The organism is Variovorax boronicumulans, assembly GCF_029892485.1.
Lineage (GTDB): Bacteria > Pseudomonadota > Gammaproteobacteria > Burkholderiales > Burkholderiaceae_C > Variovorax > Variovorax boronicumulans_B.
The window spans coordinates 56,336-113,051 of the sequence record NZ_JARXVG010000014.1 but is presented as its reverse complement, the minus strand read 5'-3'; the positions used below and the strand labels follow the sequence as shown (position 1 = coordinate 113,051).

General features: G+C 68.6%; 51 protein-coding genes (2 of these 51 cut by a window edge). 20 read left to right on the top strand and 31 right to left on the bottom strand.

Features of this window, described 5'->3' with window-relative positions; all coding sequences use genetic code 11:
* From M2282_RS26625 to M2282_RS26605, 5 genes are all read right to left on the bottom strand, one after another.
* Window positions 1-4,095 carry the 5' portion of a filamentous hemagglutinin N-terminal domain-containing protein gene (locus M2282_RS26625; protein ID WP_280811788.1) on the bottom strand. The gene continues 1,374 nt to the left of window position 1, outside the view, so the window shows 4,095 of its 5,469 coding nt (coding positions 1-4,095); it begins with the start codon at window positions 4,093-4,095; its stop codon lies beyond the left edge, outside the window.
* A gap of 2 nt (window positions 4,096-4,097) precedes the next feature.
* Entirely contained in the window at window positions 4,098-5,885 is a 1,788-nt protein-coding gene (locus M2282_RS26620) for a ShlB/FhaC/HecB family hemolysin secretion/activation protein (RefSeq protein WP_280811787.1), read from the bottom strand.
* Between the two features lie 3 nt (window positions 5,886-5,888).
* Window positions 5,889-7,865 carry a CHAT domain-containing protein gene (locus tag M2282_RS26615; protein ID WP_280811786.1) on the bottom strand — a complete coding sequence of 659 codons (1,977 nt, stop codon included), beginning with the start codon at window positions 7,863-7,865 and terminating at the stop codon, window positions 5,889-5,891.
* Window positions 7,866-8,210: 345 nt separating this feature from the next.
* Complete coding sequence (katE, locus tag M2282_RS26610; RefSeq protein WP_432422944.1) at window positions 8,211-10,397, bottom strand: catalase HPII; 2,187 nt, start codon at window positions 10,395-10,397, stop codon at window positions 8,211-8,213.
* Between the two features lie 40 nt (window positions 10,398-10,437).
* Window positions 10,438-10,590: a hypothetical protein gene (locus tag M2282_RS26605; RefSeq protein ID WP_280811784.1), complete on the bottom strand. Its 153-nt coding sequence runs from the start codon at window positions 10,588-10,590 to the stop codon at window positions 10,438-10,440.
* Between the two features lie 265 nt (window positions 10,591-10,855).
* Here M2282_RS26605 and M2282_RS26600 point away from each other — a divergent pair, with 265 nt between their 5' ends.
* Window positions 10,856-11,674, top strand: coding sequence for a transglutaminase-like domain-containing protein (locus M2282_RS26600; protein ID WP_280811783.1), 819 nt, complete (start codon window positions 10,856-10,858; stop codon window positions 11,672-11,674).
* Window positions 11,675-11,820: 146 nt separating this feature from the next.
* Here the strand turns inward: M2282_RS26600 and ligD are convergent, their stop codons facing one another.
* From ligD to M2282_RS26585, 3 genes are all read right to left on the bottom strand, one after another.
* Window positions 11,821-13,386, bottom strand: a complete 1,566-nt coding sequence (ligD, locus tag M2282_RS26595; protein ID WP_280811782.1) for a non-homologous end-joining DNA ligase — start codon at window positions 13,384-13,386, stop codon at window positions 11,821-11,823.
* A gap of 12 nt (window positions 13,387-13,398) precedes the next feature.
* The gene (locus tag M2282_RS26590; protein ID WP_280811781.1) at window positions 13,399-14,385 is read right to left on the bottom strand and encodes a Ku protein; all 987 of its coding nucleotides are present in this window, start codon (window positions 14,383-14,385) and stop codon (window positions 13,399-13,401) included.
* Between the two features lie 65 nt (window positions 14,386-14,450).
* Window positions 14,451-15,449, bottom strand: a complete 999-nt coding sequence (locus M2282_RS26585; RefSeq protein ID WP_280811780.1) for a succinylglutamate desuccinylase/aspartoacylase domain-containing protein — start codon at window positions 15,447-15,449, stop codon at window positions 14,451-14,453.
* Between the two features lie 165 nt (window positions 15,450-15,614).
* Between M2282_RS26585 and M2282_RS26580 the strand changes: the two genes are divergently transcribed.
* On the top strand, window positions 15,615-15,887 hold the full coding sequence (locus M2282_RS26580) for a hypothetical protein (protein WP_280811779.1): 273 nt from the start codon (window positions 15,615-15,617) through the stop codon (window positions 15,885-15,887).
* Here M2282_RS26580 and rpe read toward each other — a convergent pair.
* Window positions 15,877-16,569, bottom strand: coding sequence for a ribulose-phosphate 3-epimerase (gene rpe, locus M2282_RS26575; RefSeq protein WP_280811778.1), 693 nt, complete (start codon window positions 16,567-16,569; stop codon window positions 15,877-15,879). The genes M2282_RS26580 and rpe overlap by 11 nt on opposite strands.
* 71 nt (window positions 16,570-16,640) lie before the next feature.
* Here rpe and apaG point away from each other — a divergent pair, with 71 nt between their 5' ends.
* From apaG to thiL, 5 genes are all read left to right on the top strand, one after another.
* Window positions 16,641-17,036, top strand: a complete 396-nt coding sequence (apaG, locus tag M2282_RS26570) for a Co2+/Mg2+ efflux protein ApaG (RefSeq protein ID WP_280811777.1) — start codon at window positions 16,641-16,643, stop codon at window positions 17,034-17,036.
* Window positions 17,037-17,167: 131 nt separating this feature from the next.
* Window positions 17,168-19,150, top strand: coding sequence for a site-specific recombinase (locus tag M2282_RS26565; RefSeq protein WP_280811776.1), 1,983 nt, complete (start codon window positions 17,168-17,170; stop codon window positions 19,148-19,150).
* Window positions 19,147-20,418, top strand: coding sequence for a cation:proton antiporter (locus M2282_RS26560; protein WP_280811775.1), 1,272 nt, complete (start codon window positions 19,147-19,149; stop codon window positions 20,416-20,418). Before M2282_RS26565 ends, M2282_RS26560 begins: the two co-directional genes overlap by 4 nt.
* On the top strand, window positions 20,415-21,623 hold the full coding sequence (locus M2282_RS26555; RefSeq protein WP_280811774.1) for a YbdK family carboxylate-amine ligase: 1,209 nt from the start codon (window positions 20,415-20,417) through the stop codon (window positions 21,621-21,623). Before M2282_RS26560 ends, M2282_RS26555 begins: the two co-directional genes overlap by 4 nt.
* A 147-nt stretch (window positions 21,624-21,770) precedes the next feature.
* The gene (thiL, locus tag M2282_RS26550) at window positions 21,771-22,730 is read left to right on the top strand and encodes a thiamine-phosphate kinase (protein WP_280811773.1); all 960 of its coding nucleotides are present in this window, start codon (window positions 21,771-21,773) and stop codon (window positions 22,728-22,730) included.
* Here thiL and M2282_RS26545 read toward each other — a convergent pair whose 3' ends face one another.
* Window positions 22,731-23,438 carry a DUF3053 domain-containing protein gene (locus M2282_RS26545; protein ID WP_280811772.1) on the bottom strand — a complete coding sequence of 236 codons (708 nt, stop codon included), beginning with the start codon at window positions 23,436-23,438 and terminating at the stop codon, window positions 22,731-22,733.
* A gap of 69 nt (window positions 23,439-23,507) precedes the next feature.
* Window positions 23,508-24,416 carry a LysR family transcriptional regulator gene (locus M2282_RS26540; RefSeq protein WP_280811771.1) on the bottom strand — a complete coding sequence of 303 codons (909 nt, stop codon included), beginning with the start codon at window positions 24,414-24,416 and terminating at the stop codon, window positions 23,508-23,510.
* 101 nt (window positions 24,417-24,517) lie between these two features.
* Between M2282_RS26540 and M2282_RS26535 the strand changes: the two genes are divergently transcribed.
* Together M2282_RS26535 and M2282_RS26530 are read left to right on the top strand one after the other, a co-directional pair.
* On the top strand, window positions 24,518-25,528 hold the full coding sequence (locus M2282_RS26535) for a Bug family tripartite tricarboxylate transporter substrate binding protein (protein ID WP_280811770.1): 1,011 nt from the start codon (window positions 24,518-24,520) through the stop codon (window positions 25,526-25,528).
* A gap of 31 nt (window positions 25,529-25,559) precedes the next feature.
* Window positions 25,560-27,266, top strand: coding sequence for an FAD-dependent oxidoreductase (locus M2282_RS26530; RefSeq protein WP_280811769.1), 1,707 nt, complete (start codon window positions 25,560-25,562; stop codon window positions 27,264-27,266).
* Window positions 27,267-27,284: 18 nt separating this feature from the next.
* Here M2282_RS26530 and M2282_RS26525 read toward each other — a convergent pair whose 3' ends face one another.
* Window positions 27,285-28,709, bottom strand: a complete 1,425-nt coding sequence (locus tag M2282_RS26525) for an MFS transporter (RefSeq protein ID WP_432422945.1) — start codon at window positions 28,707-28,709, stop codon at window positions 27,285-27,287.
* A 169-nt stretch (window positions 28,710-28,878) separates the two neighbouring features.
* Between M2282_RS26525 and M2282_RS26520 the strand changes: the two genes are divergently transcribed.
* Both M2282_RS26520 and M2282_RS26515 read left to right on the top strand, forming a co-directional pair.
* On the top strand, window positions 28,879-29,457 hold the full coding sequence (locus M2282_RS26520; RefSeq protein ID WP_432422942.1) for a phosphatidylglycerophosphatase A family protein: 579 nt from the start codon (window positions 28,879-28,881) through the stop codon (window positions 29,455-29,457).
* 5 nt (window positions 29,458-29,462) lie between these two features.
* Window positions 29,463-29,981, top strand: a complete 519-nt coding sequence (locus M2282_RS26515) for a CinA family protein (RefSeq protein WP_280811767.1) — start codon at window positions 29,463-29,465, stop codon at window positions 29,979-29,981.
* Window positions 29,982-29,997: 16 nt separating this feature from the next.
* Here the strand turns inward: M2282_RS26515 and M2282_RS26510 are convergent, their stop codons facing one another.
* Window positions 29,998-30,147 (bottom strand): hypothetical protein, encoded by a 150-nt coding sequence (locus M2282_RS26510; RefSeq protein WP_280811804.1) that lies wholly within the window; start codon window positions 30,145-30,147, stop codon window positions 29,998-30,000.
* 13 nt (window positions 30,148-30,160) lie between these two features.
* On the opposite strand from M2282_RS26510, the gene M2282_RS26505 reads away from it, so the two are divergent.
* The 3 genes from M2282_RS26505 to M2282_RS26495 are packed head-to-tail and all read left to right on the top strand — an operon-like array spanning window position 30,161 to window position 31,126.
* A complete protein-coding gene (locus tag M2282_RS26505; RefSeq protein WP_348541749.1) occupies window positions 30,161-30,286 on the top strand; it encodes a hypothetical protein in 126 nt (41 codons plus the stop codon).
* A 31-nt stretch (window positions 30,287-30,317) separates the two neighbouring features.
* The gene (locus M2282_RS26500; protein ID WP_280811766.1) at window positions 30,318-30,815 is read left to right on the top strand and encodes a nuclear transport factor 2 family protein; all 498 of its coding nucleotides are present in this window, start codon (window positions 30,318-30,320) and stop codon (window positions 30,813-30,815) included.
* Window positions 30,812-31,126: a GNAT family N-acetyltransferase gene (locus tag M2282_RS26495; protein WP_280811765.1), complete on the top strand. Its 315-nt coding sequence runs from the start codon at window positions 30,812-30,814 to the stop codon at window positions 31,124-31,126. Before M2282_RS26500 ends, M2282_RS26495 begins: the two co-directional genes overlap by 4 nt.
* On the opposite strand, the gene M2282_RS26490 is transcribed toward M2282_RS26495, so the two are convergent.
* Together M2282_RS26490 and M2282_RS26485 are read right to left on the bottom strand one after the other, a co-directional pair.
* Window positions 31,116-32,348 (bottom strand): MFS transporter, encoded by a 1,233-nt coding sequence (locus tag M2282_RS26490; RefSeq protein ID WP_280811764.1) that lies wholly within the window; start codon window positions 32,346-32,348, stop codon window positions 31,116-31,118. The two genes, M2282_RS26495 and M2282_RS26490, sit on opposite strands and share 11 nt — an antisense overlap.
* 282 nt (window positions 32,349-32,630) lie before the next feature.
* Window positions 32,631-33,413 carry a UPF0149 family protein gene (locus M2282_RS26485; protein ID WP_280811763.1) on the bottom strand — a complete coding sequence of 261 codons (783 nt, stop codon included), beginning with the start codon at window positions 33,411-33,413 and terminating at the stop codon, window positions 32,631-32,633.
* A 56-nt stretch (window positions 33,414-33,469) separates the two neighbouring features.
* On the opposite strand from M2282_RS26485, the gene M2282_RS26480 reads away from it, so the two are divergent.
* On the top strand, window positions 33,470-35,167 hold the full coding sequence (locus tag M2282_RS26480) for an FMN-binding glutamate synthase family protein (RefSeq protein ID WP_280811762.1): 1,698 nt from the start codon (window positions 33,470-33,472) through the stop codon (window positions 35,165-35,167).
* Window positions 35,164-36,069 (top strand): hypothetical protein, encoded by a 906-nt coding sequence (locus M2282_RS26475; protein WP_280811761.1) that lies wholly within the window; start codon window positions 35,164-35,166, stop codon window positions 36,067-36,069. Before M2282_RS26480 ends, M2282_RS26475 begins: the two co-directional genes overlap by 4 nt.
* Before the next feature lie 24 nt (window positions 36,070-36,093).
* On the opposite strand, the gene M2282_RS26470 is transcribed toward M2282_RS26475, so the two are convergent.
* The 16 genes from M2282_RS26470 to M2282_RS26395 form a co-directional block, all read right to left on the bottom strand.
* A complete protein-coding gene (locus M2282_RS26470; RefSeq protein ID WP_280811760.1) occupies window positions 36,094-38,400 on the bottom strand; it encodes a fused MFS/spermidine synthase in 2,307 nt (768 codons plus the stop codon).
* Window positions 38,400-39,536: a TadE family protein gene (locus M2282_RS26465; protein ID WP_280811759.1), complete on the bottom strand. Its 1,137-nt coding sequence runs from the start codon at window positions 39,534-39,536 to the stop codon at window positions 38,400-38,402. The genes M2282_RS26470 and M2282_RS26465 overlap by 1 nt, the downstream gene beginning before the upstream one ends.
* An 85-nt stretch (window positions 39,537-39,621) precedes the next feature.
* A complete protein-coding gene (locus M2282_RS26460; protein ID WP_280811758.1) occupies window positions 39,622-39,963 on the bottom strand; it encodes a DUF192 domain-containing protein in 342 nt (113 codons plus the stop codon).
* Between the two features lie 10 nt (window positions 39,964-39,973).
* On the bottom strand, window positions 39,974-40,861 hold the full coding sequence (locus M2282_RS26455) for a type II secretion system F family protein (protein WP_280811757.1): 888 nt from the start codon (window positions 40,859-40,861) through the stop codon (window positions 39,974-39,976).
* Between the two features lie 7 nt (window positions 40,862-40,868).
* On the bottom strand, window positions 40,869-41,726 hold the full coding sequence (locus tag M2282_RS26450) for a type II secretion system F family protein (protein ID WP_280811756.1): 858 nt from the start codon (window positions 41,724-41,726) through the stop codon (window positions 40,869-40,871).
* A complete protein-coding gene (locus tag M2282_RS26445) occupies window positions 41,723-43,366 on the bottom strand; it encodes an ATPase, T2SS/T4P/T4SS family (RefSeq protein WP_280811755.1) in 1,644 nt (547 codons plus the stop codon). The genes M2282_RS26450 and M2282_RS26445 overlap by 4 nt, the downstream gene beginning before the upstream one ends.
* 8 nt (window positions 43,367-43,374) lie before the next feature.
* A complete protein-coding gene (locus M2282_RS26440; RefSeq protein ID WP_280811754.1) occupies window positions 43,375-44,994 on the bottom strand; it encodes a type II and III secretion system protein family protein in 1,620 nt (539 codons plus the stop codon).
* Window positions 44,995-45,046: 52 nt separating this feature from the next.
* On the bottom strand, window positions 45,047-46,006 hold the full coding sequence (gene cpaB, locus M2282_RS26435; protein ID WP_280811753.1) for a Flp pilus assembly protein CpaB: 960 nt from the start codon (window positions 46,004-46,006) through the stop codon (window positions 45,047-45,049).
* Between the two features lie 6 nt (window positions 46,007-46,012).
* Window positions 46,013-46,228 (bottom strand): hypothetical protein, encoded by a 216-nt coding sequence (locus M2282_RS26430; protein ID WP_280811752.1) that lies wholly within the window; start codon window positions 46,226-46,228, stop codon window positions 46,013-46,015.
* A gap of 11 nt (window positions 46,229-46,239) precedes the next feature.
* Entirely contained in the window at window positions 46,240-46,968 is a 729-nt protein-coding gene (locus M2282_RS26425) for a hypothetical protein (RefSeq protein ID WP_280811751.1), read from the bottom strand.
* Complete coding sequence (locus tag M2282_RS26420; protein ID WP_280811750.1) at window positions 46,968-47,972, bottom strand: hypothetical protein; 1,005 nt, start codon at window positions 47,970-47,972, stop codon at window positions 46,968-46,970. The genes M2282_RS26425 and M2282_RS26420 overlap by 1 nt, the downstream gene beginning before the upstream one ends.
* A 16-nt stretch (window positions 47,973-47,988) precedes the next feature.
* Window positions 47,989-49,875: a pilus assembly protein TadG-related protein gene (locus M2282_RS26415; RefSeq protein ID WP_280811749.1), complete on the bottom strand. Its 1,887-nt coding sequence runs from the start codon at window positions 49,873-49,875 to the stop codon at window positions 47,989-47,991.
* Window positions 49,876-49,903: 28 nt separating this feature from the next.
* Window positions 49,904-50,209 (bottom strand): Flp family type IVb pilin, encoded by a 306-nt coding sequence (locus M2282_RS26410; RefSeq protein WP_280811748.1) that lies wholly within the window; start codon window positions 50,207-50,209, stop codon window positions 49,904-49,906.
* Between the two features lie 133 nt (window positions 50,210-50,342).
* A complete protein-coding gene (locus tag M2282_RS26405; protein ID WP_280811747.1) occupies window positions 50,343-51,281 on the bottom strand; it encodes an AraC family transcriptional regulator in 939 nt (312 codons plus the stop codon).
* A 387-nt stretch (window positions 51,282-51,668) separates the two neighbouring features.
* Window positions 51,669-52,100, bottom strand: coding sequence for a putative toxin-antitoxin system toxin component, PIN family (locus tag M2282_RS26400; protein WP_280811746.1), 432 nt, complete (start codon window positions 52,098-52,100; stop codon window positions 51,669-51,671).
* Window positions 52,101-52,180: 80 nt separating this feature from the next.
* Window positions 52,181-53,410, bottom strand: coding sequence for a THUMP domain-containing class I SAM-dependent RNA methyltransferase (locus M2282_RS26395; RefSeq protein WP_280811745.1), 1,230 nt, complete (start codon window positions 53,408-53,410; stop codon window positions 52,181-52,183).
* Between the two features lie 83 nt (window positions 53,411-53,493).
* Here M2282_RS26395 and M2282_RS26390 point away from each other — a divergent pair, with 83 nt between their 5' ends.
* The 4 genes from M2282_RS26390 to M2282_RS26375 all read left to right on the top strand — a co-directional run.
* On the top strand, window positions 53,494-55,281 hold the full coding sequence (locus M2282_RS26390; protein ID WP_280811744.1) for an ATP-binding response regulator: 1,788 nt from the start codon (window positions 53,494-53,496) through the stop codon (window positions 55,279-55,281).
* A 94-nt stretch (window positions 55,282-55,375) separates the two neighbouring features.
* Window positions 55,376-55,969 (top strand): cytochrome b, encoded by a 594-nt coding sequence (locus M2282_RS26385; RefSeq protein ID WP_280811743.1) that lies wholly within the window; start codon window positions 55,376-55,378, stop codon window positions 55,967-55,969.
* Between the two features lie 13 nt (window positions 55,970-55,982).
* Window positions 55,983-56,552 carry a YceI family protein gene (locus M2282_RS26380; protein WP_280811742.1) on the top strand — a complete coding sequence of 190 codons (570 nt, stop codon included), beginning with the start codon at window positions 55,983-55,985 and terminating at the stop codon, window positions 56,550-56,552.
* 52 nt (window positions 56,553-56,604) lie between these two features.
* A protein-coding gene (locus M2282_RS26375; protein ID WP_280811741.1) for a YceI family protein crosses the window boundary here: on the top strand, window positions 56,605-56,716 show its 5' end (the start). 518 nt of this gene lie beyond the right edge of the window; only the first 112 of its 630 coding nucleotides appear in the window; it begins with the start codon at window positions 56,605-56,607; its stop codon lies off the right edge, out of view.

Here is a 56,716-nt window from a genome sequence, read left to right as displayed (position 1 = left end):
CGTGTTGCCGCCGGCGGACACGATGACGTCCGCAAGGACGGGCGGGAAAGCGCCGGCCAACGCCGCCTGCGGGCCGACCCGCACGCCGGCGCCGTTGCCGACGGACTGGCCGCTCAGCTCGATGTCGCCGGTGCCGGTGGTCACGACCTGCGCGCCGGTGGTCAATCGCACGCCGTCCCCGACGATGGGGCCGCCGGCCTGGCGCAGCCCGCGCACCGTGATGTCGCCGTCGATCGAGCGCAGCGCCGACTGGTCGATGATCACGCCGTGGCCCGGCGAGGTGCCCGCGCTGGTGACGCTGTTGCCCACGCCCAGCACGGTGATGTTGCCCGTGGTGGTCGATATCTCGGTCTGCCGGTTCGCCGTGCCGGTCACGACGAAGCGCGAGCCCAGGCGCACGCCCGACGCGCCGTCGGCCGTGCCGGTGATGTTCACGTTGCCGGTCGAGGTCGAGATGTGCACGCCATCGGTGCTGACGGCGGCATCGCCGATGCCGCCCAGGCCGATGCTCCTGCCGACGATCGTGACCGAGCCGCCCGCCCCCGCATCGCTGCGGCCCACGCGGGTGTCTATCTCGTTGCCGTCGAGGTGCACGCTGACGCCCTGGTTGCTGGGGTTGGCCCAGCTGCCGTTCATCACGACGTTGCCGCCGTTGGTGTAGATGTCGCCGCTGTAGCTGACCTGCCCGCCCCCGGTGGCCGTGCCGCCGTTGTTGACGTCGGCGTTGAACACCACGTTGAGCGCACCGCCCCCGGTGGACTGGATCACCGTGCCCGCGTCGCCGCGCACGCTGCGGTTGGCATCGAGCTGGAACGTCACCGCACCCTTGTTGGTGCTGTAGTTGATGTTGACGGCCCCCTTCGCGTTCGACATGTGGATGTCGCCGGCCAAAGGAGAGCCAGTGCTTCCGGTGCCGATCGTCACGCCGGTGCCCGCATTGAGCGCGGCATTGATGTCGCCGTCCTGGATGGTCGAGGTGGCGATCGGATCGAACGGGTTGCCGGTCAGGGAGCCCGTGGCGACGCCGCTCACGATGTCGACGTCGAACGGATCGATCAGCCACGAGCCCGCGCTGCCCACCGGCGACGAGGCATCGACGCGAATGCCGGCCAGGTCGAACTGCGAGGCTGAAGTCTCGATGAAGCCTCCGTTGCCGCTCTCCGCGCCGCCGCGCGCCGAAAGACTGCCGTAGGCGCGCAGGCTGTCGCCCGCGACCACCTTCACGCTGCCGCCGTTGCCCGAGCCGGTGGCGTTGGCCTCCAGGCTGGCGTTGGCACCCACGGCGATCACGCCTGTGCCGGCGATGTCGATGCTTCCGCCGCCGGTGGCGCCGCTCGCGTCCAGGCGCCCGATCAGCGGTGCGTCGTCGAACTGCTCCGCGCCGTCGATGACGATGTTGCGGCCCCGCACCGAGATGTTGCCGCCCTTGCCGGTCTCGCTCATGACCGACAGCAGCGCGGGTTGGGGAGCGGCCGCGAGCGCGCCGGGTGCCGGCGCCGCGGCAAGGCCGAAGGAGCCGGAGCCGAAGGTCTCCATGCGTAGCGAGACGTCGGTGCCCTGGCCGTCGATGGCGATGGTGCCGCCCGAGGTGCGCAGCGGATTCGGCTGTGCTTCGTTGGCCCGCACGACGACGCCGTAGACCTGGCCGAACGGGGTCACCACGATGTTGCCGCCGTCGTCGAGCGTCGAGGTGAAGCTCTGGTTGCCGGCGCGTCCGTTCACGTCGATGCGCTGGCCCGCGCCTGCCGTGACGCTGCCGTAGATCGAGACACCCTGGCTGCCGCCGGCAAAGTCGTTCTGTGCCGCAAACGCCTTGCTGGTGCGAAACCCCTCGAGGTCGGCGCCGGTGCCGTCGATGCGCACGGTGCGATCGCTCGCGATCGAGGCGTCGTCGATGAGCACCGCGGAACTCGAACCCACGCCGGCCGCGGGCATGCCGCTGTTCCATGCGGCGCCGCGCCCGGTGAGTGCCACGTCGCCCACGGCGGTGATCTTGGCGCCGTTCTGCACCGCCACGCCGCTGGCCCCGAAACCCGCCACGCCGTCGAGCGAGACACCGCCGGTGCCGGCCTGCACGGCGCTGTCGGTCGTCACGACCACGCCGCCGCTTCCCACATAGAAGCCGCCGGTGCCCGATGGGTCGGAGACCCAGCTGCGGCCCTGGCCGCGCATCGAGACCTGGCCGCTGCCGCTCGTGGTGACGGAGCTCGCGTTCAGGTAGACGCCGTCGCGCCACGAATCGGCGGGCCCGTCGGTGTGCGAGGCGGAGCCGCCGATGGCGCGGCCGCTGGCCGCGTCGCCCTGGCCGAAGAAGCGCACCGAGCCGCCGTTGGCGTTGATGGTTGCGCCGTTCAGGCGGATCGAGCCTGCGTAGTCGAGTTCGGTGACCGGCCCTTCGCCGGAGTTGATCTGTGCCGCGTTCAGCGCCACGCGGCCGGTCGAGTCGGCGTTGAAGTCGACCTGAAGCGCACCGGTGCGGGCATCGATGGCCGAGCCCGTGGCCATCACGATGCTGCCGGCCGAATCGACCCTGAGCGTGGCGGTGCCGCCTTCGGACTTGACGACCTTGGCATCCGCGGCGAAGCGCACGCCCGCGTTGTCGCCGATGTTGCTGCTGGAGAGCGTCACATCGGTGCCGCGGCCGAGCGCGCCGCCGATGCCTTCGGCGCTCACGTTGGTGATGGACAAGGGCGGGTAGGCGCTGTCGTAGGCCGGAATTTCTGCGGCCGAAACGACATTGAGATCGGATGCGGCAGCGACAGTCCAGCGCCCGTTGGCACCGCCCTGGGCACCGCCCCCCGCATCCACCTTCGCCGGGTTGATGCGCAGGAAATCGCCGGAGGTCAAGATCGCCCCGCCCGCGCCGCTGCCGGCGCCGCGCGCGCTCAGCTCGCCGAACACCTGCGCATGCGAGACGCGCTCGGGCGCGGTGAGGCCGTCCACCAGGACCTGGCCCGTTGCCGAGCCCACGTCGACGGTGCCGCCCGCGCCCTGCCCGGTGGCATTGGCGCGCAGCACGGAGCCCGAAGACAGCGCCACGTCGTATCCGCGCACCGCGACCGTGCCGCCGCCGGCCTGCCCGCTGGCATCGATCACCGCCTGCTGGCCTTTGTCCGTGGCCTGCAGCTGCACCTGCCCCGCCGCGATGCGGATGTTGCCGCCGCGCTCGCCGGCCGCGGCGCCGGTGGCGTCGAGCGTGCCACCGGTCATCGCGACCTGGTTGTCCCGCCCGCCGCCGAGGAATATCTCGCCGTTGCGCGTACCGATGGTGCGCGCGCGCACCGTGCCGGTCTGGTTGACCACCAGCTCGCCCGCGGTGACCGAACTGCCGACGAGCGCCACGCGCCCGCCATCGGCCTGGATCTTGCCGCTGTTGCCCACCGCCGCGCTGGTGGCCATGGCATCGGGCGCGATCACGAGGTTGGTGAGCCCGTCGCCCACGAGGTCCAGCGTGATCTTGCGGCCCGAGGCCAGCGCGACCGTGCCGCCGTCGGCGGTGATGGTGCCGGTGCTGCCGTTGCCCACCGCCGCGCCCATCAGCACCACGGGCCCGCCGCCGGTGGCGGTGATGCTGCCGAGGTTGCGCACCGAGGCCCCGTTGGCGTCTGCGCGCTCGAAGGTGAGCTTGGTGGCGCCTTCCATGAAGCTCGTGTCGCTGGTCGTCATGGCCAGCGTGGAGGCGATGAGGCCGCCCACGTTCACCGTCGCGCCCTGGCTGAACATCACGCCGTTGGGGTTCACCAGGATCACGCGCCCGTTGGCGTTGAGCTGGCCCGCGATGGTCGAGAGCTCGTTGCCGGTCACGCGGTTGAGCAGCACGCTGCTGGCGCTCGGCTGCACGATGTTGACGACGCCGCCCACACCGATCGAGAAGGTCTGCCAGCTGGCGATGCCGCGCGCGAGCGGCTGGTTGATGTTCATCACGGCGCCGCTCTGCGTCATCGTGACGCCGCCGGCGATCGGGAGAAAGACCGTGGGCAGCACCTGCGCGATGGCCGGCGAGAGACCCGCGCACAAGAGCGAGATCGCCAGGGGCCGCAGCTGCAGGCCGCGAAGGTGGCGGGGCCGTTGGCGGGAGAGATTGCGTTGCTTCATGGTCAGAACGCCTTGATGAGCTGCACGTAGAGGCGCGGATTGCGCCCACCGCCGTCGGTCTGCGCCGGCGGCGTGCCGGCACGCCAGGCGAGCGTGGCATTGATCGAGAAATTGCCCGGCCGCGACCAGCTCACCCCGACGCCGTAGCCGCGCAGGCTGTGGCTGTTGGCACCGTCGGCGAACGTGGGGTTGCGCACGATTTTTCCGTGGGCGGCGTCGTAGAACAGGAAAGGCGTGATCTCTTCGTTGAGCGACCAGCGCCACTCGACCGTGCCGATCACGCCCTGGTCCACCAGCAACTCGCCCGAGGGGTACGCACGCACCGCGCGCGCGCCGCCGAGCGCGAGTTTTTCCGAGCCGTCGAGGTTCTTGCTGGCCCACTGGCCGCCGACCGAGAGGTACAGCGAATGGCGCGGCACGATGGCCTGCAGCCGCGAGAGCTGGAAGCTCAGCTTGGTGAAGCCGCCTTCGGTGCGGTGGCCGTTGATGCCCTGGTCGGCCAGGCGGCTCTCCGGATCGCGGATCGAAAGGTCGCCGTGGTACAGCGTGCCGGAGCTGGCCCAGTAGCCGCCGCCAAGCACCTCGTCGCGGCGCTCCCAGGTCCAGCCCGCGCTCAGGCCATGGATGCGCTTGCGCGAATTGCTGTTGACGATGCCGACCTCGTCGGTCAGGTCCTTGATGTCGGCGCCCAGGCGCAGGAACAGGTTCTGCTGGCGCTGGCGGATCAGCGGATAGTTGAGCGAGAAATCGAGCACGTTGGCGCGGCCGCGGGCCTCGTAGTCCGCGAACTGGCCGCCGAGCTCGTAGTTCACGCGCGCCAGGCCCACGCCGGCGCGCAGGCCGCTGGTGCCGATGGGCGCCTCGTACGCGATGCGGCCGAACTGCAGGTCGTTGCTGTCGGACACCATCACGCGCATGTCGAGGTTGTCGCCGATGCCGAAGGGGCTGAGCCAGCGCGCGGTGCCGCCCACGCGGTAACGCCCCGACTCCTTGGTGCCGTGGTTGTCGGCCTCGGCCGTGAAGGCCCAGCGCGGCGCGGCGGCCACTTCGACCGAGAGGTCGGTGGTGCCGGGTGCCGAACCTTCCTGCAGGCCCGACGACACCTTCACGCCGGGCTGGTCCGACAGCAGCAGCATCGAGCGTTCGTACGCCGGTGCGCTCACCGCTTCGCCCGGTTGCAGCGGCGCGAGAAAGCCGCGCACGCGCGCTTCGCTGAGCGGCGCATCGGGCGCGACGACCACGTCGACCTTGCCCAGGCGCCCTTCGATCACGCTGATCTCGACGATGCCGTCGCGCACCGTCTGCACCGGCACGATGGCCTGCGCGAGGAAGTAGCCGCGCTCCTTGTAGCGCGCGGTGATCGCCTGCGCGAGCCCTTCGAGATCGCCCAGCGTGACGTCGCGGCCGATGTAGGGCGCTGTGATCGATTGCAGATCTTCGTTGGTCAGCGCCTTGACACCGTTCAGGCGCAGGTCGTTCAGCTTGAAGGTCGCGCCCGCGGGGCGCGGCGGGGCGGGCAGGCTCTGCGGTGCGACGGCGCCTGTCGCTTGCGCGAGCGGGCGGTCGCAGGTGCCGCAGGGGTCCTTGGTGGGGAGCAGTTCGGTGCTGTCGCCCGCATCGTTGGCCGAAGTGGCTTGTTGTTCGGCCTGCGCTTGTTCCTCGGCATGCGCGCGATCCGCAGCCATGAAGAGGACGGCCGACACCAGGGCGCCGGTGGCCCAGGCGATGGGACGCAGCGCACTGCGCGGAGCGAGGACAAGGGAGCGGTTGCTGTTCATGGCATTGCGCATGGTTCAGCTCCCTACCGTGAGGCGCCAGTTGCCGATCAGGTTGAACGGCGCCCAGAAGAAAGGATGGGACATCTTGGGGTCCTTCAGCACGGCCAGTTGTCCGGCCTGCATGGCTTTCTGCAGGTCGCGGCCCCTGGAGAGTTCGCCGTAGAGCGTGCTCATGAGCACCGCGGTCGCGTCGTCCGACACCGGCCACAGCGAGGCGATCAGGCTGGAGCTGCCCGCCGAGAGGAAGGAGCGCGTGAAGCCCAGCACCTCGTCGCCCTGCGCGATGCGCCCGAGCCCCGATTCGCAGGCCGAGAGCGTGACCAGCGCGGTGCCGTCCATCGGCAGCTCCAGGATTTCGTGCGCTTCGAGGAAGTTCTGCTTGCCGCCTTCGTTGGCCAGCAGGATGCGCGAGTACAGCGGATCGACCGCATCGGCCTCGGCGTGCGCCGCCACATGCATCAGCGGCGAGCGCGAGGCCACGTCGCGGAACTGCGTCTTCGTGGCGGCCACGCCCATGAACACGGTGTTGCGCGGGAACAGTTGCGCGAGCTGCTTGACCTCGGTCTCGGCGCCGGGCAGGTCGTACTTGTCCTCGATGCGCGGATTGCCGAAGGCCACCAGCGATGCGTTCACGCGCGGCGTGCGCTGCGCCAGCTGCACCGCGATGCTCATCGACGGCGCGACCGACACCGGGTGCGTCTCGATGACGTAGCGGCCGTCCAGGCGCAGGGCCTGGAACGGCAGGTAGTGCAGCGGGCCGTGCGGCACGATGATCAGGCGCTGCCCCGGCGCGAGGCCCAGCGGCCCGAGCAGCGCGGCGCCTAGCTTGTCGGCATTGGTGATGGCGGTGCGGCGTCCGCGCACGATGGAATTGCGGAAGGTCTCGACCAGCTCGTTGAGCTCGTCGCGCTTCACGGCCACCGTCTTCTCCTGAATGGCGCCCGGGCTCACCACCCACACCACCAGGCGGTCGGGCAGCGAATGAAACTGCACCACGCGCTCGTCGGCCGCCAGCGTGCGCTGCAGCGTGGCGAGATCGACGATGCTGGTGGCCTGCTCGCTGATCTTCGCGCGGCCGCGCACCGCATCGAGCAGCGCGCGTGAGCGGCTGTGCTCGCTGACCTCGAAAGCAGCGCGCGCATCGCCCGCATCGCTGTAGACCGACACGCCGCGCTCGAACACCGACTGCAGGTCCGAGAACAGGCCCATCTTGAATTCTTCGCTGCGGAACTTGGCGCGCACCTTGTCCACGCCGCCCAGCGCCTGGCCCACGGCCTCGGCCGCGGCCTGCTTCTGGCCCAGCGCGATCTCGCTGCGCGCCACGCCGTCCCAGGCCCAGAGGCGGTAGTACTCGGTGTCGGCACCGACCTGGCGCGCGGTGAGCGCGCGGTACATGTCGCGCGCCTCGGCCGGCTTGTTCTCGGCCAGCAGGAGGCGTGCACGGGTGCGGTCGAGTTGCGCGGTGAGCGGAGCGTCCTTGGGCGGGGCCATGGTGCCCAGCACTTCGCGCGCCCGCGCAGCGTCGCCCGCTTCGATGAGCGCATTGACCAGCGAGGCCTGCACCAGCGGCGCATAGCGCGGCGAACTGTTGGCCAGCGCCTCGTCGTAGCTGATGACGGCGCCGGCGAAATCGCCGCGGCGCGTACGCACGTCGCCGATCACCTTCTGCACCGGGCCGACCACCAGCTTGGGGTCGCGCGCCGGATGCTTGAGCGCTTCGCGGGCGAACTCCTCGGCCTTCTCGAGCTGGCCCGAGTAGCTGTAGACGATGGCCAGGTCGCGGTTGGCCATGGCCATGAGGTTCGGATCGCGCGTGGCGTTGGCCAGGTGCAGCGCCTTGCTCGCGGCGCGGACGCTCTGGCGGAACTCGCCCGCCTCCGCCAGCGCAACGGCCTGGCTGCAGTACTGGTAGCCCGAGAGCTTGACCGCGTCCTGCGCGTAGAGAACGGCCCCTTCGCTGGTCAGCGCCAGCAAGGTGTCGGTGTCGGCCATGCGGGCCTGCTCCGCCTTGCTGGCCGCGGCCTCGGCGTTAGGCGCTTGTTGCTGCGCCCACACCGAAGGCCCGAAGCCCAGGAGAAGAATGCCGGCCAGACCGAACGCCCCCGCGATTCCCGCACGACGACGTGCAGGGCGCTCCCATCCCCATCTTGAAAACCAAGCCATTGGACCCCCGCACGCGGCCGGTGCACCTGCTGTTGCTGCAGATGCTCGACGCCGCGGAAGTGCGCGCCGTTCAGGCCTCGTGGGGAAAGTCTAGGAGGGGGTACCTTCCGCGGCTATTCGCAATACGGTCTAGCGCGAAAGGACTAAGGCGGTGCGCCGGTTGCTTTCCATGGATCAGGCCGGCACCGCGTCGACGTTCGCCCGGTCCCAATGCCGATGCTTCGCGATCGCCGCGATGAAGTCCTGCGCCACCTGCAGGGCGGCCGTGTTGTCGCCCAGGTTGGTGACCGGTGTGGCCGCCACCACCACGCCCGCGGGCGCATCGCCATCCGCGCCGATGCCCAGCGAGGCGAGCAGCTTCACGCCCTCGCCCACCGTGCAGATCGCCTTGCAGTGCTTGTAGGCCTCGAGCACGAAGTGCACCGCATCGCCCGTTGCCGCCATCGCAGTTGCGCTGTCGGCGCCGGCCGGCACCAGCACCGCATCGAACATCACCGAGGGCGTGTTCGAGAAGGTCATGTCCACATCGATCTGGCGCTTGGACGCGCTGGCCACCGTGCCCAGGCGCGGGCCGACGGTCTTGCATTGCGCACCGGCCTGCTCCAGCGCATCGCGGATCGGCTTGAGCGAGGCCGAATCGACGCCGTCCGCCACGAGGATCGCGATCTTGCGGGTGCGGATCGAACCGTCGCCCGTGCCGGCCATGCTGAGCGCGGGCGATTCGTCGATGGGCAGCGCGATGCGGTGGTCGCGAAAGCCCGCGCGGCCCGCGGCCGCCCTGGCATCGGGCTCGCCGATGCCCAGCGGCTCGGCCACGCGGCGTGCGAGCTTCTCGTCCACGTGCGCGAGGTTGTCGACCATGCGCTGGCGGATCGCCGGCACCTCCAGCTTGGAGAGCTCGAAGCGGAAGGCCGCAACGATGTGCTCCTTCTCGGCGGCGCTCTGGCTGTTGAAGAACAGGCGCGCCTGCGTGAAGTGGTCGTCGAACGAGGGGCTGCGGCGGCGCACCTTGGGCGCATCGATTTCCTCGGGGAACGACTGGAAGCCGTTGCTGCCGCCATCGACGCGGAACTCGGTGCCGCTGCCCAGCGTGTTGGGCTCGTAGGCCACCTGGCCGCGCGCGATGGTCTGGCGGTGCATGCCGTCGCGCTGGAAGTTGTGGAACGGGCACACGCCCTTGTTGATCGGCAGCTCGTGGAAGTTCGCGCCGCCCAGGCGCGAGATCTGCGTGTCGGTGTACGAGAACAGGCGCCCCTGCAGCAGCGGGTCGTTGCTGAAGTCGATGCCGGGCACCACGTGGCCGGGGTGGAAGGCGACCTGCTCGGTCTCGGCGAAGAAGTTGTCGGGGTTGCGGTTGAGCACCAGCTTGCCGATCTTCTGCACCGGCACCATTTCTTCGGGAATCAGCTTGGTGGGGTCGAGCAGGTCGAAGCCCAGCGAATGTTCCTTGTCGGCCGGAACGATCTGCACGCCCAGTTCCCATTCGGGAAAGTCGCCGTTCTCGATGGCTTCCCAGAGGTCGCGGCGATGGAAGTCGGCGTCCTTGCCGGCGATCTTCTGCGCCTCGTCCCACACCAGGCCGTGGATGCCCAGCTTGGGCTTCCAGTGGAACTTCACGAAGTGGCTCTCGCCGCGGCTGTTGACGAAGCGGAAGGTGTGGACGCCGAAGCCTTCCATCATCCGGTAGCTGCGCGGAATGGCGCGGTCGCTCATGGCCCACATCAGCATGTGGGTGGTCTCGGGCATGAGCGAGGCGAAATCCCAGAAGGTGTCGTGCGCGCTCGCGGCCTGCGGCATCGCATGGTGCGGCTCGGGCTTGACGGCGTGGACGAGGTCGGGGAACTTCATCGCATCCTGGATGAAGAACACCGGGATGTTGTTGCCCACGAGGTCATAGTTGCCTTCGCGGGTGTAGAACTTGACGGCGAAGCCGCGCACGTCGCGCACCGTATCGGCGGATCCGCGTTCGCCGGCCACGGTCGAGAAGCGCACGAAAACGGGCGTCTTCACGTCCGGGTCCTGCAGGAAGTCGGCCGAGGTGAACAGCGACATCGACTTGTAGACCTGGAAATACCCGTGCGCCGCCGAGCCGCGCGCATGCACGGCGCGCTCGGGAATGCGCTCGTGGTCGAAGTGCGTGATCTTCTCGCGCAGGATGAAGTCTTCGAGCAGCGTGGGTCCACGCACACCCGCCTTGAGCGAGTTGTGGTTGTCCGGGATCTGCAGGCCCTGGTTGGTGGTCAGGTGCGCGGGATGCTCGGTGGTGAAGCCATCGAGCTGCAACTGCTTGGCATTGCGGCCGTCACCGGACTTGGTGGTGGTGGCGCGGCGACCGGCAGCGGCCTTGTTCTGTGGCGTCATCGAGGACCTGGAATCTTTCATGGAGGGAAGGGGAAGGCGCTCAGCCCATTTCGTTGGGGTTGTCCATGAACATGTCGAGCACATTCACCACGGCAATCAGGCAGATGAACCCTGCGACAGCAGCGACAGCCCAGACGAGGATCTCGTCGCCCAGCGAACCGCCGAGCGAGCTGAACAGCGAAGAAAGCTCCATGATTTCCCTCCAAGGAATAGCGGAATGAACAGACCCTAGAGGTTAGGTTTCGACTCGACTGTTACCCGTAGTGGCGCCCCTCCCTCGCTTGTGGGAGAGCGTGCGCCCCGGCGGTAGGAGCGCGACTACAGCGCATCGCGGCGGACTACGACGCATTGCGGGTTGTGGCGGTGCTGCGCGCGGCGCCCTGTCGCATAGCATGGGCCGAAGGCGGCACCGATCGTGCTTGTCTTCTCCTTTACCGCCTCACTCAGGGAAGAAACCCATGCAGATCCAGATCGGCTACGACATCGAACTGGGCGTCACCGCCCCCACCGCGCTGATCTACATGCTGCAGGTGCACCCCTCGCGCGCCGGCGACATCCAGGGCAGCGAGAACATCACCATCAGCCCGCCGCTGGTCACCGACCACTACCGGGACGTCTTCGACAACCAGTGCGCCCGCGTGCACGTGCCCCTGGGGGTGAGCAGCGTGCGGCTGCGCAACGAGGCGACCGTGTACGACACCGGCGCGCCCGACCCTGTCGACCTGGGCGCCATCGCGCATGCGGCGGCCGACCTGCCGGTGTCCACCCTGCCCTTCGTGCTGCCCAGCCGCTACTGCGAGGTCGACAGCGAACTGCTGCAGTTCGCCTGGGCCAATTTCCTGCATGTACCGCCGGGCTGGGGCCGGGTGCAGGCGATCTGCGATTTCGTGCACCGGCACCTGCGCTTCGACTACCAGAGCGCCCGCGCCACGCGCACCGCGCTCGAGGGCTTCCGCGAAGGCACCGGCGTGTGCCGCGACTTCGCGCACCTGGCGATCACGCTGTGCCGCTGCATGAACATTCCCGCGCGCTACGTGACCGGCTACCTTGGCGACATCGGCATTCCGCCGGTGCCCTACCCGATGGACTTCAGCGCCTGGTTCGAGGTGTACCTGGGCGACCGCTGGCACACCTTCGATGCGCGCCACAACAAGCCGCGCATCGGCCGCGTGGTGATGGCGCGCGGACGCGATGCGGCGGATGTGCCGATCACCATGGTGTTCGGTGCGAACACGCTGCAGCGCTTCGAGGTGACGACGAGGGAAGTGCTGCAGTAGACGATGGGTGTTTGCTCCTTCCCCTCCCGGGGGAAGGCTGGGATGGGGGCAGGCCTTCGAAGAGGCGCCCTGCTGTGCGAAGGCCGTCGGCCCCCACCCCGACCCTCCCCCGAAAGGGGAGGGAGAGGAACCGGCGGGCCCTGGAGCTAGAGGTAACCCATCATCTTCATTGCCGCAGACAGCCCCGTGCGGCTGCGCTCCATCGCCTCCCAGGGCGCATTGCCAACCGCGATGCGCTCTCCGATGTTCGCCACCGTCCACTGCGCGGCACCGGTGAGATCGGGCAGCTCGTCCCAGGCCACGGGCACCGACACGCCCAGCCCCGGGCGGGAGCGGGCCGACCAGGCGCACACGGTGGTGGCGCCGAAGCCGTTGCGCAGGTAGTCGGCAAAGATCTTCCCCACGCGGTTGCGCGGCCCGCTCTTGGCCACGAAGCGCTCGGGAACGATGCGCGCCAGGTGCTGCACGATCGCCTGCGAAAAGCCCTTGACCTCGTCCCAGCCGTGATGGCGCCGCAAGGGCACCACCACGTGCAGGCCCTTGCCGCCGCTGGTCTTCAGGAAGCTGGGCAGGCCGAGCTCGTCCAGCAGCGTCTTCACGAGCAGCGCGGCCTCCTGGATCTGCGCCCACTCGACGCCCTCCCCGGGGTCGAGGTCGAAGGTCATGCGGTCGGGCCGGTCGAGCGCGCGCGAAGTGCCGTTCCAGGTGTGCAGCTCGATCGTGTTCATCTGCGCGGCGCCGAGAAGGCCGGCGGCGGTGTCGATCTGCAGCAGCGGATCGTGCCCCGGGTCGAGCGCGGGATCGAGCAGGCGCACGCCGGGGATCTCGCGGTTCTGCACATGCTTCTGGAAGAACAGCTCGCCGCCCACGCCATCGGGCGCGCGCACCAGCGCCACCGGCCGGCCGCGCAGGTGCGGCAGCATCTGGCTTGCGGCCTGCGCGTAATAGGCGGCCAGCTCGCCTTTGGTGGTGCCGCTTTGCGCGTCGATCACGCGGTCGGCGTGGGTGATTTTCTGGGCCATGGCCGGTTGCTTCCTGGTTTCGGACTTCGTTGATCGGGATGCCTTCGCGCGCGCCGGAGCCGCCGGCTTTGCGGCCTTCGCCGGCACACCGCCCACGTCGTCCACGCCGCGTCCCGTGAGCACGCTCAGCGGCTCCTCCTCGAGCACGTCGTAGTCGGCGAGATCGCGCGCCGCGTCGTCGCGCTCCTTGATGAGCAGCCATGGCGCACGCGCCTCGTCGCCCTTGCCGCGCATGCGCACCAGCGTCCAGTGGCCCTGGAGCTTCTCGCCGCGCAGCTCGAACCTGAGCTTGCCGGCCGCGAGCGCCTTGCGCGCGTCGGCCGCACCGCTTCCATCGGGCAGCCAGCCGCCGCGGTCCCACACGATCACCGTGCCCGCGCCGTACTGCTTCGGCGGAATCGTGCCCTCGAAATCCGCATACGAGATCGGATGGTCCTCGACGTGCACTGCCATGCGCTTGACCGCCGGATCGAGGCACGGGCCCTTCGGCACCGCCCAGCTCTTGAGCGTGCCGTCGAGTTCGAGCCGGAAGTCATAGTGCAAGTGGCTCGCGTGGTGCTTCTGGATGACGAAGGAGAGCACGCCCTTGCCCGCGCGGCCGCCCTCCTCGGGCTCCGGCGTTTTCGAGAAATCGCGTTTGCCGTGGTAGCGCGAGAGCGCCTTGCGCGCAGTCGATGCGGTGGTTCCCATGGCGATGGCGCCTCAGGCCGCGCGACGGTGGCGGGCGGTGGTCTTCGATGCTGTCTTCGACGCGGCCTTGGCGGCGGGCTTGCGCTTCTTCGCCGCGGGCCGGGCGCGGGGAGCGGCCTCGTCGCCCTCTTCTTCTTCGTCGTCTTCGGCGGCGGCCTTGGTCTTGCCGCCCTTGTTGCGCAGGCTGCGCTGCAGCAGTTCGGTGAGGTCGATGATCTTGGCGCCCTTGCCCTCGATGGACTGGCCCTCTTCAGCCTCGGGCTGCGTCACCGTCTCGGTCTGGCCCGCCTTCACCTTCCGGTCGACCAGGCGAAGGATCTCGTCCTTGAACTCGTCCTTGAATTCCAACGGGTCCCAGTCGCCGCTCATGTCGTCGACCAATTGCTCGGCCATCTTGAGCTCGCGGTCGGTGAGGCCCGCCTTCTTCGCGTCTTCGGAGGGCAGCGGCAGGTCGGTCCAGGGCCGGATGTCGGCGCCCCAGCGCAGCAGGTTCAGCACCAGGCCGGGTCCAACGGGCACCAGCACCGCGAGATGCTGCTTGGTCTGGATGACGACGCGGGCCACGCCCACGCGCCCGCTGCGCTGCAGCGTCTCGCGCAGCAGCGCATAGACCTTGGCGCCCTTGTTGATCGGGGCCACGTAGTACGGCCGCTCCAGGTACACGAACGGTATGCCGTTCGCAGGCACGAAGGTCTCGATCTCGATCGTCTGCGTGGTCTTGGGGTAGGCGTCCGCGATTTCCTTGTCGCTGAGCACCACGTACTCGCCGTCCTCGTACTCCACGCCCTTGACGATGTTCTCGCGCGCGATTTCCTTGCCGGTCTTCTTGTTGATGCGCTTGTAGCCGACCGGGTCCATGCTGCGCTTGTCGAGCCAGTCGAAGTCGATGCCGTGGTCGGTGGTGGCCGAGTAGAGCGCCACCGGGATGTGGACCAGGCCGAAGCTGATCGCGCCCTTCCACAGGACGCGCGGCGCGGGGGATTTTTTAGAGACGGGCATGGGCACACTCCTTCAGTCTTGGAATGTGTGCCCCTCCATCAGACGGGCGGTGTAGGAACGCGGCGTCAGGCGCTGCCGGCCACCGGCCCGAGCACGCGTTCGCTCGGGTGCGCGAAGTAAAACCACTCGGCGCCCGGCAGCGCGAGCGCATTGGGAAACACGATGAAGCCGTCGTCCGGCGCGTTCAGCATCGTGCCATCGTGGCGCATGCCGATGGGCTCGCCGCGCCGCACCTCGTCGAAGGTGGCCCAGTCGCGCACGAAGCTGTCTTCTTCATGCAGGCGGTCGGTCACGCTGGCCAGGCGCAGCAGCTTGGGCTGCACCGATGCGGCCTGCACATCCGGCGGCAATGGCGCCATGCCCAGCAGCGCGAGCGTGCGACGGATGGCGCGCCATGCCACCCCGGGCGCCTCGGGGTCCTGGTGCTGGCCGCATTCGAGCGTGACGCCGTAGCCGCCGCAGCTGCGGATGTATTCGTTGGTGCCGCGGCCGAAGTCGAGCGCGGCCTCGTCGGCCGGCGCGCCGCCCGCGCGCTGCGCGAGGCCGGCGGCATAGATGTCGAGCCAGCCCTCCACCACGATCGGCGTGCCGATGTGCAGCGCCAGCTGGCCCTCCTCGTACGAGCGGGCAAAGGGCTCCAGCGTACCGGTGTTGTCGCGCGGGCCGATCATCGCGAAGGCCTCGCCCTCGCTCTGGAAGGAGTGCAGGTCCAGCAGCACCTCGTGGCGCGCGATGACCGGGGCCAGGCGATTGGTGATGCGGGCTTCGTAGTCGACGGGGTCTTCGGTCGGGCGGAACAGGCGGTTGAGGTTGCGCTCGCCTTCGCGCTGCAGGCGCCGGCGCGCGAGCGGGTTGGCCACGGGCACCAGCGTCAGCGCGCCGCGCTGCAGTTGCAGCGTGCCGGCATCGAACTCGGCCAGGATGCGCTCGATGCCCGCGGTGCCGCAGGTCTCGTCACCGTGCACGCCGCCGATCACGAGAAACCGGGGACCGGGTTGGAGCGAGGCGAAGGTGTGGATGCGCAGGCTGTCGGTCGCCACGCCGGCAAAAGGATCGGAAGACATGCGGGCCATTATTGCGGAGGGGCTTCCGTGGGCAAAGATTCGCCATGGGCCGCTATGGGTTTCATAGCGCCGAGTTGTCGCCTACAGGGGCTGCCTTGCCTGTCCTACCGCTGGTGCGGTCCCGCCGGGGCAGGCTGCCATGCAACGCCATGAAGGAGCCATCGCATGACCCAAGCCAAGACCAGCAAGACCCCGCCCACCGACCCGAAGGACCCGTCGAAGGATGCGGGCGGCGGCAAGACCAAGGTCGAACAGGGCGGCGAATCGGCGCCGCGCCTGCCGCATGAACATGACCAGTCCTCGGACAGCCAGGAAACCCAGGACGGGAATCCGCCCGAGGTGGGACGCCAGGCGCACGAGGATGTGGAGCGCGGCGTGGTCGACACCGACCGCGGGCCGGTGACGGACCGCGTCTACAACGAGAAGGTCAAGCGCTGACGCCGGCCAGCTGCTTGCGCATGTCGGCGATCACCGCGCCGTAGTCCTTGGTGTTGAAGATTGCGCTGCCGGCCACGAAGGTGTCGGCACCGGCCGAGGCCACGCGCGCGATGTTGTCGGCCTTGATGCCGCCGTCCACTTCGAGGCGGATGTCGCGCCCGCTCTGCTCGATGCGCTTGCGCGCGAGTTCGATCTTGCGCAGGGCCGAATCGATGAAGCTCTGGCCGCCGAAGCCGGGGTTCACGCTCATGATGAGGATCAGGTCGATGTCGTCGATGGCCCAGTCGAGCGCCTCCAGGCCCAGCCCCGGGTTGAACACCAGCCCCGCCTTGCAGCCCGCGGCCTTGATGGCCTGGATGCTGCGATGCACATGGGGCGAAGCGTCGGGGTGGAAGCTGATGTAGTCGGCGCCCGCTTGCGCGAAAGAGGCCGCCAGGGCGTCGACCGGCTGGATCATCAGGTGCACGTCGATCGGCACCGGCGTGCCGTCGGCCGTCCTGGCGTAGGGCTTGAGCGCCTGGCAGATCATCGGGCCGAAGCTCAGGTTCGGCACGTAATGGTTGTCCATCACGTCGAAGTGGATCCAGTCGGCGCCGGCGGCGATCACGTCGGTGAGTTCCTGTCCGAGGTGTGCGAAGTCGGCCGAGAGGATGGAGGGGGCGATGCGGAACGGGGTGCTCATAGCCCCCGATTCTCGCAGCCGGGCCATGTCCGAGGAAATCCCGAGGAAAGGGCTCCGTTACCATCCGCCCCATGTCACACAGCCCCTTCAGCGTCCAGGTCGAGCCCCGCTACCTGGTGGACCAGTCCTCCCCGAAGGACAACGTCTACACCTTTTCCTACACGATCACCATCACCAACGTAGGGACGGTGGGTGCGCAGCTGATCGCGCGCCACTGGCTCATCAACGACGCCTCGGGCCATCCGCAGGAGGTCAAGGGCCTCGGCGTGATCGGCCAGCAGCCGCTGCTGGCGCCCGGCGAATCGTTCCGCTACACCAGCGGCTGCCGGCTGCAGGCCGCGAGCGGCACGATGCATGGCAGCTTCTTCGTGGTGACCGAGGAAGGCGAGCGCTTCGATGTGCCGGTGCCCATGTTCGTGCTCGAAGCCGACATCGGCGGTGCGCCCGTTTCTCGCGTGCTTCACTAGGCACTCCCCCAGGCTTCGCGCACTCTTCGCGCGCTTTGTGTCGCTTCTCCTTCCCCATCGCCGGGGGCAACACCGGCGGCCCGGCCAAGCCGGTTCCGCGGTGTTCCCCGCACTGATCCCTTACAAATCTCATGGCTGCCGCATCGCGCGACTTGCAGGGGCTGCTTGCCGGCCTCGACCCCACGGCCGATGTGGCGCAGCGCCACATCTGGCTCATCAATTGCTTCGACTGGCTGCGGGGTGATCGCGCCTCGCCGCAGGCGGCCATGGGCCGTGTGTCGTTGCTGCTGGACGCCGTCGAGGCGCGGCCCGAGCTGCGCGAGCGGCTGCGCGCCTGGTGGCGCGTGTTCACGCAATCGGTCGACCTGACCACGCTGCTGGCCGACTACGGCTTCGCGCCGCGCACCGCGTTCGTGAGCGAGCTCAGCGAACGGCTGCGCCGCAAGATCCTGCCCGGTACGCCCGAGACCACCGATGCGTCGGACCTGTTCCGCATGGTGCTGCCCGGCGTGTTCGACGCGGGCTGGATCGCGCTGCTCGACGAGACCCAGCTCGCGCGCATCGGATCGCTGCTGGGCGACGCCACGGTCGATCCCGACGGTGCGCCGCGCTGGCGCCACACGGTGATGGACGCCATCACCTACTGCAGCAGCCAGGTGGTCGCGGCCGGCTTCTCGCCCGAGCTGCGCCTGCGCATGAACCTGGAACACCACGAGACGCGCCCCTTCCACGCGCTGATGGCCGACCTGGACGAACTGCGCGAGCAGATGTTCGAGCAGCCCGCGGGCGCGGAAAGCGAAGAAGCCCTGCAGGCTGCCTTCATGGCCTTCCGCGACCGGCTCGACGCCTGCCGCGCCAGCGCCTCGTCGGTCTACACGCACCTGGAAGACAACGGCATCTCCGTCGGCTTGGTGTTCCGGCTGCGCCAGCTGCGCGAGCGCGTGCTGCGCATCCGCGAACTGCTCGACTGCCTGATGTCGCCCGTGCCCGCCCCCAGCGTGGCGCGGCTCATCGGCAAGCTGGTGCTCGCGGGCGGCGAGCGCAACAGCATCCGCGCGCTGGTGGCCTCCAACTCGTCGATGCTCGCGGCCAAGGTGACCGAGCGCAGCGCCGAGACCGGCGAGCACTACATCACCCGCGACCGCGCAAGCTACCTGCAGATGGTGAAGAAGGCCGCGGGCGGCGGCGCGCTCACCGCGCTGACGGTGCTGCTCAAGTTCGGCATCTATGCCCTGGCGCTGTCGGCCTTCTGGACCGGCCTCGCTTCGGGCCTGATGTATGCGGCGAGCTTCGTCGCGATCCAGCTGCTGCACCTCACGCTCGCCACCAAGCAGCCCGCCATGACAGCGCCGGCGCTGGCGGCGCGGCTGCGCGACATCAAGTCCGACGGCGCGGTGGACGATTTCGTCGACGAGGTGGCCAACCTCGTGCGCTCGCAGGTGGCGGCGGTGCTGGGCAATGTGCTGGTGGTGGCGCCGACGATGGTCGCCCTCGCGCTCCTGGTGCAGTACGCGCTCGGGCGGCCGCTGCTCGATGCGGCGCATGCCGCGGCCACGCTGAATTCGCTCTCGCTGGCCGGGCCGACCGCGCTTTTCGCGGCATTCACCGGCATCCTGCTGTTTTCGGCCAGCATCGTCGCCGGATGGACAGAAAACGCCTTTGTCCTGCATCGCCTGGACTCCGCCATGCGTTACAACCCACGCATCGGCGCCTTTCTGGGTGCCGCCCGGGCTCGCCGCTGGGCCACCTTCATGCGCACACACATCTCAGGCTTCGCCTCCAACATCTCGCTGGGACTCATGCTCGGGCTGCTGCCCGCGTTCGCGGGTTTCTTCGGGCTCGGGCTGGATGTGCGCCACGTGACACTCTCGGCCGGGCAGATCGCCGCAGCCGCGGCGTCCACGGGCCTGTCGGTGCTCCAGCAGCCCGCCCTCTGGTGGGCGGTGGCGGCGATCCCGGTGATCGGCGCGCTCAATGTGAGCGTGAGTTTCTATTTCGCATTCCGCCTCGCGCTGCGTGCGCACAGCGTGAGCCTCGGTGACCGCGCACGCATCCGCAGCGCGATCTGGGCGCGCTGGCGCAGCCGGCCTGTGAGCTTTTTTCTACCTGCATGAATTTGACGAGCTTCATCAACGATCTGCTGGGTTTCTGGTCCGAATGGGTGCGCCCCTCGGCCGGCCTGCCCACCGTGCTGTGGTCGCTGCTTCTGGCGGCCGCCGCGGCCTCCGGCCACCTGGTGCAACGCTACCTGGGCCTGCCCAAGGTCGTCGGCTACTCGCTGGTCGGCACCGTCGTCGGTTTTGCCGGCTTCGAGGGCGCGATCTGGCCGCTGCGCGGCATCAGCCTGTTCCTGCTCGAGCTGGGCGTGGCCGTGGTGCTGTTCGAGGCCGGCGGCCGGCTGCCGCTGCGCTGGTTCCGCCACAACCCGATGGTGCTGGTGCAGAGCCTGCTCGAAGCCACGCTGACCTACTTCGGCGTGTACTGGGTGCTGACGCTGCTGGGCCTGCCCGAGCCGGTGGCCAACCCGATCGCGCTGATGGCCATCGTCGCCTCGCCCGCGGTGCTCAGCCGCGTGATCATCGACACCCGCGCGGCGGGCCCCGTCACCGAGCGTGCGATGACGCTGGCCACGCTCAACACCTTCTATGCGCTCGCGCTCGGCTACGCGCAGGCCGGGCTCATCGAGCGCGCGCCGCACACCCTGCTGCAGAAGCTCTACCCGGTGGCGGTGGTGCTGGGCCTCTCGTTCGTGGTCGGCGGGATCATGGCGCTGGCGCTGCGCACCGCGCTGCGCGTGATGAGCCCGACCAGCGAGAACACCTCGATCCTGCTGCTGGCGATCATCGCGGCCGGCGCGGCGCTCACCGCGCACATCGGCGGCTCGGCGCCGCTCGCGGCGCTGATCGGCGGCGTGCTGCTCAAGACGCTCAACCCCAAGCCCTGGGCGTGGCAACGGCAACTGGGCACCGCCGCCTCGCTGCTCACCATGCTGATGTTCGTGCTGGTCTCCATCGTGGCGGCGCAGGCCGACTGGACGCTGCCGGTGGCCAGCGTGGTACTGGCCGTGATCGGGGTGCGCATGGTCGCCAAGATTTCCGGCGTGGCCATTGCCAACCCCGGCAGCGGCGCGAGCTGGAAGCAGGCTTTCTGGGTCGGCTGCGCGATGTCGCCGCTGTCGTCGATCGCCCTTCTGATCGCATCGAATTTCGCCACCGCGTCGCCGCTGCTGGGCACCATGATCACGCAGGTGGCCCTGCCGTCGATCCTGCTGATGGAGTTGGTGGGCGCCGTGCTCGCCACCGTGGCCATCCATGCGGTCGGCGAGAGTTCGGTGCCCTGGGCGCCCCAGGCCTTCAGTACCACCGAGGACACGCAGCGATGAGTACCGCTCTCCCCACCGGCATCGATCCCGACAGCGACGACGTGCGCTCGGCACCGCTCGCGGCCGACCCCGACAGCCGCGCCGTCAAGCTCGAGCCGTTCAACAAGTCCGAAGCGCTCTCGCTGGGCGTGGAACTCGAGCTGCAGCTCGTCAACACGCACGACTACGACCTCGCGCCCTACGCCGAGGACATGCTGCGCCTGATGGCGCAGACGCCGCTCCCCGGCAGCGTGGTGCCCGAGATGACCTCGAGCATGATCGAAATCTCCACCGACATCTGCCACTCGGCAGCCGACGTGATCAAGCAGCTTTCGCCGATCCGCGAGGCGCTGATCAGGAACGCCGACAAGCTCAACATCGCGGTGGTCGGCGGCGGCACGCATGCGTTCCAGCAATGGCACGAGCGGCGCATCTATGACAAGCCGCGCTTTCGCGAGCTGTCGGAGCTGTACGGCTACCTGAGCAAGCAGTTCACCATCTTCGGCCAGCATGTGCACATCGGCTGCCCCGATGCCGATGCGGCGCTGCTGATGCTGCACCGCATGTCGCGCTACATCCCGCACTTCATCGCGCTGTCGGCCTCCTCGCCGTTCGTGCAGGGGCAGGACACGCAGTTCGATTCGGCACGCCTGAACTCGGTGTTCGCGTTTCCGCTCTCGGGCCGCGCGCCGTTCACGACGAGCTGGAAGGAATTCGAGGCCTACTTCGAGCGCATGACGCGCACCGGCGTCGTGCGCAGCATGAAAGACTTCTATTGGGACATCCGCCCCAAGCCCGAGTTCGGCACCATCGAGATCCGCGTGTTCGACACGCCCCTCACCGTGGAACGCGCCGCCGCGCTCGCGGGCTATGTGCAGTCGCTGGCCGCCTGGTTCCTGCAGGAACAGCCCTTCGAGCCTTGCGAAGACGACTACCTCGTCTACACCTACAACCGCTTCCAGGCCTGCCGCTTCGGGCTCGACGCGGTGTATGTCGACCCGGCCAGCGGCCAGCACATGCCGCTGCGCGACCACATCCTCATGACGATGACGCAGCTCGAATGGCACAGCGAGGCGCTCAACGCCACGCAGGCGCTGGGTGAACTGCGCACCAGCGTGGAGGCCAACCGCAACGATGCGCGATGGTTGCGGGAGAAGCAGGGGAAGGAGCGGTTGCTGGCGGAGGTGGTGCGGCAGGCGGCGCTCAGGTTCCGCGGGGCGGCCTGACGCTTCTTGCTCCTTCCCCCTCTGGGGGAAGGCTGGGATGGGGGCGGGCAGAGCGCTCGATGGGTGCGCCGCTTGCCCCCACCCCAGCCCTCCCCCGGAAGGGGAGGGAGAAATGCCGCATCGACGCACCGCTTATGCTCGCACCCCATGGGTGAATTCGACCTGATCACACGCTATTTCAAACGCCCCGCCAAGCGCTCGCCGCTCGGCGTGGGCGACGACTGCGCGCTGCTCGCGCCCGCGCCGGGCATGCAGCTCGCCGTGTCCTCCGACATGCTGGTCGAGGGCCGGCACTTCCTCTCGACCGTTGAGCCGGCACGCCTCGGCCACAAGGCGCTGGCGGTGAACCTCAGCGACCTCGCGGCCTGCGGCGCCAAGCCACTGGCCTTCACGCTCGCGCTCGCATTGCCGGGCGTGGACGAGCACTGGCTCGAAGGCTTCTCGCGAGGCCTCTTCGCGCTCGCGGACGAACACGGCTGCGAACTCGTGGGCGGCGACACCACGCGCGGCCCGCTCAACATCTGCATCACGGTCTTCGGCGAAGTGCCGGCCGGCGCGGCGCTGTTGCGATCGGGCGCGCGGGCCGGCGACGACATCTGGGTAAGCGGCACGCTCGGCGATGCGCGGCTCGCGCTCGAGGTCTTTCGCGGCACGATCACGTTGCCCGCCGAGGTGTTCGCTCAGGCCCGCGCGCGCATGGAGCAACCATCGCCGCGCGTCGCCCTGGGGCAGGCGCTGCGCGGCATCGCGTCGGCGGCGGTGGACGTGAGCGACGGTCTGGTAGGCGACCTCGGCCACATCCTCGGATCGAGCAATGTGGGCGCAACGCTTGACGTGAATTCGACCGTCCGCACGGTGATGGCCGCAGGCACCGCGAGCCTCGGCGCCGAAATGCTGCGCACCTGCGCGCTGTCAGGCGGCGACGACTACGAACTGGTGTTCACTGCACCGCCCTCGGCACGTGCAGCCGTCGAGCAAGCCGGCAAGGACAGCACCACGCGCGTGACGCGCATCGGCCGCATCGATGCCGAAGCGGGCCTGCGCATCGTGGACGCGAGCGGCGCGCCGGTGTCGCAGCGCTTCGGCTCGTTCGACCACTTCGTCTGATCAGCTTCCGCGCACCACGGCCTGCATCTTGCGCTGCGCCGCATTGATCGCAGCCGACTGGCCGTTCAGGCCCTGCAGCATCTTGTTGAGTTCCGCCTGCAAGGCCGGATCGGTCACCGTCACCGACGAACCGGAGATCTGGATCTTCGACTTGTTCTGCTGCAGGAAATCGCCCACGGCCAGCGCGCCGTCGAAGGTGGCGTCGAGCGCGGGGAACACTTCCTTGAAGGTGGCGGCCGGCGTCGAGACGGTCTTCTCGTAGGCCTTGTCGTAGACCTGCTTGAGGTCATCGGGCTGCTTGAGTTGCGCGTGCGCGGCATCGGCCTTGGCCAGTTGCTGGTCGAGCGCGGTGCGAAGGCCCGCGAGGCCTTCCTTGGCGGCCTTGAGGTCGTCGCGGCGCGTGGCCAGGTCGCCGATGGAGCGCAGCGCGCCCTTGGCCATGACCTCGCCCATCGGCTGGCTCACCGACTTGTTCATGCCTTCGTTGAAATCGGTGATCACTGCGTAGTGCTTCGCGTAGTCGCCGAACGATGTCTTCTGCTCCTCGGTCGGCGTGGGCACGCGCAGGCCCGGCTTGTCGAGCAGGCGGGTCTGCAGGAACTCGATGAAGGCGGTGCGCTGCTCGGCCTCCTTGTTGCCGCAGGCCGCGAGCATGAAGCTGAAGGCGAGGCACAGGCCCAGCGTGGCGAAGCGGACGAAGGTCTTCATGGTGGCGTAGTGTTTTCTTTGGGTGGATGAACCGTCAAGCATACGTCCGGCCTATGGCGTTCAGGTGCCTCAGATGTTGCGCTTGATGGCATCGATGAAGGCGCGCGCCGCGACCGACAGCGAATGCCCGCGCTTGGTGACCACCGAGATGTCGCGGGAGATGCGCGGCGCGCTGAGCACCTTGACCACCAGCGACGGATCGTTCGCATCGCGCGCGAAGGCCGAGGGCATGATCGATGCGCCCATGCCGCTGGCTGTCATCCAGAGCGCCGTGGAGAGAAAGGACACCTCGTTCACCACGTCCAGCGCCACGCCGGCATCCGCCGCGGTGCCATCGATCAGCGGGCGCACGCCGTAGCCGGGCCGCACGGTGATGACAGGATGGCCGCCCAGGTCGGTCCAGCGGACCACGCGCGCCTTGGCCAGCGGATGATCGTTCCTGCACACGAGCGCGAGGTGGTCGCGCATGAGCCGCTGCACCTCGACCTCGGCGCCGGGCCGCTCGGGGGTGCCGATGCCGAAATCCACGTGCTCGCCGAGGATGCGCGAGATGAACTGGTCGGGCGCGCAGTCGTTGACCATCACGCGAACTTTAGGATGCTCTTCGCTGAAGCTGCGGATCGCTGCGGGCAGGAGGAAGGCGGCCAGCGTGGGCGTGATGGCCAGGGACACGCGCCCCCGCTCGAGCGTGGCCAGTTCGCGGAAACCCGTCGAGAGCGAATCGACGTCGCGCAGGATGCGCTCGGCGGTGGACAGCATCTCGTTGGCTGCCGCGGTCGGCTTGAGCGAACGCGTGGTGCGGTCGAAGAGGCGCGTGCCCAGCCCCTCCTCGAGCTGGCGCAGCAGCATGCTCACTGCCGACTGTGTGACGAACAGCCTTTGCGCGGCCGCGCTGAGCTTGCGCAACTGGTGCACCGCAAGGAACGCGCGCAGCTGGCGAATCGTCGGGCTGAAGGTAGGACTGAAGTTTTCATTCATAAGGCAATCTGATATTTGATACGGAATTTCTCGATTTACGAATGAATTTCCCCATCGTTCAATCGGCCGAAACAAAGTAAAAGAACAATCAAGGAGTCCCGATGACAGCACCGATCGCCCGCAAGGCGCAACCGCTTCGCAGGCAATTGCTGCTGGCCACGGCCTTCGGCGTCCTGGGCGGCCACGCGCAGGCCCAGGCCCCGGCTTCCGCCGACTTTCCCACCCATCCGATCCGCATGGTCGTGACCTTCCCGCCCGGCGGCAGCGCCGACGCGGTGGTGCGCATGCTGGTGCCGCGGCTCAACGAGAAGCTCGGCCAGCAGGTGGTGGTGGACAACCGGCCCGGTGCGGGCGGCAACGTGGGCCTCTCGCTGGTGGCGAAGGCGCCGTCCGACGGCTACACGCTCGGGCTGGGTGCGGCCGGTGCGCTCACTGCCAATGTGAATCTCTATGCGCAGATGCCCTTCGACCCGGTGAAGGACTTCAAGCCGGTCGGCATGGTCGCGGCCACGCCGTTCGTGATCGTCGGGCATCCCTCGGTGGGCGCGCGCACGCTGCCCGAACTGATCGCGCTGGCCAGGGCGAAGCCGGGCACGCTCTCGATGGGCCACGGCGGCAACGGCACCGCGATGCACCTGTCGACCGCACTCTTCGCGCAGATGGCAGATGTGAAGCTCATCGAGGTGCCCTACCGCGGCACGGGCCCGGCCGCACTCGATGCGATGGCGGGCCAGGTGCAGCTCGCGCTGGTCGACCTGCCCGCCTCGCTGCAACAGATCCGGGCCGGCAAGCTGATCGCCTTCGGGGTGACGAGCGCGCAGCGCGTGCCGATGCTGCCCGACGTGCCCACCGTGGCCGAGGCGGGCCTGCCGGGCTACGACTCGACCGGCTGGTTCGGCGTGGTGGCGCCGGCCGGCACGCCCGCGCCCATCGTCGCGCGGCTCAACGCCGAGCTCAACGCCGCGCTCGGCGACGAGCAGATCAAGGCCGCGATGCGCAACCTCGGCGCGGAGCCCGCACCGGGTTCGACCGAGGCCTTCGAGGCCTATATCCGCAGCGAAACGAAGAAGTGGGCCAAGGTGATCCAGGTCGCCAACATCAAGCTCGACTGACAGAGCAGACAGAGACAGGGAAGAACGAACAATGAACGACACCACACTGAAGGCCGACGTTCTCATCATCGGTGCAGGCCCCGTGGGCCTCACGCTGGCGATGGACCTCGCATCGCGCGGCGTCTCGGTGATCGTCTGCGAAACGCGCCGCTTCGCCGAACCCCCGAGCGTGAAGTGCAACCACGTGGCCTCGCGCACCATGGAGCAGTTCCGGCGCCTGGGCGTGGCGCAGAAGCTGCGCGATGCGGGGCTGCCCGCGGACTATCCCAACGACGTGGTGTTCCGCACCACGGTGACCGGCACCGAGCTCACGCGCATTCCCATTCCGTGCCGGCGCGACCGCTACACAAAGACCGAGGGCCCCGACGCCTGGTGGCCCACGCCCGAGCCGCCGCACCGCATCAACCAGATCTACCTGGAGCCCATCCTGCTCGAGCACACCGCGGCGCTGCCGGGCGTGCAATTGCTCAACCGCACGCAGTTCGCGGGCTTCACGCAGGACAAGGGCGGCGTGACCGCCATCGCCACCGAGATGGACGGCGGTGTCACGCGCAGCATCCGCTGCCGCTACATGGTCGGCTGCGACGGCGGCAGTTCGGCTGTGCGCAAGCAGATCGGCGCCAAGCTCGAGGGCACGGCCGTCATCCAGCGCGTGCAGTCGACCTTCATCCGCGCGCCGCAACTGCGCGCCATGATCCCCGGCAAGCCCGCCTGGTCGACCTACGCGATGAACCCGCGCCGCTGCGGCACGATGTTCGCCATCGACGGGCACGAGACCTGGCTGGTGCACAACCACCTGAACGCCGAGGAGCCCGAGTTCGATTCGGTCGACCGCGACCAGGCGCTGCGCGACATCCTGGGCGTGGGCCCCGATTTCCAATACGAGGTCATCAGCAAGGAAGACTGGATCGGTCGCCGCCTGGTGGCCAACCGCTTCCGCGAGGGCCGCGTGTTCCTCGCGGGCGACGCGGCGCACCTGTGGGTGCCGTACGCGGGCTATGGCATGAACGCGGGCATAGCCGATGCGCTCAACCTTTCGTGGCTGCTGGGCGCCTGCGTGCAGGGCTGGGGCGACGAGCAGATGCTCGATGCCTACGAGGCCGAGCGCCAGCCGATCACCGAGCAGGTGTCGAACTTCGCGATGGACCATGCGCAGAAGATGATCCGCGCGCGCCGCGCCGTGCCGCAGAACATCGAGGCGCCGGGGCCCGAGGGCGATGCGCTGCGCGCCGACATCGGCCGCGAGGCCTATGCGCTCAACGTGCAGCAGTTCTGCTGCGGCGGGCTGAACTTCGGCTACTTCTACACGGGCTCGCCGATCATCATCGCGGACGGCGAGCACACCGCGCCGCCGTACTCGATGGGCGACTTCACGCCCTCCACCGTGCCCGGCTGCCGCGCGCCGCACTTCTGGCTGGCCGATGGCCGCTCGCTGTACGACGCGTTCGGCCCGGGCTACACGCTGCTGCGCTTCGATCGCAGCGTGGACGTGCGGCCGCTGGAGCGTGCCGCGCAGAGCTACAACATGCCGCTCACGGTGCTCGACATCGAGACCGCCGAAGTGCCCAAGGCCTACGCCCACCGCCTGGTGCTGTGCCGTGCGGACCAGCATGTCGCCTGGCGCGGCGCGCACCTGCCGTTCGATGTGTACGACTTCGTGGCCATCCTGCGTGGCGATGCGAAGCGGGTGCGCGAACGCAAGCGGGCGCTGGCATGGGAAGGCGTCGTCGCCGCCTGAGCTCCGTTTCTCCGGGGCTCACCAACCTCGCGGTGCGACCACCCGGTACGCCAGCAGCGCGGCCAGTGCTGGAGCGAGCGCGAAGCTTGCGAACAGCCACACAGCCGCCGACTGCGCGCCCTCCGCGCCACCCGGCAGTGTGAGCCCCGCCGCGTTGGCCACCAGCCCCGCCACCGCGGCGCCCACGGCCATGCCGTAGAGTTGGATCGTGGTGATCGATGCGGACGCGAGGCCTTCTTCGCCCTTCGGCGCCAGCGACAGCACGCGCGTCACCAGGTGCGGCCAGCCGATGCCTACGCCCAGGCCGACGACCGCCAGCGCCGCGGCGACCAGCACGGTCTCGAATCCCGAGCCGAGGTGCCCGGGGAATGGCAGCAGCAGCGCAAGCGCCACGAGCCCCAGCGTGCAGGCCACCGGGCCGGCGCGCAGCATGCGGTCGGCCCCCGCGCCGCTGCGCCCCGACGACAGCAGCGAGCCCGCGCTCCAGCCGCCGGCCATCGCGGCCGTGAGGTAGCCCGCCGCGAGCGGCGAATGGCCGTGCAGCAGCTGCAGGAAGTACGGCACGAAGATCTCGGTGGTGGTGCCGATCAGCAGCAGCGCGACGCTGGCGTAGATGGCGCCCAGCGGCGCGCTCAACACGTACGCCCCGGTCGGCAGGAGCCGCACTGTGGCCCGACGGTCGATGCGCGTGGCAGCCACGCCGATGGCCAGGCCGAGCACCACGCCCACCGCCTGCAAGGCCAGATCGGACAGGAGCCCGCTCGCCGCGATCACCAGCACCGAGGCGGCCAGCAGGCCGATCTGCAGCGCCGGAATGCGCGGCATGTTCACTGGCCTCGAGTGACGCACGCCGGCACCGGGCCGCAGTTGCACCATCACCAGCAGCGCCTGGGCCGCAGCCACCGGCAACAGGAACCAGAAGGCCCAGCGCCAGTGCCCCGCCTCGGCGAAGAGCCCGCCCACCGCCGGCCCGCACAGCGTGGCCACGCCCCACATGCCCGACACCAGCGCCACCGCGCGCGGCCACAAGCGCTGCGCGAACACGAGCTGGATCAGCCCGTAGCTCAGCGCCGCGAGCATGCCGCCGCCCAGCCCCTGCACCGTGCGGCCGGCGAGCATCCAGTGCATCGCCGGCGCGAGCGCGCAGCCCACCGAGCCGGCGGTGAACACGGCCAGCGCCGCAAGGCAAGCGCCGCGCGGCCCGAGCACCGCGAGCAGCCGCACCGAGAGCGTCGCCCCGAGGATCGAACCCACCACGAAGAGCGTGGTGCTCCATGCGTACCAGTCGAGCCCGCCGATCTCGCGCACCACCGAAGGCAGCACCGTGGTCACGATGTGGACGTTGACCGCGTGCAGTGCGACACCGCCGGTGAGCGCCAGCGCGCGCCAGCCGTTGCGGCCGGTGAAGAGTTCGCCCCACCCTGCCGTGGCCGGTGGCGGCATCGAAGAAGGATCGGCGGAGGAAGAAGCGGCAGGCGGCATGGCAAACCCGAAAGGCTGAAAAGGAGCCCGGATACTAGGCGCCACCATTCAATTAAACAAGCTATTGCTTTGATAAATAAAGCCAAGACCCGAATCGCCCGGCGCCCGGATGCGCGACACTTCGGGCCTGATGCAAGCCGCTTCCCCTTCTTCCTCCTCCGACGCCCCGCCGTCCGGCGCCATGCCGCAACCCTCGATCCGCCGCCCCACCCTGCGCTTCCTGTTCGGGCATCCGGCACACGCCATCGCGCTGGGCTTCGGCTCCGGCCTGCCGCGCTTCGCGCCAGGCACCGTGGGCACGCTGTGGGCCTGGGTCGCCTTCGTGGTGATGCAGCTGTGGTTCACGCCGGCCACCATCGGCTGGATCATCCTGGCGTCGCTGCCCATCGGCTGGTGGGCCTGCACGGTGACGGCGCGGGACATGAACATCGCCGACCCCGGCGCCATCGTGTGGGACGAGGTCGTCGCCTTCTGGATCGTGCTCTGGCTGGTCACGCCGGCCGGCCTCTTCGCCCAGGCCATCGCCTTCGGCCTGTTCCGCTTCTTCGATGCCGCCAAGCCCGGGCCTGTCGCCTGGGCCGATGCGCTGTTCAAGCAGCGCGACGCCACCCAGGTTCGCTGGTGGCGTGCGGGCTTCGGCATCATCCTCGACGACCTGGTGGCGGCCTTCTGCACGCTGCTGGTCATTGCGCTCTGGCGCGCGTGGTGAACTCCATGGATTCCTCTTCGACGTTGTTGCCGCTTCCCGAGCAGGACGCCGCCGCCCTGGTGGCGGTCGTTGCCGGGCGGTTGCTGAAAAAAGGCTGGATGCTGTCCACCGCCGAGAGCTGCACCGGCGGCCTGATCGCCGCGGCCTGCACCGAACTCGCGGGTTCCAGCGCGTGGTTCGAGCGCGGCTTCATCACCTATTCGAATGCGGCCAAGACCGAACTGCTGGGCGTGGCTGCGGCATTGATCGACGCGAACGGAGCGGTCAGCGAGCCGGTGGCGCGCGCCATGGCCGCAGGAGCCATCGCGCGCTCGGCGCCCTCTCGCGCAGCCATTGCAGTGACGGGCATCGCCGGTCCCACGGGCGGCACGGCCGAGAAGCCGGTTGGCACGGTGTGGTTCGGCTGGTCGGTCGACGGGCAGATCCGCACCGAGCGCCGCCGCTTCGACGGCGACCGCGCCACGGTGCGCGCGGCCACGGTGCACTACGCGCTGCAGACGCTGGTGGAACTGCTGGGCGAGTAAGCCCGCGTGGCCCTCTTCAGGCCAGCATGAAATCGCCGACCGCCCGTCGCGGTGCGGCAGGCACCGGCGCGATCGGGTAGCCCAACCGGCACATCATCTGCAGCGTCGGACTGCGCGCATTGCGCGGCGGCTCGGAGCCCAGCAGCAGGTCGTGCGCCACCGACACCCAGGTGCAGCGCGTGCTGCCGCAGCTGAAGATTCCGCCGCTTCCGGTGTGGCTCGCGGTGCATCCGGAGATCCGCACCGACCGGCGCATTCGCGCCGTCTATGATTTCCTCGCGCGCAACATCCCGGCGTCGATCTGACAGTTCCCTATCGATAACTCCAAGAGGCCTCATGACAGCAGCCACCAATGCACAGACCATCGAGCGCTTCTACAGCGCGTTCGCCAAGCTCGACGCCGCCACCATGGAGGCCTGCTATGCGCCCGACGCGGTGTTCGACGACGAGGCCTTTTCCTTGCGCGGGCGGCGCGAGGTGGGCGGCATGTGGCGCATGCTGGCCACGGCCACCAAGGCCAAGGGCGCGGACGTGTGGCGCATGAGCTTTCGCGACGTGAAGGCCGACGACACCACGGGCAGCGCCCACTGGGATGCGCACTACCGCTTCAGCGCCACGGGCCGGCTGGTGGACAACAGCATCGACGCACGCTTCACCTTCACGCCCGAGGGCCTGATCGCCACCCACCGCGACACCTTCCCGTTCTGGACCTGGTCGCGCCAGGCGCTCGGCACGCCGGGCCTGCTGCTGGGCTGGACACCGATGCTGCGCAACAAGGTGCGCGCCACCGCCGCCGCCAATCTTTCCAAATTTCTTTCGAGCCAACCTTCATGAGCAACAACGACATCGTCTTCACTTCCAACGAAGCGGCCCACCGCTACGAAGCCACCATCGACGGCCAGCTTGCGGGCTACGCCGAATACAACCTCCTGAGCGAAGCGATCATGTTCACGCACACCGAGGTGCTGCCTGAATTCGAAGGCAAGGGCGTGGGCTCGGGCATCGCCAGGCATGTGCTGGGCGAGGCGCGCACGAAGGGGCTGCATGTGATTCCGGTGTGCCAGTTCATCGCGGGCTACATCCGCAAGCACCGCGAATACGCAGACCTCGTGCGGCCCGATATTCAGCGCGCCTTCAAGATCTGAAGTTCACGGCCTCCGGCGCGGGCAGCCACGCGAAGGCGGCGATGCCGATCACCAGCAGCACGGCGATGGTGGCCAGCACGGCCGTGAGCGGATCGCCGCCGTGCGCCGCGGCAACGGACGCCGCGACACCGGTGCCCCACTGCATCAGCGCAACGCCAAGGAACATCGCCATCGTGAAGACGGCCATCGCGCGCCCGGTGAGCGTGACCGGATAGGCCACGCGCACGTCGGCGTACTGCCACACGATGAAGCCCGAGAGCACGCCGATCAGCACCATGCCGAAGATGTCGAGCCAAGCCGAGTGCAGCACCGCGATGAGCGCGAAGAGCGCGGCGTAGGCCAGCGCGCAGATCACGATCCAGCGGCGGCGCCCGGCGCCGTCGCGGTCCAGGCGCCCGAAAAGCGGCGCGCCGACGAGCGAGATCACCGACACCGCGAGCGCGACGTTGCCGCTCTGCACCAGCGAGTAGCCGTGGCGCTCCATCATCAGCGGGCCGAGCCAGAGGCCGCGCAGCGAGATGAAGGCCGCATACGTCACGGCACCGAGCACCATGATGCCGAGGGTGTGCGGCATCGCGAACAGCGCGCCGAACTGGCGGATCGCTTCGAGGATCGACTCCTTCTTTTGCGGCACGGCCGATGCGGGTTCATGCACCCAGTACCAGATCGCGAGCCACGCAAGCGCCGCCGCAACGGCCAGCACCAGGAACCCCGCACGCCATGAATGCGCCTGCACCAGCCACGCGAGCGGCGTGCCGGTGGCCAGCATGCCGACGCCGCCGATGGCGAGCACCATGCCCGACACGGTGGCAAAACGCGCCGCCGGGAAGTGCCGCGCGATGAAGACGGTGCACACGAGAAAGGCCGGCGCGCAGCCCACGCCGATCAGCGCCTGCCCCGCGACCAGCACGAGATAGCTGGACGCCACGGCCGACAGCAGCGCGCCCGCAATGGCGATGGGAAAGGCCACGAGCACCGTGCGGCGCACGCCGTGCAGATCGATGCCGATGCCCATGAAGAGCTGCATCGCGCCGAAGGCGAAATGAAAAGCCCCCGAGAAGATTCCGAGGGCCTGGGCGGAGAGTTGGAAGTCGGTCTGCAGGGGGCTGGCCATGATGGCGCCGACCGTACGGAAGGCCTGGCTGAGTGCAACGCCTGCACACAGGGCGAGAACCATGACCCAGGCGGTGCGCGGTGTCAGGGGTTCTGCCTCTGGGGTCATTGGAGGTGCTCTTGTTCAGGGCGGGTGCACAGGCCACCGGGTACTCCCCTCCGCGAATGTCCCCCGCCTTCGGCTCCTCCTTTATTTCGCTGCGGGGAGCACCCGATGCCCTGTGCACTGGGGCACGCTGCCGGTGTGCGGCCGATCAACGACCGCTGCGCATGACGATCACGCCGATGGGGTGCCTTGCGCAGCGAAATCAAGGAGGAGCCCGAAGGGCGGGGGACATTCGCGGAGCAAGGCACCCCGTCGGCGTGATCGCACCCCGAACGAATCCCCCAGTCACTCACCGTGGCACTTCTTGTACTTCTTGCCACTGCCACAGGGGCAAGGATCGTTACGCCCCGGCGTGGGCTCCTTGCGGATCGTCTCGACCTTCGGCCCCAGGCTCTTCCAGAGCTGGCGCAGGTCGTACACCGCCCAGATGGCGGCGCCGAAATCGTCGAGCCGCTGCTGGCTCACGCTGGGCGGACCGTCGTCGCTGTACATCGAGACCGTGGGCTTGGCGGTGTCGTCCTCGGTGAGCGCGACGATGTTGTCGAGCGCGTCGTCGAGCATCTGCGCGGCATCTTTGTCGCGCGGGGTGGCCCAGTCTTCGGGCCAGTTCTCGACGGCGTACATGAAGCCTAGCGCCCAGACCTGGGCGAACGAGGGGATTTCCTCGCCCGCCACTTCGGCCCGTTCTTCCTCGGGGAGCGAAGCGATGGCGCCGCGGGTGTCGAGCACCTCGGGCTGCCAGCTGCGTTCGTCGTCCAGCGTCTCGACGGGGGCGTCCAGGCCCTCTTCGATCTCGCGCCAGCGGCGCTTCCAGTTCCAGACGAACTCCATGTGCTGGGCCGGCACGAAGTTGTCGCCCAGCAGCACGGGCCAGTATTCGGTGGGTTCGATGGGCCGGCGGGTGCAGATCAGCGCGGCCATGAAGCCTTCGCAGAACTCCCACTGGGGGATTTCCTCGTCGTGCTCGCGCATGGCGTCGAGCGCGCCATCGAGGGCGTCGAAATCGTCGGGACCGAGGGGTTCCTGGGCCGGATTGGGGGTCTGTGGGGTATCGGGGGAAGTCGTCATGGCAGGTTCGGGGCGGCCCTCTATGATGCAGCAGGCTCCCGGAGTCATCTATTTCTATGCCCACGATTATTCCGTTTCCGGCGCGCTACAGCGCCTTTGCCTTGTGCGTGGTCGGCCTGGTCGCCTGCCTGGCCTTGGTGCTGGTATCGCCGCACCTTTGGCTTGCCTGGATCGGCGTGGCGGTCTTCGCGGTACTTTCAGGCACCGGCATCCACGACCTGCGGCAGCCGCGGCACGCGATCCTGCGCAACTACCCGGTCATCGGCCATCTGCGCTTCTTGCTGGAGTTCATCCGGCCCGAAATGCGTCAGTACTTCATCGAGAGTGACTCCGAAGCGGCGCCTTTCTCGCGCGCACAGCGCTCGTTGGTCTACCAACGCGCCAAGGGCGAGCCGGACAACCGACCGTTCGGCACGCAGCTGAACGTGACCATCGCAGGCTACGAGTGGATCAACCACTCGATGCAGCCGACCAAGCTCGCGAACCATGATTTCCGCATCGTGATCGGCGGTACGCCGCAGACCGCTGACGCGAACCCCGCGCAGGTCTGTACCCAGCCTTACAACGCGAGCGTGTTCAACATCTCGGCCATGAGCTTTGGCGCGCTGTCGGCCAACGCGATCCTCGCGCTCAACCAGGGCGCCAAGATGGGCGGCTTCGCGCACGACACCGGCGAAGGCTCGATCTCGCAGCACCACCGGGTGCACGGCGGCGACCTGATCTGGGAAATCGGCTCGGGCTACTTCGGCTGCCGCAACGACGACGGCAGCTTCAATGCCGAGCGCTTCACCGCCAACGCGCGCGACCCGCAGGTGAAGATGATCGAGATCAAGCTGAGCCAGGGCGCCAAGCCCGGCCACGGCGGGGTGCTTCCTGCCCCCAAGGTCACGGCCGAAATCGCGGCGGCGCGCGGCGTGCCGGTGGGCGTGGACTGCATCTCGCCCTCGTCGCACAGCGCGTTCTCCACGCCGACCGAGATGATGCATTTCGTCGCGAAGCTGCGCGAGCTCTCTGGCGGCAAGCCGACGGGTTTCAAGTTCTGCCTCGGCCACCCGTGGGAATGGTTCGGCATCGTCAAGGCGATGCAGGCCACCGGCATCACGCCCGACTTCATCGTGGTCGACGGTGCCGAGGGCGGCACGGGCGCTGCGCCGGTCGAGTTCAGCGACCACGTGGGCGCGCCATTGCAGGAAGGCCTCCTGCTCGTGCACAACACGCTGATCGGCGTGAACCTGCGCCACCGCATCAAGATCGGCTGCGCGGCCAAGGTGATCACCGCCTTCGACGTGGCCCGCATGATGGCGCTGGGCGCCGACTGGTGCAACGCGGCACGCGGTTTCATGATGGCGCTGGGCTGCATCCAGGCGCAGAGCTGCCACACCGGCCACTGCCCCACCGGCGTGACCACGCAGGACCCGCTGCGCCAGCAGGCGCTGGTGGTGCCGACCAAGGCCGACCGGGTGCGCAACTTCCACCGCAGCACGCTGCATGCGCTGCAGGAGCTGGTGCAGGCCGCGGGCCTCGATCATCCGCAGCAGATCACCGCCCACCACATCGTGCGCCGCATCTCCGACACCGAGGTGCGGCTGTTGAGCAACCTGGTGATGCAGGTGCAGCCGGGCGCGCTGCTCGGGCCGCTCGACGCGCAGCACAACGTTTTTCGCACCTACTGGCCGCTGGCCAGTGCAGAGAGTTTTCAGCCTGTGACGCAAGGGCCCTACGGCCTCGTCCCGGGCTTTGCAATGGCCGCATGAATCCACTGAGACGAGGCGCTTCTACGCGCCTGCAAAGCGCGAAAGGCGCGGCTTCCGCGCCGGCGCCGCTCGACGCGCTGCCCAATCCGCCCGCACCCGGCGACTACGCCGAGTTCCTGCGCATCACCCTGCCCAAGCAGCAGAAGAACGTGGCGAGCCACCGGCTCGGCAGCGAGCGCGTGTGGCTCAAGAAGGCCGGCCCGCGCCATGGCAAGTGGGGCTACCGCGTGATGGCGGCGGTCGCGCGCATGGTGCGGCTGGACATCATCAAGCCGGTGCCCAACCCGGGCGGCGAAGCCGCCATCGCCACCGAGGCGCGGCGCCTGAAGCAGCTCGCGGCCGCGGGCCTGCGCGTGCCCACGGTGCTCGCGCAGCAACCCGATGGCCTGCTGATCTCCGACCTCGGCGAGAGCGGACGCGCCACCGTCGTGCTGCAGGAGCGCCTGGACCAGGCCGCCGCGGCCGGCCCCGCCTCGCTGCTCGCGGTGTGGCGTGAAGGCCTTGCCGCCATCGCGGCCGTGCACGTGCGCGGCCAGCACCTGAGCCAGGCCTTCGACCGCAACCTCGTGCAGTGCCCCGATGGCGTGATCGGCTACATCGATTTCGAGGACGACCCCGCCGAAGTCATGACGCTCGCCGAATGCCAGGCGCGCGACTGGCTCAGCTACCTGCACTCGACGGCCATGATGCTCGAGGCCGCCGCGCCGCAGGCGGCCGGCCAGCACTGGCATGCGGCGCTCGCCACGGTGAACGAAGAAGTGCGCGAGCGCATCGCGAATGCGGCGCGGCGCATGAAGTGGGCGCGCCGCCTGCCGGCCAGCCGCCGCTGGGGCCGCGACACGCAGCGCGTGCGCGCGGTGGCGCGGCTGCTCGGGCGCTGGCACGACGCGCCGGCGGCCTGAGCCTTCGCTATCGGCCGGCCCGGCTCAGGGCCGCGCGGTCCAACGCAGTGCGGCCAGCAGGTTGCTGTGGTCGTCGGTCCACAGCGTGGCACCGGCCGCATCGATGGCTTCGCCGCGTGCGCGCACGGCCGCGTCCTGCAGGAAGCGGTCGTCGTTCGTCAGCAGCACGTATTCGGATGCGTGCTCCAGCGTCGCATTGCCCGGCGCGGGATCGAACCGGACGCGCACTGCCTTCATGCCCGCATCGTCGGCCAGGCGCTTGACCACCGGCGCGAGATCCAGGTGCCGGTTGCTGATGTGGAACGCGATCACGCCTGTGGGCAGCAGGTGCCTGCGATAGAGCGCCAGCGCCTCGCGTGTCATCAGGTGCATCGGGATCGCGTCGCCCGAGAAGGCATCCACCATGATCGCGTCGAAGCGCTGCGAGCCCTGCCCGTCCAGCTCCTGCTGCATCAGGAGGCGCGCATCGCCCTGTGCGATTTCGATCTTCGCGGGCGAGTCGGCCAAGTAGCTGAAATGCGAGTGCGCCGCCGCCGTCACGCGCGGGTTGATCTCGTAGAAGCGCACCGTGTCGCCGCTTCGCCCGTAGGCGGCGAGCGTGCCCACGCCCAGGCCGATCACGCCCACGCGCCGGGGCTCGGCCCGGTTCGTGAGCAGGGCAAGCCCGGCGCCCGATTTCGGGCCGTAGTAGGTGCTCGGCAGGCGCCGCTGCACCGCGCCCTGCAGTTGCTCGCCGTGCGAGATCACGCCGTGCATCAGCCGGCGCGATGCCGTGAGCGACCCCGGAATGCCCAGCTGCTCCACGCGCAGCGCGCCGTAGAAATTGCGCACGCGCAGCATCGTTCGGTTGTCCGCTTCGAGCACGTTGGAAACCGTGAGCCACGCCACCGCCACCGACACCAATGCGCCCAGGAGCCCCGCACCCGCGGCCCATGCGCGCGCACGCCATGCGGTGTAGAGCGCCGCGAAGACCGCCAGCGCCGTCACCATCGCGTAGAACACCGGCAGCGACACCGCGACCGAAGCCATGCGGATGAACACCGCATAGGCCACCACGATGGCGAAGGCGAACGCGAGCCACACCCACTGCTGGCGCGCACGCGTGAGCCACAGCACGATGAGCCCCGGCACCGCCAGGCTCGCCGGCAACTCCCAGTAGCCGTTGAAGAAGTGCGGCGCGACCACGCCCGCGAAGATGCCGCCCAACGCGCCACCCAGCGCCAGCAGCAGGTAGAAGCGCGTAAGCCGCGCGGCCCCGGGCCGCGCCCGTGCGAGCTCGCCGTTGGAGAACATGCAGATCGCGAACAGCCCGGCGCAGAAGAGCCCGATGGCCGCGGGAATCGGCAGCGAGCGCTGCGGCGTGTTGAGGTACCAGCCCATCACCGGCGCGAGCACCAGCACGGCCGGCCAGAAGAGCCAGCGCCGGTACCAGAAGTCGCTGTCGAAGCACAGCACGAAGCTCAGGAGATACAGCGCGAGCGGCACGATCCACAGCATCGGCACCGAGGCGATGTCCTGGGTGATGAAGGCCGACACCGCGAGCAGCGCGACCGTGCCGAGCGCGGCCAGCACCAGCCACAGCAGTTGGTCGGACCACGGCAGTGGTGCCGCCGGCGCCGCAGTGGTTGCGGCCGCTTCGGCGCCAGTCTGCGTCGGCCGCGCCTTCCCCACGGCCACCACCGACACGATCGCCAGCACCGCGAAGAGCCCGAAGCCCACCGACCATGCGATGGCCTGCGCACGCAGCGCGAACACAGGCTCCAGCACGAAGGGATACACCACGAGCGCGAACAGCGCCGCAAGGTTCGACAGCGCGAACAGCCGATAGACCTTCGCCTGCCGCGGTGCATCGCCCGCATGCAGCCGCGCGACCCAGCTCTGCACAAGCGGCCCGGTGGTGCACACCGCGAGATACGGCAGCCCGATGGTCGCGGCCAGCACCGCGAGCACGCCCGTCGCGGGATCGCCCTGCCCCGTCGGCTTCCACGCGGCATCGGGGATCACCGGCAGCATCGCGCAGGCCGCGAGCAAGAAAAGCGAATGCACGATGGCCTGCGTGCGCAGCGGCCGGCGCGAGAGAAAGTCGGCATAGAAATAGCCCAGGAGCAGCACCACCTGGAAGAACACCAGGCACAGTGTCCACACCGCGGCCGAGCCGCCGAACCACGGCAGGATCTGCCGCGCGATCAGCGGCTGCACCAGGAACAGCAGGAACGCCGAGACGAAGATCGTCGATGCGCAGAGCGCGAGCGCGCCGGCGCTCGCGTCACGCGCAGCACGTGCTGCGCTCCCGCCAAGCGCGGCGTGCGATGCGTCCGTCGCCTCGCGCATCAGGGCGCCTTGCCCGGGTTCGGCACCTTGTCCAGCTGGCCCTTGACCGAGGCGTCCCAGATCGCCGGGCAGAAGGAGTTGCCATCACCCACCTTGTCGGCCAGCGCATCGACGCCGCGGGCCGTCAGTTGCGAGGCCCACTCGGTGCTGTTGTTGCGCACGAAGGCGAAGATGTTGGTCATGGCGTCCTGCGGCTTCTCCAGCACGTTGATGCCGATGTTGTTGCTCCACGCCGGGTCCCACTGCAGGTCGATGCTGCGGTCGCTTTTGGGGCCGAACGAATAGAACGGATGCCAGAACATCGGCGACTCCATGCCCACCACGCCGTCGGCGGACAGCGGGATCTTGCCGTTGGCGATGTAGTACGCATCGAGCTGGTTGAGCCGGAAATCGGTGCCCGGCGCGGTGGCGCCATCGACCGACAGCAGCTTGAACCACGCCTCGCCCGCGAACTGGTAGCCCTTGAGCGCGGTGAGGATGATCTTGTTGGCCACCGGAATCCCGAGGCGATAGCCGTAGTGCACGCGCAGGTGCAGCACGCTGGCTTCGCCCAGCGTCTTGTTCGACACGTTGCCACGCAGCTCCGCATCGGGCGGCAGCGGGTCGCCGATGCCCACGGTGGTGCTCATGGCCTTGGCCTTGAAGTCGTAGGGCAGCGGCTTGCGGTAACGCATGGTGTCATTGGGGATCTGCACGATCCAGCGGTTCTCGCCGAAGTTCTCGATGAAGGACCAATCGATGAAGGTGGTCTGCGTGGGGTTCAGGTATTCGATGCAGGCCGACTCGATCAGGTCGGTGTTGGTGTCTATCCAGCCCTTGAACATGCCGCCCACGCTGGCATCGCGCACGTTCAGCGGCATCATGCCCTTGACCAGCCCCTGCCACACGCTGCCGCGCGTGAGCGCGTTGGTGGTGAGCTCCAGCGCGGCGCTGTTGAGCGTGCTCAGGCCCGGCGCGGTCGAGTTGCCGATGCGAAAGATGAAGGGCAGCGGCATGCCGTTGTTGAGCGAACCCGCACGCGCGGCCTCGTGCGCGGCGTACTCCAGCGTGAGGCGCGCGCGGTAGATCAGGCCGAACTGCACCACGCACATCACGAAGAGGATCAGCACCGGCAGCGCGATCATGGTCTCGGTCATGGAGGCACCACGCTGACCCCGCGCAAGCCGGTGCTTCTGATTGCGTTCAAGAGTGGAATGCATTGCTGTTCTCCTCTGTCTGTAGTTACCAGCCCGACAACCTGAGGCCCGGGCGCAGCGCGAGCCGCCGCGCCTGTCCGGCGGCCAGCTCGAGCACGTTCGCCGCCCCCAGGCACATGGCGATCCGCATCGGGCGCAGGCTCTCCACCACGCGCGCAATGCCGCCGTGCCGGTCGAGAAAGACGACATCGATCGGATAGCGCATGCCCACCGTGTGCACCGAGCTGCAGCGCATGATCAAAAGACCCTCGCTCGCGGCCAGGCGCGGCCGCCCGAGCAGCCCGCGCGTGCGGTCCCAGCCGCGCTCGGCCACCCGCACCGGGCCGAAGGGTTGGTCCTGTGGGGATCGCAGGGAGACGATGCGCATGGGTGGCTTCTCAGCGTTGGGTCTCGAGGAACTGCATCACCAGCGGGAAGAAGATGATGATGAAAGTGACCGGAAAGATGAAGATCACCAGCGGCCCGATCATCTTCACGGGCGCTTCCATCGCGAGCTTCTCGGCATGCTGGAAACGCTCGGTGCGGCGTTGATCTGAAATGGCCGAGAGCGTGTCCGCCAGGCTCGCGCCCAGCGACTCGGCCTGCGTGAGGTTGGACACCAGGCTCTTGATGTGCTTGTTGTCCAGGCGGTCGGCCATGGCATTGAGCGCATCCATGCGGCTCGCGCCGGTGCGCATCTCGCGCATCATGCGATCGAACTCCTGGCCCAGCGCGCCGCCCGGCCCCTTCTGCACCGCCTGCGCGATCGCGCCCGTCAGGCTCAGGCCTGCCTGGCAGCACAGCGTGATCATGTCCAGGTAGCCGGGCAGCGTCCGCAGGATGTCTTTCTCGCGGCGCTTGCGGCGGTCGCGCATCCACATCACCGGGTACATCCATCCCAGCAAGCATGCGGTGAGCGTGACCCACACCTTGGTGCCGGCCATCGCGTTGAGCAGGCCCGCGGTCCAGAGGCCCAGCGCGGCCACCACGATGAGCGACACCACCTGCACCGCGATGAATTCCTCGGCCTTGAGCACGAACTCCAGCCCCGCGAGCTGCAGCTGGCGTTTGCGCTTGACCAGCATCGAGGTGGGCGCGATCTCCGACACATGGAACTGGAGGATGTTCACCACCGGCCACACCAGGCGCAGCATGCGCGGCAGCGGGTCCATGTGGGTGCGCTCCGAAGGCCTGGCCTTGCGGATCAGCGAGATCATGTAGAGCAACAGGATCACGCCCACGGTCGCGCACAGGAAGATGATGGCCAGGAGGATCAGCGAGCGCATCGGAACCTCAGATGTCGATGGCCACGATCTTGCGGATCATCGCGTAGCCCAGCAGCAGCATCACGGTGATCACCGCCAGCACGGCCCAGCCGATCTTGGTGGAGAACAGCAACCCCATGGTCGGCTGCATCAGGTAGAGCACGCCCATCAGCAGCAGCGGAAACAGCGTCATCACCAGCCCCTGAATGCGGCCCTGCGCGGTGAGCGCCTGGATGCGCCCCTCCAGAATGGCCTTGCGGCGCAGCGTCTCGGCCAGCACCTGCAGCGGCTCCGACAGGTTGCCGCCGACCTCCTTCGATACGCGCAGCGCCACCACCACCAGCACGAAGTCCGGAATGGCCAGGCGCTGCGACATCTTCTGGATGGCATCGTCGAAGCTCACGCCCAGGCGCTGCTCCTTGAGCACCAGGCCGAACTCCTGGCCCAGCGGGCCCACCTGGTCGCGCACGAGGACCTGAATGGCCACCGAGAGCGCACTGCCCGCGCGCAACGCGCTCGCGATGAACAGCAGCGCATCGGGCAGCTCCGATTCGATCTGCTTCTTGCGCTTCTTGCGCTGCCATGCGAACCAGCGCGCGGGCAAGAGATAGAGCACCAGCGCCGCCACCACGCCGCCGATGAGGTTGCCCGAGATGAGCCAGCCGATGGCGCCGCACAGCGCCACCAGGAACGCATGGCCCGAGGCGAACGCCACCGCATGCTGCGCCTGGAACTCCGAGAGGTTCAGCGTGCGGCGCCCGCTCGCCTGCAGCTTGGACATCATCTTGCCCACCAGCTCCGGCGAGCGCTGCAGCAGCAGGTAGCCGCACAGCGTGATGAAGCCCATGCCGCAGAGCACGGAAGCCAAGAGGATCATTCCCTTCATGGCACGGTCTCCCCGAAGAGGTATTCGAGATCGAGCTTCAGGCCGTGCTCCTGCAGGCGCGTGAAGAACTCGGGCACGGTGCCCGCGGCGGTGAAGTGGCCGACGGTCTTGAACGTCTCGTCCACGCCGGTCTTTCGGAAGGCGTACACGTCCTGCATCTGGATCATGCCGTCGGCAAAACCGGTGATCTCGGTGATCTGCGTGACCTTGCGGCTGCCGCACGGAAAGCGCGTGAGCTGCACGATCAGGTCCACCGCCGAGGCGATCTGCTCGCGGATCGCGGCCACCGGGATGTTCATGCCCGCCATGGTCACCAGCACCTCCAGCCGCGACATCGCATCGCGCGGCGAGTTGCTGTGCAGCGTGGTCAGCGAGCCGTCGTGGCCGGTGTTCATGGCCTGCAGCATGTCCAGCGCCTCGCCGCCGCGGCACTCGCCCACCACGATGCGGTCGGGCCGCATCCGCAGCGAGTTGCGCACCAGGTCGCGAATCGCGATGGCGCCCTTGCCTTCGATGTTGGCCGGCCGCGATTCCAGCGACACCAGGTTGGGCTGGCCTAGCGAGAGTTCGGCCGCGTCCTCAATGGTCACGATGCGCTCGTTGGGCGGAATGAAGTTCGACACCATGTTCAAGAGCGTCGTCTTGCCGGTGCCGGTACCGCCCGAGACGATGATGTTGAGCTTTTCCTCGACCGCGATGCGCATGAACTCCACCATCTGCGGCGTGATGGAGCCGGTGCGGATCATCCCCTCGTGGCCCATGCGGTTCTTCGGAAATTTCCGGATCGTGACGCTGGGCCCGCGCAGCGCGAGCGGTGGAATGATCGCGTTCACGCGCGAGCCGTCTTTCAGGCGCGCATCCACCATCGGCGAGCTCTCGTCGATGCGCCGGCCCAGCGGCGTCACGATGCGCTCGATGGCGCCCAGCACCGCGATGTTGCTGGTGAACGCGACGTTGGTGCGCTCCAGCCGGCCCGCGCGTTCGATCCAGATCTCGTCGAAGCGGTTGACCATCACTTCGGTCACGCTCTCGTCTTTCAGAAGCACTTCCAGCGGGCCGAGGCCGATGGCTTCGTCGAGCAGCTGCTGACTCAGCAGGGCGCGGTCCAGTTCGGGCGGCAGTTCGCGCGTGTCGCGGATGATCTCGGCGATCAGCGCGCGGATGTTGGAGCGCAGCTCCTCGTCCTTCATCTGCGCGGTGTCGATGCGGCGGTTGTCCAGCTGCTGCAGCAACGTGCGGTGCAGCGAGCGGCGCCACTGCAGCAGAGGGTCTTCGATGGCCAGCGATGTCTCGGCCATCTGCGCGGCATCGGCCGCCTCCTGCGGATCGACGCCCGCGGGCTTGAGCGCGGTATCGAGCGATACCACCAGCGTGTGGCCGCCGATGATGATCTCCTCGCCGCCTTTGAGCGGCCCGAATCGCGTGACGCGGTTGCCGTCCACCCAGGTGCCGAAGAGGCTGCCCAGGTCCTGCACGAACACCTCTTCATCGTGCAGCACGAACTGCGCATGCAGCTTCGCGACGTTCCAGCCCGACAGCACGATGTGGCTTGCCGTGTCCTTGCCGACCTGCAGTTCCGCGACATCGATCGCGACCTCGCGCACGGCCTGCTGCGGAGAGTTGACGAAGACCTTGTGCATGGCGGCGATCAGGGAGCGACGGGCTGGCCGGGCGTGCCGGCCGGGATGCCGCCGATGTCGGCGGCGGCGGGCGGCGGACGCGTGCCGCCCGGGTCGGACTTGTCCTCGGTCAGCGTGCCGAAGTTGCTTCCCACGTCTTGCTCCAGCTGGCGCGAGCGCTCGATGCGCTGCCGGCTGTCCGCCGGGCCGACCACGCGCGGCGTGATGAACACCACCACTTCCTGTTCCTTGTCGGTGTCGTTGTCGGCGCGGAAGGCGCGGCCGATGATGGGCGCCTTGCGCAGGCCGGGCACGCCGTCGCTGGAGCGCGTCGATTCGCGGCTCAACAGCCCCGACAGCACGATGGTCTCGCCGGCCTTCACGTTGAACTCGGTGTCGGTGCGTCGGATCAGGAGGCCCGGAATGCCCTGCACCGCCACGCTGCGGTCGATGCTGCTCACCTCGGTGAGGATGCTGCCCGACACATTGCCCTCGCCATCGGCAATGGGCTTGATGTTCAGCCGCACGCCGTAGGGCTTGAACTCCACCGAGCCCGCGCCCTGCGTGCTCAATGCGGGCAGCGGGATCTCGCCGCCGGCCAGGAACTTGGCCTCGCCGCCGCTGCGCGTGGAGAGGTTGGGCGATGCGAGCAGGAACGCATTGCCGCGCTGCACCAGCAGGTTGATGCGCGAGGTGAGGCTCAGGCCGATGCCGAAGTAGGCCTCGGGCATGCGGCGGTTCTGGCTCAGCAGGTTCTGGCCCTGCGGCGTGGAGCTGTTGAAGGCCGAGCCGTCGGGAAGGATGCGGTAGCTGCCGCTGGAAGCGATGTCCGAGAACAGGCCGAAGTTGAAGCCGTCGCCCGAGCTCTGCCAGCGCACGCCCAGGTCATCGAGCGCGGTCTTGCTGAACTCGACGATGCGCACTTGTATGTCGACCATGCGGTCCACGCGGATGCGGTCGGCCGTGGCCAAGGACACCACCGCGGGCGCATACAGCTGCGCCACGGTGTTCAGGCGCTCGACCGCAGCGGGATCGAGGCTGTTGCCGTCCATGATGATGCGCTCGCCGATGCGGCGGATGTTCACGCCCGAGATGCCGTGCGTGATCTCGCGCAGCTCGTCGGCGATGCGGTCCAGGTCGACCACGTTCACGCGCACCTTGAGCTTGCGCACGGTGCCGTTCTTGTCCCAGACGTGCAGCGTGCTGTCGCCCGCGTCCTGCGCGGTGATGAGCATGTTCGCGCCGTCGAGCACGCGCGCCTCCAGCACCTTGCCGCTGCCGATCGCCACGCGGGCCACACCCGGCATCTTGACCAGCACCATCTGCCCCACGTAGAGCGTGAGCGTATCGGGCAGCCGCTGCAGCACGGTGGCGCGCGCGGCGATGCGCTGCAGCTCGGCCTCGGTGATGGACGCCTGCGCGGGCGGCGGCGCGGCGGGGCGGATGCCCGGGGAGCGTTCGGTGGCGGCAGAAGCCGAGGGCCCCGCGGGCAGCGGCGAGAAACCGGGGGGCGCCACGCTCGTGCCGGAAGGCATCGGCAACGGCGCGGCCGCGGCTGCCGCCGCAGCGCCGGGGCGCTGCCCCTGCGCCGTGGCCTGGAAAACAAGACACAGCGCCGTCGCTGCCAAGGTGCATCGCTTGAGATTCATCGAACTTCTTCAGGAGATCAAAAAAACGAACGCCCGTCGGGGCGACGGGACTTCAGCGCAGCGATGGATCGCCCGGAGGCAATGCGGCACCCAGGCCGGGCGCGTTCATGCTGCTCCGGTTGCCGGCGCCGCCGACGATGTATTCGACGCCGGGCGGCGCCGGCGCATGGGAGACCGCGACCGGGCGCATGCGCTGCGGCCTGAAGCCGCTCACGATGGCGTCCAGGTCCACGGCATCGACGCCGCTGGTCATGGTGGCGCGGTCGTCCGGGTTGCGCAGCGTGGCGATGATCTTTCCGAGGCGCTGCGCCAGGATGAGCTTCTGCGCATCCTGCGGCTGGATCGCCACGGTGACGGTGGCGTAGCGCTGCTGCGCGTAGGGGTCGGTGTCGGCCGAGACATCGGCGCGCTTGCGCATCGCGGCGAACTGCTCCGAGGTGATCTGCCCGGTGGCGCGCACCTCCACGTCCTGCAGGAGCGGCACCACCACCGACGGATCGTTGGCGGCATTCTTGTCGACCACGTACATGAAGTCGATGCGGTCGCCCGCGCGCAGCATGCCCGAGATGGAGCTGATCTCGTCCACCGGAATGGTGATGGCCCGCACGCCCTGCTCGATCTCCTGCGCGAAGACCTTGCGCGGCGTGGAGAAGAACGAAGCCAGCAGCGGCTTGCCCGCGGCCACCGGCACGGTGAGCTGGCGGCCCGCGAACTGCGCGAAGGTCTCGGGCGTGAGCGCGTCGTTGTGCACGTACTCGTTGGGCACCGAGCGCTTGGCCACCATGCCGGGCAGCACCGTGGTGCCGTCGCCCAATGCCTGGCGCGCCACCACCACGTCGCGGCGCTGGCTGTCGGCGTCTTTCTCGAGGCTGGCGGCGATCTCGCGTTCGCTTGCCCGAAGGTAGTACCAGCCCAGGCCCGCGGCCATCAGACCGAGCAGCAGCGCGCCGATCAGGGGGGACAGCCGCTTGAGGCTTTGCTTGAACTTCAGAAGTCCCGGAGATGGTTTCATGCCTGGCTACAAAGGATAGGAAAGGGTGTACGAGTAAGTCGCCCAGGCATCGCGAAAGGCCTTGATGAGCAGCGCGATCACCGAGCGGTCGGCGCCCGGGAAGGTGGCGAAGAGCATCACGGCGAGGATGCCGGCGACGATCACGTATTCGGCGATGACCTGGCCGCGCTGGGCGTGGCAGGAAGAAGGGGCGCGTCGAGGACGGCGGTGGCGTGGACGCATGGCGCTCGCGTTCATTCCGGGGTGGTCTGGCTGGCGACGATGAAGTAGGCGCCATCGTTCCTGGAGATGGTCACGGCCATCTCTTCGTTGCCCCGGCGGAACACCAGCGCCGAGCGCGTGCCGCCCTCGACGGTGCGGTCCTGCAGCAGCGACCAGCCCAGGCGGATCATCTGTTCGCGCAGGTACAGCGCATTGGTCTCCACGCTCACGTTGTTGGTGACGACGATGGTGCGGTTGCGCTGGCCCTCGTCGTAGGAGAGCGTGTCCGACACCACCTGCGAGCCGGCCGGGCGCGGAAAGCCCTTGCCGATGCGCTCGGCGCGCTCGCGCAGGCTCTGCTCGTTCCTGACTTCGTCGTAGACCACCGCCGCCACCAGCCGGCCCACCGTGCCCGAAGGCGCCGCGCGCAGCTGCACCGTGACCTGGTACAGGCCCATCCGCGCGCCAAGCACGCGCATGGGGCCGACGGTGCTCACACCGTAGCCGGTCTTGTCGGCCATCCACTTTTCGTAGAAGCGCGAGACCACCTCCATCGGGTCCGTGGACTCGATGCCGCGGATCTGCATGGGGATGGTGTTCTGCTCGATGTACTCGGCGATCCAGAAGGTCTTGGCGCCCGAGGGAGACGGAATCGCCGGCCAATCCATTTGCGGCGGTGCCGCGGCAGCCACGCCGGGCAGGCACAGGCAGAGCCAGCAGGCGGCGAGCATCCATCGCAGGAGCGGCGCGGGCACGGTCATCAGGGCAGCGTGTTGACCACGGGGGTCGGCGGGAAGGCGCGGTAGTAGCGGAAGTGGTCCTTGACGCTGCCACCGTTCGCCTCGCCGTCGCCGCCGGTCTCGCCGGTCGCTCCGGGCGGAATGCGCTCGAAGCGGTCCAGCGGTGTCTTCTCCAGGGCGTCGCCCGGCGTGAAGCCCATGGTGAGGTTGTTCATGTCGAAGGCCGGATAGATCTGCTTGATCTGGTAGGCCGTCTGGTGCATGCCGCCGCGCAGCTGCTGGTAGAAGGCGCCGTCCAGGAGCTTCATGGGCACCAGGCCCTGGATCTTGGTTTCCTCGCGGTTCGTGCCGCCGGCGTTCCAGGCTTCGGTGAGCATGGTGACCTGCTCGCTCATGTCCAGCGCGGGAACCATCGTGAACCTGGTGTTGGTCTGGCTCACCTTCACTTCGTGGCGCAGGTAGCCGCTGCTTACCATCTGGAACTTGCCCAGCGGCCCCGTGATCGCGTTGGCCCCCAGCGCGGCCTGCGCCACGCGGATACCGTCGAACACCACGTCGCTCGCATTGAGCAGCGACGGCATGGGCGCGGCCGTGCTCGATGCGGCGACCGCCGTGGTGCGCGGGTCGATCGCCGGCAACATCGGTTCGAACTCGGCGATGTCCGCGGCGTGGATGGAGATGCCGGGCGCCGAGCGGTCCAGGAAGATGTGGCGGCGCAGGTCGCGCGTGACCTCCGCATCGGTCTTCTTGACGGCACCCGACGCGCCCTTGGCTTCCGCGGCGGTGATGCCCTGCTCCTCGGGCATCCAAACGGTGCGCTGCCAGGCCACCAGCTTCGCGGCGGCCACGGTCTGCATGCGCTTGGTGCCGTAGTCGGCAATGGCCGGAATCGCGGCCAGCGTGACGGCGGCAAAGCTCACGATGAGCAGCGTCTCGACCATCGCATGGCCGGCGACCACTGCGGAAGCGGCGGCAGCGCTTGCATGCGCCGGGCGCCTGGACGGTCGTCGATGCGGGCGGGTCATGCGCGGGCCTTCTTCATCAGTTGCCGCTGTCTTCGTCGGCCGAGCCGCCGACGGCAGTTCCACCCATGGCGATGGCGCGCGCCCAGAGCGAGGGCTCCACGTTGTGCACATGCCAGTAGGGGCTGAAAAGGCTGCGGTGCTCGATGTAGCCGCCCGCGAAGCCCACGTTGTATTTGCCGACCGTCGAGGGATCGGCCACCGCGTTGTCGCGGCGCGCCCAGCGGTCCTGCGGCCGGCGGAAGTAGACCTGCGAAGTCGACACCGCCTTGATCTCGCGGCCCTGGAAGTTGTCGCGCAGGCCCGCCTTGCCGTCGGCCGCGGAGTTGCCGAAGCCGGCGACCTCGCCCGTTCGCACCTTGTCGCCGCCCTTCTGCACCACCAGCGTGAAGGCCGGGCCCTTGTCGGTGTTCTTGCCCCACTTGAGCGGGTTGGCGCCCTTGAAGCCGTTCTCGGCAAGCCAGTTGTCCGACTCGTTGGCCACCATCGGCGGATGGTCCTTGATCTCTGTGAAGCGGGGCATCGCCCAGCTCTTGGTGACGGTGCCGATGTCGGTGCGCGGGCTGTAGTGCAGCTTGGCGTTGAACACCAGCACGGCCATCGGGGCCAGCAGGAGCTCGCCGTTGCGGTCGCGGGCGGCGCGCTCGAAGGATTCGCGCTCCATGAATGCGGTGTCGCCAACCTCGCCGTTCAGCCCGCCGTAGGTGCGGCCCTCGCGGGCGTAGCTGCGCAGCGTGAGGCGCTGACCTTCCCAGCTCTTCATGTAGTTGGGTCCGCCCGCGGCGGCCGCGCCAGCGCCCAGGCCGAAGCGGCCGCGCACGATGTCGTCCCAGCCGCCGATGAGGTCGGTGTAGAGCACCCCGATGGGCAGCTTGATCTCGATCGAATCGGCCGACTGCCAGCGGATGCGCCCGGTCTCGTCGCCCACGATGCCTTCGGTCGCGACCAGTTCGGTGCCGCCCTTCCATTCGAGAAGCCCGCCCATCATGTCGCCGGTGACATCGCCGAAGCCCGGCGGCGTGGTCGGGCTGCTGGAAATCATGCCCTGCATGGCGCCGGACATGCCCGAGGCGACCCAGCCCAGGACGTTGGGCAGGAAGCGGCGATTCTTGGTCCAGTCGTCGCGCGTGGCCTGCGCCGCATGCGCGAAGCGCAGCACCTCGTTGTACTCGTCGTCGTCGAATCCGAGACTGCCCGACTGGTGGTAGGTCTTCAGATAGGTCCCCACGTCGGCCACGAACTTGACCACGAAGATCGCGGTCTCGGCCGGCGGGACCGAGGCGTCGGGGTCGTTGGCGTTGACCACGTCCTTCACCAGCTGCGGCAGCTGCGCCGTCGTGCCCACGAGCATCGCGACCTGGCTGGCCGAGATGCCCTGGTTGAACACGCGAAGGATGTCGGCCCCGATCTGCAGCGGCTTGGCCGAGGGCTCGACGAAGCCGGCGATGCGGTCGGCCGTGCGCTGCAGGCGCTGTGCCTTGAACAGGTTGCCCAGGTACTGCAGGAAGAAGATCGGGCCCACGACCGGGATGCGGCTGCGCTCCAGGTTGCGTATGCCCTTCATGGCCTCGGCGACCACCAGGCCCTCCTGGATGTTGGCCGCGCTCGTGATGAGCATGGCCATCGAGGTCTGCACGCTGGCCAGCGTCGCGATGCTCGCCTCGTTGGCGGCCATCGCGCGGTTGGTGTAGGCCATGTAGTTGAGCGCGCGTGCCGTGAGCACACTGGCGCTGTACGTGGTTGCGTCGGCCGTGTTCTGCAGCTTCATCTTCTCGCGCGCGGCGGTGGCGGTGTTGTAGACCACCAGCACGCTCAGGAAGATGATCGGCAGCATCGCCACCAGGTACACGATCGCCTGGCCCGACTGGCGGGCGGCGGTCGTGAACGGCCTCGAAGCGACAGTCACGGCCCGACTCACGCGGTGGCCGATCGCGTTACTTCGCGCCGTCCGCACCGCCCTTGGTGTAGGTGCTCATGTTCATGTTGACGTCGGCGTTGGTGGACGCCTTGCCGGCTGCGGCCTGCGCCTTGGTGACTTCGGCGGAGCCGGTCTTGCCGCCCACTTCCTGCGCCATGCCGGCGACCTGGTTGCGCATGGTCTGGCCGAAGAAACTGAACACGGCGATCGCGGCGATGGCGATGAGGCCCAGGATCACGAGGTACTCGGTCATGCCCTGGCCACGGATCTTGATCTTCGAGGCGATTTGGCGGCTCAGTGGGGTCAGGCGATGGATTTGCATGGGAGGAGTTCCTGAAAGGTGGCTGAAAGGATCAGCGGATCGTAGGGACGCTCCCGTCGGGTGTTCGATACACGTTTTGCGAATCTCGATACAAATTAACATTTGCAAAGCATTCGAAAATCGATCGAATTCTTTAGTTCTCCAAACTGCCTGCACCCTCGAAGCGAAGCTGGCTCTGCCTGCGAAATTCGGTCGGCGTGACGCCCTTGATCTCGAGGAATCGCCGGTTGAAGTTCGAGACGTTGTTGAAGCCGACCTCGTAGCAGATCGAGGTGACGTAGCGCTCGCTCTGCATCAGCAGGAGGCACGCCTTGTTCACGCGGACCTCGTTCACGTAGCTCAGGAAACTGTGGCCCGTGGCGCGCCGGAAGAGGCGGCTGAAGCGGCCCGCGCTCATGCCCAGCTCGGCCGCGATGTCGGCCGCGCTCAGGTCCTTCGCTGGGTCGTTGGCAATGCGCGTGACCACGTCGTTGATGGCCTCGATGCCGTGGTCTCCATCGGTCTGCATGCCCGAGAGCAGGCGGTAGTCGGTGCACATCGCCATGTCGGCAAGGAAGTCGCAGAACAGGCTGAAGCGCTTGAGGCCTCGCGCATCTTTCACACGGTGCCAATGCGCCTCCGCGGAAGCGGCCATGCCGAAGAACTCGATGCCGAGGCGCGCACGCTCGAGCATGCGCACGGCCTCCTGCAGTTCGGGAATGCGCTCGGCGGCTTCGAAGATGGGGTCTCGCAGGAACTGGATCACCAGGTCGCGCTGCGCCACGCCCTGCGCGGGGGCGTCCAGCGAGATCCAGTTGTGCGGCAGCTTCGGGCCGCACAGCACGAGGTGGCCGGGCTCGAACGAGCCGATCCAGTCTCCCACGAACGCTTGGCCCGAGGTGGCCACGATCAGGTGCAGCTCGTACTCCTCGTGGCAATGCCAGCGCGCGAGCGGCGTGGGAAAACCGTGCGCCAGGCAGCGCACCAGGCCCACCTCCGTCGACGGCTCGTAGCCGAGCTCGGGCGAGCGGGCACGCTCGACTTCGAGTTCGGGGAGCAGTTGACGCGGCGATCGTTGGCTGGAACTCGTCATGGCTTTTCGTTGGACTGACAGAAAACGACACGCCCACGAACCTGTAGCGCGTGGGCGGCACGGCGATGAAGCGGCAATCTTCGGGAGCGAACGAATCGGGCGCAGCGCTGGCTCGCGGCGGCGCATGCAGGGACCGGGTTCGCGCCGCGGAAGATATTGGCTAGGCCATGCAATTGCCAGACCCTATGCGAACCGCGGAGATCGGTATGCACGCACGGCAAACGCCGGACAGGGCGCACCAGACAACTGCCAGCGTTGTCTATACAGCCGGCTTTCGGTCCCACCTCCTGTGGAAAGCTTCAACCAAGTAGACGCGCAAGCGCTGGCTGTCTAGAAGACGGCGCGATGCTTTCGCGAAGTCGGTGTTTTTCGCGCTTGGGTGCCAGCCTATGCCGCAGCCAGCACCGGCTGGACCGTGACGCCGTGCACAGCCAGACGCTTGCGCATGGTCAGCACCGCCTGGTCCTTGCTGATGAGCAGCGCGCGCCGGGCCACCGCGAGATCGATGAAGACCTGGTCATCGGGGTCCTTGCACACGCACGGCGCACGCGGCGGTTTGTCGGCCAGCAGCTGCACGCGCGCGTCGAAGGCTTCGAGCACGCTGGCCGCCTGCATCTGCCGCTGGGCCAGCCGCCGCACGATCAGCGGATAGCCCAGCACCCGCGCGAGCTCGGTGCGCATGGGCGCGGTGGCGATCCAGCGCAGCTCGCCGGCCGCGAGCGCGGTCGCCAGCGGCGCGCAGTCGGGGTGGTCGAACACGAACAGGTCGAGGGCGATGTTGGTGTCGATGACGACGAAGCCGGATTCTGGAAGGAGCATGGCGGCGAGAGAAAGAGCGCCGATGTTGCACCATGCGCGGCGCAAGGCCGGCGCTGTCGTTCAGCGCATGTCGCCCGAAACTATTTGCGCGCGGAGCCTGCGACCATGTCGAAGCGGAACAGCCGGCACTCGATCGGCCCGTTCCACATCGGCACGCGGCGCGATTCCTTCAGGCGCATCTGCTTGGGCAGCTTCAGGTCAGGCGTCAGAACCCAGGCCGTCCACCCGGCATAGTTCTTCTTCCAATGGGTGGCCAATTGAGGGAAGAACTCGCCGCCGTCGCCCTCTTCGGTCTGCGCCGATTCGCGGGCGCCGGAGCGCCCCGTGCCGGCCACGCCGCCGACTTCGATCCGTTCGCCATAGGGCGGGTTGAGCATGATCACCCCGCCCTCGGCCGGTGGCATGCGCTGCAGCGCATCGCCGCCGCGGAACTCGATGGCATCGGCGACGCCGGCGCGCTCCGCGTTGCGCTCGGCAAAGTCGACCATGCGGTGCGACACGTCGGAGCCGAAGATCGCGACGCTGCCCGGCTTCACGGCCGACGCGGCTTCTTTCTTGATCGCGTCCCACACGTGCGCCTGGAACGGCAGCAGCTTCTCGAAGCCGAAGCGCCGCAGCGATCCGGCCGCGATGCCGCGCGCGATCTGCGCCGCCTCGATGGCGATGGTGCCGCTGCCGCAGCAGGGGTCGTACAGCGGCTCCTCGGCCACCGCGCCGGTCTCGGGGTTCCACCAGCCGCTGGCGGCCAGCATGGCGGCGGCCAGGGTTTCCTTCAGCGGGGCATCGCCCTTGTCCTGGCGCCAGCCGCGCTTGAAGAGCGGCTCGCCCGAGGTGTCGATGTAGAGCGTGCAGTGTTCGGTGGTCAGGTGGGCGAACACGCGGGTGTCGGGCCACTGGGTCTCGATGCTGGGGCGCACGCCGTTGGCCTTGGCGCGGAAGCGGTCGGCAATCGCGTCCTTGATGCGCAGGGTGGCGAAGTTCAGGCTCTGCAGCGGGCTGTGCTGGGCGGTGGTCTCGATCTTGAAGGTCTGCTTGGGCGTGAACCAGATCTCCCAGGCCACGCCGCTTGCGATGGCGTACAGGTCGTTCTCGTTGCGGTAGGGCGCATGGGCCAGCTCGACCAGCACCCGCTGCGCGAGCCGGCTGTGCAGGTTGAGCTTGAGGGCGTCGCGCCAGTCGGCGCGCACCCGCACGCCGCCGCGCAGCGTGAGCAGGTCTTGCCCGACGCGGCCCGTGAGGGCGTGCACCTCTTGAGCGAGAAATTCCTCGACGCCGGCGGCGCAAGGCAGGAAAAAGGAGAGATCGTTCACGGGAAATTGGCCATCGGGAAGCCCGACTAGGGGGACTCCATTGTCGCCGCGTCACAGTCCTTCTCTATATAGTCGATTTGCCGATGACTCCCACCCCCGCACCATCTGTCGCTTCGGCCACCGCCAACAGCGACCGCTTCGCGATTCAGTGCGAGGTGCTGCGGCTCTCGATCCGTCCCATCGGCCCCGTGCTGCTGGTGCAATACCTGCTGAACTGCGGCGTGGCGGCGCTCTTCGCCTGGCAGTACTCGCTCACGCGCGCGCTGGTGTGGATCGCGCTCATCACCGGGGTGACGGTGATGCGCGGCTTCTTCCCCCAGCGCCTGCCCGATCCCTTCTCGCCCGAGAGCCTGCGCCACGCGCAGCGCGTGCACACGCTGCGCACCGCCGTCTGGGAACTGGCGCACGGCCTGGCCGGCGTGCTGCTCTTCAACCCGGAGCGGCCCGACCAGCAACTGCTGCTTGGCCTGATGCTGATGGGCATGACGCTGTCGTCGGCGTTCTCGGTGTCGTTCTACACGCCGGCCACGCAGTTGGCGATCACGGTGCTGCTCGCGCCGGTGATCGTGACCGGCCTCTCGCTCGGCGCGCCGACCATGATGGCCGTCTCGGTGATCGGCATCGGCCTCACGGCCATGATGTGGAAGCTGGTGGCCGAGCGCTCGCGGCAGCTCGAGGAGAACATCGGCCTGCGCCTGAACGAGCGCACGCTGCGCGAACAGGCGCTCGCGGGCCTGCGCGCCTCCGAGCAGGCGCAGGCCGAGCGGCTGCGCTTCTTCTCGGCCGCCAACCACGACCTGCGCCAGCCGGTGATGGCCATCGGCCTGCAGGCGGAGGTGCTGTGCCAGCAACTGGACACCGGCGCGGACACCGCTGCGGTCCAGCACACCGTGGTTTCGCTCGCGCGGGCGCAGCAGGCGCTCGAAGGGCTCACCAACCAGTTGCTCGAGATCGGGCGCATCGAAGCCGCGGTCGATCCGCTGCGGCCGGTGGCGGTCGCGCTGGCGCCGCTGCTGCAGGATCTCGCACGCCAGGCCGGCAACGGCCGCGTGACGGTGCGCTGCCCGGCCGGCGCCGTCGCGTGGACCGATGCGGTCTCGCTTCGGCGCGTGCTGGCCAACCTGGTCGACAACGCCGTCAAGTTCACGCCGCGCGGCCGCGTGCTGCTGGCGGTGCGGACGCGGCATCGGGGCACCGAGCGGGCGTGGCGCGTCGAGGTGCGCGACAGCGGCATCGGCATCGCAGCGGATTCGCAGGCACGCGTGTTCAACGACTTCGAGCAGATCGGCAACGCCGAGCGCAACCTGCAGCACGGCCACGGGCTGGGCCTGGCGATCGTGCGACGGCTGGCGGCACAGCTGGGCATCGAGGTCTCGCTGCGCTCGGCGCCGGGGCGGGGCTCGGTGTTCGGCTTCGAACTCCCTGCGGCCCTGGGCTACGGCGCGGCGGCGATGCAGGCCGCCCCTGCCCCGCTGGCCGCCCCCGGTGCCGCGCCCACGCTGCACCCCGGGCTCGCCGTGCTGGTGGTGGAAGACAACGCGGTGGTGGCCGACAGCCTGTTCGCACTGCTGCGGCAGTGGAAAGCGAAGCCGCGCGTCTATGCCAGCGCCGCCGAGGCCCTGGCGCTGGCCGACCTGCAGGCGCTCGACGTGGCGCTGTGCGACATCCGCCTGCCGGGCGCGCTCGACGGCATCGCGCTGGCGGAGCGGTTGCACGATCAGAACCCGGCGCTCACCATCGCGCTGATTTCGGCCGACATCAACGAGGCCACCCAGCGCCTGGCCACCGAGCGCGGCTGGCACGCGCTGCGCAAGCCCGTGCAGCCGGACGAACTGCGCGGCGTGCTGCTGCGGGTCCCGCGGCGGACCTGACCTGGCCGGCCGGCCGGGCTGGCACAGGCCATGCAAGACCCGGAAGCCACGCCTTCCGATATGCTCCGCGCACAGCCCGCCCGCGCTGCCCCCGATGTCCGCCGACACCCCTCTTCATCCCCCCGCCGCCGAGCAGCGCGGCCAACGCTATGGCCTCGTGGCCATCGTGCTGCACTGGCTGCTCGCGGCCATGATCGTCGGCTCGCTCGGCGTCGGGCTCTACATGACCGGCCTGCCCTTCTCGCCGCAGCGCATCAAGCTCTACAACTGGCACAAGTGGGCCGGCGTCACCATCCTGGTGCTGTCGGCGCTGCGGCTCCTGTGGCGGCTCTCGCACCGCCCGCCCGCCGTGCCGGCGCAGGTGCTGGGCGCCATGCCGCGCTGGCAGCTGGCGGGCTACAGGGCCAGCCATGCGCTGATGTACCTGCTGTTCTTCGCTGTGCCGCTCTTCGGCTGGGCCTACACCTCGGCACTGGGCATACCGGTCGTGTGGTTCGGCGTGCTGCCGCTGCCCGACTTCGTGCCGCTCGACAAGGACCTCGCCGAGGCCATACTCAAACCGCTGCACAAGGCAAGCGCCTTCACGCTGGCCGCCGTGGCGCTGCTGCACATGGCGGCGGCGCTCAAGCACCACTGGATCGACCGCGACGGCCTCTTGAAACGCATGTGGCCGGGACCACGCAACTGAAGGAACCTGCCGGATGAAACGCCTCTTTCTCCCGCTGCTGCTGGCCTTCGCCGCAGCCATGCCCGCCGCGGCCGAACCGGGCACGAAGCTCGTCGCCGACAAGAGCCAGATCGCCTTTGTCACCAAGCAGATGGGCGTGCCGATGGAAGGCAGCTTCAAGAAGTTCGACGCGCAGATCGCCTTCGACCCGAAGAAGCCCGAGGGCGGCAGCGTCGCCCTGCAGATAGCCATTGCCGGCGCCGGCTTCGGCGTGGCGATGAGCGATGCCGAGCTGCCCAAGGCGCCGTGGTTCGATGCCGAGAAATTTCCGCAGGCCAGCTTCCAGTCGAGCGCCATCAAGGCGCTGGGCGACGGCAAGTTCGAAATGGCGGGCAAGCTCACCATCAAGGGCACGTCCAAGCATGTGACGGTGCCCTTCACGATCGCACCGGCCGGCGGCAACTACGCGGTGGCCACCGGCAGCTTCACGGTCCAGCGGCTCGACTACAAGGTCGGCGACGGCGAGTGGACCGACACCTCGGTGGTCGGCAACGACGTGCAGGTGCGCTTCAAGCTCACGCTCGCGGGCCTCGGGCCGCTCTGAGTCCGCTCTCTTTTTTCCGATCGCACATCCCATGTCCCTCATTCCTGCTGCCATGAAGAAGCTCCTCCTCGCCACTGCGCTGTGCACAGCCGCCCTCTCCTGCGCCACGGCCCAGGAATACACGGCCCCCGCCGTGGCCGCCAAGCCCGCAGGCGGCCCCGTGA

Coding starts and splice junctions, on each gene's coding strand:
- M2282_RS26590 (WP_280811781.1), bottom strand. CDS start 14,385: ATGCCCGTCTCTAAAAAATCCCCCGCGCCGCGCGTCCTGTGGAAGGGC.
- M2282_RS26600 (WP_280811783.1), top strand. CDS start 10,856: ATGCAGATCCAGATCGGCTACGACATCGAACTGGGCGTCACCGCCCCC.
- M2282_RS26555 (WP_280811774.1), top strand. CDS start 20,415: ATGAGTACCGCTCTCCCCACCGGCATCGATCCCGACAGCGACGACGTG.
- thiL (WP_280811773.1), top strand. CDS start 21,771: ATGGGTGAATTCGACCTGATCACACGCTATTTCAAACGCCCCGCCAAG.
- M2282_RS26380 (WP_280811742.1), top strand. CDS start 55,983: ATGAAACGCCTCTTTCTCCCGCTGCTGCTGGCCTTCGCCGCAGCCATG.
- M2282_RS26475 (WP_280811761.1), top strand. CDS start 35,164: ATGAATCCACTGAGACGAGGCGCTTCTACGCGCCTGCAAAGCGCGAAA.
- M2282_RS26480 (WP_280811762.1), top strand. CDS start 33,470: ATGCCCACGATTATTCCGTTTCCGGCGCGCTACAGCGCCTTTGCCTTG.
- M2282_RS26450 (WP_280811756.1), bottom strand. CDS start 41,726: ATGAAGGGAATGATCCTCTTGGCTTCCGTGCTCTGCGGCATGGGCTTC.
- M2282_RS26470 (WP_280811760.1), bottom strand. CDS start 38,400: ATGCGCGAGGCGACGGACGCATCGCACGCCGCGCTTGGCGGGAGCGCA.
- M2282_RS26410 (WP_280811748.1), bottom strand. CDS start 50,209: ATGCAAATCCATCGCCTGACCCCACTGAGCCGCCAAATCGCCTCGAAG.
- M2282_RS26460 (WP_280811758.1), bottom strand. CDS start 39,963: ATGCGCATCGTCTCCCTGCGATCCCCACAGGACCAACCCTTCGGCCCG.
- M2282_RS26455 (WP_280811757.1), bottom strand. CDS start 40,861: ATGCGCTCGCTGATCCTCCTGGCCATCATCTTCCTGTGCGCGACCGTG.
- M2282_RS26490 (WP_280811764.1), bottom strand. CDS start 32,348: ATGACCCCAGAGGCAGAACCCCTGACACCGCGCACCGCCTGGGTCATG.
- M2282_RS26520 (WP_432422942.1), top strand. CDS start 28,879: ATGCAAGCCGCTTCCCCTTCTTCCTCCTCCGACGCCCCGCCGTCCGGC.
- M2282_RS26530 (WP_280811769.1), top strand. CDS start 25,560: ATGAACGACACCACACTGAAGGCCGACGTTCTCATCATCGGTGCAGGC.
- M2282_RS26580 (WP_280811779.1), top strand. CDS start 15,615: ATGACCCAAGCCAAGACCAGCAAGACCCCGCCCACCGACCCGAAGGAC.
- M2282_RS26500 (WP_280811766.1), top strand. CDS start 30,318: ATGACAGCAGCCACCAATGCACAGACCATCGAGCGCTTCTACAGCGCG.
- cpaB (WP_280811753.1), bottom strand. CDS start 46,006: ATGAAACCATCTCCGGGACTTCTGAAGTTCAAGCAAAGCCTCAAGCGG.
- M2282_RS26445 (WP_280811755.1), bottom strand. CDS start 43,366: ATGCACAAGGTCTTCGTCAACTCTCCGCAGCAGGCCGTGCGCGAGGTC.
- M2282_RS26615 (WP_280811786.1), bottom strand. CDS start 7,865: ATGGCCGACACCGACACCTTGCTGGCGCTGACCAGCGAAGGGGCCGTT.
- M2282_RS26535 (WP_280811770.1), top strand. CDS start 24,518: ATGACAGCACCGATCGCCCGCAAGGCGCAACCGCTTCGCAGGCAATTG.
- M2282_RS26400 (WP_280811746.1), bottom strand. CDS start 52,100: ATGCTCCTTCCAGAATCCGGCTTCGTCGTCATCGACACCAACATCGCC.
- M2282_RS26585 (WP_280811780.1), bottom strand. CDS start 15,449: ATGTCTTCCGATCCTTTTGCCGGCGTGGCGACCGACAGCCTGCGCATC.
- M2282_RS26560 (WP_280811775.1), top strand. CDS start 19,147: ATGAATTTGACGAGCTTCATCAACGATCTGCTGGGTTTCTGGTCCGAA.
- ligD (WP_280811782.1), bottom strand. CDS start 13,386: ATGGGAACCACCGCATCGACTGCGCGCAAGGCGCTCTCGCGCTACCAC.
- M2282_RS26425 (WP_280811751.1), bottom strand. CDS start 46,968: ATGACCGTGCCCGCGCCGCTCCTGCGATGGATGCTCGCCGCCTGCTGG.
- M2282_RS26620 (WP_280811787.1), bottom strand. CDS start 5,885: ATGCGCAATGCCATGAACAGCAACCGCTCCCTTGTCCTCGCTCCGCGC.
- M2282_RS26485 (WP_280811763.1), bottom strand. CDS start 33,413: ATGACGACTTCCCCCGATACCCCACAGACCCCCAATCCGGCCCAGGAA.
- M2282_RS26465 (WP_280811759.1), bottom strand. CDS start 39,536: ATGACCGAGACCATGATCGCGCTGCCGGTGCTGATCCTCTTCGTGATG.
- katE (WP_432422944.1), bottom strand. CDS start 10,397: ATGACGCCACAGAACAAGGCCGCTGCCGGTCGCCGCGCCACCACCACC.
- M2282_RS26495 (WP_280811765.1), top strand. CDS start 30,812: ATGAGCAACAACGACATCGTCTTCACTTCCAACGAAGCGGCCCACCGC.
- M2282_RS26420 (WP_280811750.1), bottom strand. CDS start 47,972: ATGACCCGCCCGCATCGACGACCGTCCAGGCGCCCGGCGCATGCAAGC.
- M2282_RS26515 (WP_280811767.1), top strand. CDS start 29,463: ATGGATTCCTCTTCGACGTTGTTGCCGCTTCCCGAGCAGGACGCCGCC.
- M2282_RS26440 (WP_280811754.1), bottom strand. CDS start 44,994: ATGAATCTCAAGCGATGCACCTTGGCAGCGACGGCGCTGTGTCTTGTT.
- M2282_RS26390 (WP_280811744.1), top strand. CDS start 53,494: ATGACTCCCACCCCCGCACCATCTGTCGCTTCGGCCACCGCCAACAGC.
- M2282_RS26565 (WP_280811776.1), top strand. CDS start 17,168: ATGGCTGCCGCATCGCGCGACTTGCAGGGGCTGCTTGCCGGCCTCGAC.
- M2282_RS26545 (WP_280811772.1), bottom strand. CDS start 23,438: ATGAAGACCTTCGTCCGCTTCGCCACGCTGGGCCTGTGCCTCGCCTTC.
- M2282_RS26605 (WP_280811784.1), bottom strand. CDS start 10,590: ATGGAGCTTTCTTCGCTGTTCAGCTCGCTCGGCGGTTCGCTGGGCGAC.
- M2282_RS26540 (WP_280811771.1), bottom strand. CDS start 24,416: ATGAATGAAAACTTCAGTCCTACCTTCAGCCCGACGATTCGCCAGCTG.
- M2282_RS26385 (WP_280811743.1), top strand. CDS start 55,376: ATGTCCGCCGACACCCCTCTTCATCCCCCCGCCGCCGAGCAGCGCGGC.
- apaG (WP_280811777.1), top strand. CDS start 16,641: ATGTCACACAGCCCCTTCAGCGTCCAGGTCGAGCCCCGCTACCTGGTG.
- M2282_RS26525 (WP_432422945.1), bottom strand. CDS start 28,709: ATGCCGCCACCGGCCACGGCAGGGTGGGGCGAACTCTTCACCGGCCGC.
- M2282_RS26405 (WP_280811747.1), bottom strand. CDS start 51,281: ATGACGAGTTCCAGCCAACGATCGCCGCGTCAACTGCTCCCCGAACTC.
- rpe (WP_280811778.1), bottom strand. CDS start 16,569: ATGAGCACCCCGTTCCGCATCGCCCCCTCCATCCTCTCGGCCGACTTC.
- M2282_RS26430 (WP_280811752.1), bottom strand. CDS start 46,228: ATGCGTCCACGCCACCGCCGTCCTCGACGCGCCCCTTCTTCCTGCCAC.